We start from the raw sequence: 57,671 nt of genomic DNA, 5'->3' as shown, positions 1-57,671 counted from the left end.
GTCGCCATGCGCGGGCTCTACGACTATAGACGCGAACTCCGCCGATTATTTTTCCGATACATCCCGCCCTAACTGGACGTTTCAGGATACGAGCACGCTCAACGCGGCTGCGACCGGTGCGATCAGTGGTGGCATGCAGGTCTTTTATGACTCCAGCGCTCTGAACGGCACGACGATAAATGCGATCAGCGGCGGGTCGCAATATTTCAATGGCAACAGCAGTCTCAACGCTTCGGAAACATTTGTAGTCGGGGGCGGTGTGCAGAGCTTCTATGACACCAGCGCGCTGAATGCATCGGCTGCGAATGCGGTCAATGGCGGCGAGCAGTATTTCAACGCCAGTAGCTCGCTCAACGTAACAGCTGCCGGGGGTCTCAGCGGTGGGCAACAGTACTTTTATAATACGAGCGCGTTGAATGTGGATTCTGTCAGCGGATTAAGCGGTGGTACGCAGATTTTCTACGACGCCAGCGCATTGAACGCCTCGGAAGCAAATGCCGTCGCTGGCGGATCGCAATATTTCAACGGCAGTAGTCGCCTCAATGCAACGTCGTCCAACGCGGTCAGCGGTGGATCGCAGAGCTTTTATGCCAACAGCGTTATGACGTTGACAGCAGTCAACGCCGTCAGCGGTGGTGCGCAATACTTCAATGGCGACAGCATATTGAACGCCAACGCTAGCGGCGCGATAGGCGGTGGCACGCAATATTTCTATAATCTCAGTGCCCTGAATGCTTCGACCGCAAACGCTGTCAATGGTGGCACGCAGGATTTCCATGACAGTAGCGTCTTCAATGTTTCCGCAGCCCGCGGCGTTAGTGGCGGCGCGCAAACTTTTCATGGCAACAGCACGCTCAATGTGTTGGCGAATGATGCACTGGCGGCAAATGCGGGCGTTAACTTCGATAATCAGGCGGGTGGCATCGGCGGGACGATCAAGCTCAATGGATTTAGTACAGTCGTCGGAGCCATCAATAGTGTTGGCACGAGGGCTGGTGTTATCGAAAATGGTGCCGCCACGAGCAGTGTCCTGACCATTGATGGCTCATCCGTCGGCCCGTCAACATTCTCCGGTGTGATCCAGGATGGCGGTAGCGGTCGGCTGTCGCTGGCGCTCGATAGCGGCACGTTGACACTTATTGGAGTGAACAGTTTCACAGGTGGCACGACGATAACGGGCGGTGTCTTGCAGCTATCAAGCGATGCGAATCTTGGCGATCCATCAGGCGGTCTGATTTTCAATGGAGGGACACTGGCCACGACCGCGAGTTTTCAGACTGCCCGGTCAATTTCAATTGCCCAGGCCGGTGTACTGGATGTTGCAGATAACACCGATCTCGTCGTGAGCGGTGTTATCTCCGGGCCGGGCGATCTTGTGAAAATGGGTACAGGTGTGCTCCAACTCACAAACACCGCCAATAGCTATCGCAACACCATTGTTGGGGCCGGTCGTCTCATCGGGAATTCGGAAACTATCGCAGGCAATATCGCAAATGCAGGTGTCGTCGTTTTCGAACAGGCGGCAGATGGCAGTTTTACTGGCAATATTGCCGGCGCTGGTGGAGCGACAGGCACGATGATCAAGGACGGGGTTGGCAGCCTCATCCTGAATGGCACATCGGGTCTCAACTGGACTGTGCAACAAGGCAATCTGACTTCCGGCGCTGACCGCTTCTCAGGCGACGTTACAATAGCGAGTGCGGCCTCATTGACGTTTGACCAATCAACCAGCGCGCAGTTCGACGGTGTATTGATGGGCGCAGGAACCTTCTTCAAGACCGGCGCTGGCACGCTCACCTATAATGGCGAAAGCGCATCATTCTCAGGAATGACTGATCTTTCCGCTGGCGGTTTGATTGTTGGATCGGACATTAGCCATAGCAATGCCGTGCTTAGCGGCTCGTTTATCGTCGGAGATGGCGCTCTGATCGGCGGGCACGGCACCATCGGTTCGGGTGTTGGATCAACGGTCGCGGTTCTAACCGGAGGAACGCTTTCGGCTGGAAATTCGATTGGAACATTGACGATCAATGGCGATCTGACGCTTGAAAGCGGCTCGACTTATGCTGTCGAAATTGCGGGCGCTGGTGCGAGTGATCTCACGCGTGTTTCCGGCTCAACAACGATTTTGGGTGGAGGTGTCAGTGTAACCGCCCTTGATCCCGCAACGAGTTATCGAAACGGGCAAACCTATACGATCCTCACATCGGATGGCGGTATAAACGGCACGTTTCAGGATACGGTTTCGAAGTCCGCCTTCATTACCGCAAACGAGACTTATGACCTCAACAGTGTGAAATTGACGATTGCTGTGAAAAATGGCGGTGGTACAGATCCTACGACAGATACGCCGCCCGCAATTTTCGAAACCGTTTCGCAAACAAAAAACGAAATAGCGACGGCAAGGGCGCTGGATACGCTCCAACAGTCGGGGCAGTCTCTTGAGCTTTACAACAAACTGTTGATGCTGGGCCCCGATGAGGCGCGCTCCGCCTTCAATCTTTTGTCAGGCGAGGCCTATGCTTCAACAAAAGCGGCGCTTATCGAAGGTAGTTCGCTCATTCGAGATGCAATGAACAGTCGTCTGCGCTCCATGGAGGGCTTTGAGCCATCGCTTTCTATGCCTATTCTGTCCTATGGCCCTGAGAAGAGCGTCAGTGTTGCGACACCCGGCGCATTCGCCGCGATAACCCCAACTCCCCCCGCTCAAGGTTATGATGCCTGGATTCAGGGCTATGGCAACTGGGCTTCAATCGATGGAAACGGTAACGCAGCCCGGCTCGACTACAATACTGGTGGCTTCGTAGCGGGCGTAGATGGCACTGTGTTCGATAATTGGCGCCTTGGATTATTAGCCGGCTATAGTAGAACAACGTTCAATGTCGATGGCCGCTCATCATCCGGGCAAAGTGATAATTATACGCTCGGAGCCTATGCCGGAAAATCCTGGAAACTGAATAATGGCAACGCTGTCGCCTTGCGGACCGGGCTTGCTTATACTTGGCACGAGATTGAGCTTGACCGATCGGCCTATTTCCCTGGTTTTTCAGATAGTCTGAACAGCGATTATCATGCCGGTACGTTTCAGGCATTTGGCGAACTTGCCTATCAGTGGGGCACGGAAGACGCACCGCTGGAAGCGTTTGCCAATCTGGCCTATGTCCATCTTCACACAGACGGCTTCAATGAAGCAGGACGGACAGCCGCCCGGCTTGCGGTCGACAGCGATACAATGGACACGGCTTTCACCACCATCGGCTTGCGTGCTTCGAGGCGTTTTATGATGGGTAATGTATCGGCAATTGCGCATGGGTCTATTGGTTGGCGTCATGCTTATGGCGATATCGACACAAGTTCCACAAACAGCTTCCTTGGTTCTTCCGCTTTCACTGTCTATGGCGCGCCTATTGCCAAGGACGCGGCTCTTATCGAAGCCGGTCTGAATTTCAATCTCTCTCCTCGCTCAACACTTGGCATTAATTACACGGGCCAGATCGGTTCCCATGCTTATCAGCAGGGCGTGAATGCCGTGTTCAGGGTGAGGTTTTGATACCAGTGGAGCGTGCGGTGGCAATGGTGTCGCGTAGTTCATCGACTTCGATGGGTTTATGCAGGAGGAGGGCCCCGCTGGCATTGACGTCTCTCAATCGTGCAGGAGACGTATCACCAGTGATGATGATGGCCGGCACCGGAGTACCTATAACGGCCGACAATGATCGAATGGCGTCGAGACCGGTAACGCCGTCACCCAGCCGATAGTCGGCAATGATCAAGTCCACCGGAGCGTCGCCAATCTCAAGGGCTGCCTTGTACGACGCCTGGGCCTCTGCGGCTGATCGCCCAAGGTAAAGTTGGTGTCCGTCGAGAGTGAGCAATCGCGCCATGGCATCGAGAACATCCTTCTCGTCATCAACGACCATAATGCCCAGCGCTGTTTCCACTGCGAGCGGCACATGCACGTCCGAGTTTGCAGGGCCCTTGTCACGCGTTTTGGGCACGGTGATCGAGAACATGGAGCCTGAGCCCGGCACAGAAACCAGTTTTAAAGGGTGGTTGAGAAGCATGGCTGCACGCCGAACGATGGCAAGCCCCAGTCCCAGACCTTGCGACCGGTCGCGCGCCGGATTTTGTAGCTGAACGAATTCCTCGAAAATCTTTGCCTGGTGATCGGTCGGAATGCCTGGGCCTGTATCGAAGACCTGAATTTCGACTGTATCGCCACGTCTGCGACAGCCAAGAAGAATGCGGCCATGCTTCGTGTATCTGAATGCATTGGACAAAAGATTGTTCAGGATGCGCTTGAGCATCATCGGATCACTGTCGACACAAAGATCGCTTTCAACGACATGCCATTGAAGATCGCGTTGCTCGGCCTCAAGCGCAAATTCGTCGTGCAGGTCGTGAAACAAGGCGGATAGGGCTACCGGCTCGTTGACTACCGTTACAATGCCCGCGTCCAGCTTCGAAATGTCGAGCAACTCGTTCAAAAGTCCGCTCAGATCGTTGACGACGGATTTCGCTTTAGCGGCCAGATCGCGCGCCTCGCCGGAAGCGACATTGCCGCGCTGTCCCAAAACGCCAAGCGTGGAAATGAGCAGGCTCAGCGCATGGATCGGTTGGCGAAGATCATGGCTTGCTGCCGCGAGAAAGCGTGTCTTGGCGCGGTCGGCGCGCTGCGCGCGGTCTGTTTCTTCCTGCAAGTCCACGACGAGATTTTCGTTTTCCAGTCGCAAGCGAATGGTCTCGTGCAGCATGCGATAGGTGATCCGGCAATAATAGAGATTGATGGCGACCAGCGCGGTCAGCAGAAACAGAAAGGCGCTGGAAATCTCGCTTTCGGTCGTGATGCAGCGCACTGCTATCGGAATAACGGTCGCAATGATTGAACCGACCAGCGCTGGTGGAAATGCCGAGAGTGAGGGGACTGTGCCGCAGACAAGGCCGGTTAACACGATCACGGTGAAGGACAGAACGATTGGCGCTTCAGGCAGAAACCCTGCCCAACCTAGCCCGCCCCATAAAAGGCCGGATATCCATGAAAAGCTCGCGGCAAGCCAGGCCCACCGTTCTATCGACTGCGGATCCCTTTGTCGGCTGAAGAACTGCCTGGATGCGAAGACACGTATGGCCGTCAGCGAGTAAAGCGCAACGAGCCATCCGGTGATCCAGCTCGTGGGAACGGCGTTCTTCAGAACATCGATCGCACCAAGAGAAATAACGACATTCGAGATAATGACGCCGTAGGAATTGCGGTAGAGAAGTTCAGTGAGCGCCTGACGTATCCTGTCTTCCTGCATCAGACTACCCCCCGATATGTTGCCCCGTGTGGTGCATTGTCCACTGTTGCACATTGATATACTTAAATGATTTATCGATCAGTAACTTGATGCCAATAAGTTGTGATTAGAACGATTTGCGTTAGCACACGCCAATGTAAGGTAAACAACAGCCGGATGACCCGTCCCCTGACTGCCATTCTTGCCGATGACCACGCTATCGTGCGTCAGGGGCTGAAGCTTCTTATCTCATTGATGGACAATGTGTCCGTCGTTGCGGAAGCGGGGGATGGAGCGACCGTCATGGAGCATGTGCGTAATGCCCGGGCGGATTTGCTTGTTCTCGATCTTGGTATGCCGGGTGTTGCGGGCATCCAATTCATCTCGGATATAAGAACTGTCGCACCTAGGCTGAAAATTCTGGTTCTAACCGCGAATATTGAGCCCAGAACTATTCGCGCCACTATGGAAGCGGGTGCCAGCGCTTATTTGACCAAGGATGGCGACCCGGAAGAAATCGGTGCGGCCATTGAAGCCGTCAGAAATGGTGAGACCTATCTGGCGCAGTCCATCCGGTTTGCCGTCACGGGGTCTTCGCGGAACAGCGGCTTTCCACCGCCGTCGGATATCCTGTCGCCGATTCCGTTGACGCGCCGCGAACGCCAAATTCTGGCGCTGGTCGCGCAAGGTTTGACAGCAAGAGATGTTGCCACACGATTGGGGATCAGCCCTTTGACTGCACGCAAGCACCGCGAAAACCTGATGCGGAAGCTCGATCTCCACAGCTCTGCTGAGTTGACGGCTTATGCAGTTCGTCTGGGCTTACCCACTGTGTGAGCAGACGCACCGATCAAACCATCCCGCGTTGCTCGACGCGGCTCCCCGAAAGGTCCTTCCGTATGTAAAAGCCATTTGGGATGGCCTCTTGCACCAACGGAACATGCGAAATCAACCCGACCGCACGGTTTTGGCTGACCAGCGTATTGAGCGCTTGCAGGACCTGATCGAGTGTGCCGGTACCGTTCTCGGTGTCGAGGCTGCCAAAGCCTTCATCGATGAAGATGGTATCGAGCCGGACTTTGCCATTTGCGCTTTCAACGACATCGGCTAGGCCGAGTGCCAGTGCAAGAGCGGCAATAAAGCTCTCGCCACCGGAAAGCGTGGCTGTGGGACGAGGTTTTCCGGTGTAAGTGTCGTGCACTTGAATGCCGAGACCACGCCGACCGCGCCCGGAACCTTCAAGGGCGCGCTCAAGCGTATAGCGTCCGCCGGACATCGGGTTGAGGCGTTGATTGGCGGCGATCAGCACCTGATCGAACATGGCACCAATTGCAAAAGTTTCAATATCGAGATTCTGTGAGTTTTTGGAATCGAAGAGTGCTGCCAGCTCGCGCAATGGTCCGCTCTCGGCTTCCGCTTTTTCCAGCCGGTTGATTGTATCAGCGAGTTCAGCCAGCAACTTGTTCAATTGACCACGGCGCGCTGCCGCAGTTGCAAGATCCGTCTGCGCTTTTTGAAGTGTCACATCCGCGTCCTGCAACGCCATTTCGAATGGCGGCAGGGCAGGGCGCTCGAGAGTTGCAACTGCCGCCGTGGCTTTTCGTGCTGTGTCTTCGGCAACAAACAAGGTGCGGCGGTAATTTTCGACGATCTCCCGGTCCTGATTGATCGTGGCAAAAGCGGGTTTGAGCGCGAGGTATTCTTCGTGGGTCAATGCCGCAGCCTTCAGGCGCGAAGTGAACTCGTCTTGGGTGCGGCTCAGCCGAAGGCGCTGTTCTTCCACCCGCTCTTGCGCGCTTTCCTGTTGCTTCAGGGAAGACAACGCGGTTTCGCGAGTTACCGTTGCAGCCTCCAGAGCCGTTTTTCGTGCGGTTTCCCGTCTTGTGAGAACATCAGCACGACTTGCGATAAACTCGGCAAGACGGGCAGCCTCGCGATGTTCTTCCGGGATATCGGACAACATCTCTTCAAGGCGCACTCGCGCACTTGCCAGTTCCGTTTCCGCCGTCTGAAGAGCAGTCCGATGTTGATCGCGGAATTGTTCAGCTGCCACTATTCGCGTTTCTGTCTCTTCAAATTGCCCTTCGGCAAGAGCGATGTCCAGAACAGGGCCGAGCGCTTCGATATCTTGTTTTATCTTGGCGAATGCTGCGCGGAGTTCCGCCAAAGGGCACTCGGCAGGGTTCAACTCTGACACGCGGTTCTGGCGTTCAACAAGAATACTTTGCGCCGATACGAGATTTGCATGCGTATCGCGCTCGATGGATTGCCGCTGCTCCCAAAGTTCCTTCGTCTGACGAAAAGCATCAGTAAGTCCAGTGTGGTGTGGATTGCCAGTTGCCGGCATTGGATGATCATTGGCGCCACAAACCGGGCAAGGCTCGCCGGGAACGAGTTTGCTCGCCAGATGCAACGCCTGTGCGCTGGAAAGCTGCCGCTCCGCTTCGATAAAAGCGCCTTTCGCTTCTCCAGCGGCGTTAAGCTCTCCACGGTGACGTGCTGATAACGTCTCGACATTCGCCTTGGAGAATGCGGCATCAGCCTGCGCCTTCTCGACAGCCTCGGCATGTGTAATCGCATGCTCGAGTTGACTGCGCTTTACGAGCAGTTCCTGCCGCTTGCTCGCAGCCAAACGCGCTGATTTCAAACCGTCTTGCTGCGTTTGCTTGCGAGTGTTGAGAGCGGTAATTGTCTCAAGGCTCTTTTGCAGAGCCGCATGGTGCTTCCGGCGTTCATCAGTTGCCTGTGCAACGTCTTGCGATATGGCGATGGATCGCTCAAGTATTTTCTGGTGACGCTGCATTGCTTCGATACCGCGTCGCAATTGCTCGATCTCGCTGGCCTTGGCTTCTTCAGCTTCATGTGCAGTTCGGGCAAGTGTTTCAGCTGTGGTTGCAGCGGCAAGTTTTTGAACAGATACACCAAGGGCCGTTTCCGCTGCAGTCAGTTCCGCAGTTGTTTCCAATACATGCCGTTCGACGTCGAGCAACAGGCGAGCACGTTCGGCGGATTGCAGCTTCTTCGCAATTGCATCAATATCGGAAGCCTGTTGCTGTAGAGTATTCACCTCGTTAGAGGCCTTGATGGCCGTCTCAAATAGACGATCCAGTGCTTTCGCGGTCTCAAGTTCGGTATGCGCTTTCTTTTGCGCCTCTCGTTGACTGGCTTCGACTGCCGCCAGATCGGTGCAGGACGTGTTGCTTTCTTCAATGCCCGACCTCAGAGCGTCGAGACTTTCAAAACCTTCTGCATTCAACCGACGCGCAAATACTTCCCGTTCGGTGCGAAACTGTCGCTCGACTGCTTCAGCATCGGCTTTCATCCGCGCGGCCAGTCGCCGATAAAGGGAAACATCGAACAAATCGCGCAAGATGCCAAGACGCGCCTTGGTATCGGCAGCGAGAAAAGCTTCAAACCGCCCCTGCGGCAGAAGCACAATCTGGCGAAACTGATCGGCGCCATAGCCGAGCAGATCCTCGATGGCTTTGCCAACCGGGCCGACCTTCTTTTCTTCAATCACTTTGCCCGGACGCTCCGGTGTGATCTCATCGAGCGCCATGCCTGTTGCATCGAACAGCCAGGCTTCATGTGGATCTCTGGTTTCGCCATTCCCGCGCTGCTTTGGCCGGGATTGTTCCGGCCGGCGGCGCGCGACGTAGCGGCGATCTGCAATATCGAACACAAACTCGACTTCGGTCGGACGGTTTGCGTCAGCATTATCGGACCGCAGACTCGGTGTTTCCTGCTCGGCCTTCGCGGCTTCACCGAAGAGAGCGAAAGTCATGGCGCTGAAAATTGTCGATTTGCCGGAACCTGTCTGGCCGTAAATACCGAAAAGACCAGCATCGACAGCCTCGCGGAAATCGACGGTCTCTTGTTTGCTATATGGCCCGAAGGCCTGCATTATCAGTCGTACGGGTTTCATGCCGCATCCTCGGACTGATGAATATCGCTCAAGGCTGTTTCGACGACATCGCGTTCCGGTTCTGTGATCGGATCAGCGCGAACCTGTTCGACAAAGGCTGCGACCAAATCCATTGGTTTGATCGCCTGAAAGTCAGAAATCGAGAGGGATTTTTGCGCGGCGGCGCGCTCGTCACGCTGGTAAGTCAGCTGGCAAGCGTTTGGAAACACCTCGCGCAGCCGCTTCATGGCCTCGATAATTGGTATCTCGTCAGTCAGGACGGCCTTGATGAAATCTTCTGACCTGGCGTGAGTAAGAAGCTCCGCATGTCGTCCTTTCAAGACCCGCACCTGCCTGATGGGTTGAAACGGGATTTCCTCGATTATCACCGCACCATCAGCGTCGATCTCGACAAGATTCATGGATTTCACATGGTCCACTTCGTCAAAGCCAAAGGCGAGGGGGGCACCGGAATAGCGAATGTGATCGCCGCCCGCTGTTTGTGGACGATGCAAATGTCCCAGCGCTACATAAGAAGCGTCAGAAAAGATAGCCGGACTGACGGTTTCAATGCCGCCAACGCGGGCAAGCGGTCGTTCCGCGTCGCTTGGTTCTGCGCCCGCCACAAAAGCATGGGCCAGTATGACCCAGCGCGCGCCATCCGGAACATGTTTACGTGCGGCGGCAACTTGCGTTTTCAACACATCTTCAGGCGTAGCCAATGTTTCGTCGCCAAAGCATTCGCGTGCGGCATATTCATAGGAAAATGGCAGGCCGGAAAAGACGACGGGTCCGTGATCGTCATGAAGCACAAACGGACGTTCATCGGCAGAGATCATTCCGCGGATGATGCCACCTCTGGTGTCGGTTCGGACCGACATGGCTTCAATCCTGTCGCCGGAATCATGGTTCCCGGCAATCAGCAAAACGGCGGCATCTGTCTCTTCTGAAACGCGCCGCATGAACGCGTTGAACTGGCGCACTGCTGTTGCCGGAGGTGCAGCGCGATCAAAAATGTCGCCCGCGATGATGAGCGCATTCGGCTGATGAACGTGGATCGCCTCGACAATCTGATCGAGAGCCGCACCATGGTCCTCTTCCAGCGATATCCCGTTGAATTGTCGGCCCAGATGCATATCAGCCGTGTGAAGAAATTTCATTCAAATCTCTTATGATCATTCCAAATTCTCACAGGCAGCCCATGGCTTGGACTGCTTCATTAATAGCAATTTCGGCTTTTAGCCAGCGATGACACTCAACCGCCAGTGCATGCAGACATTGCAACTTGACCAACGCCCCACGATAAATCCCCCTGTGTGATGGTCAGTGTGTGCTTGCCATCTGAAAAACGCGTTCCTTTATCTCCCACAGCGGCCAGTTCAATTGCCGGTTTGCCATTCACCGAAACAGAAGCATGTTCGCCCATCAGCCGCACCGCCAGTTTCGTGCCGTCTTTGCAGACGTAGTCGCTGACAGGATAGGCGTTCCCCGCGCCAATCGAAGCGCCTGATGCAGAATTGACGTAGCCGCCAAGTAGTAAAACGCTGGTCGCTGCAATCGACAGATTTTTCAGCATGTTGGTTCTCCAGATAGGGACCCTGTGGTTGGGGAAGTGACGAGCAGTTTTGATTGCTTCGGTGAAAATACCTCGTCTGAGCGGTATAGGTCAAATGCATGTGACTATTGTCTAGCATTCAAGAAATCTGCAATCGCCATTGTCGATAAAAAGTCTATGCCGTAACAATAATTTCGGAAATCAAATAGAAATCGGGGCTGTTGAATGGTTACGATCTTTTCTCTTTCCGTCTACATGTCTTTCCTTGCCTTTGCCGCTCTGGGAGGGGCATTCTTTCTGTTTGGGCGCGGAATGCTGTATGTCTTTGCGCATTATGCAAAACGTGATCCGCTCTCCATACCGATAGGGGCTTTCATTGCCACTGTGGCGACAGCTTGGGCGCTTGCACTGGGCTTTGTGGCAGCAGATATCTGGGCGATTACGTCAAAGGCAAATCAGGCGACGAGCGATGAGCGCTCAGCAATCGTTCGATTGGTCGGCATCGCAGATTCACCGGAGATCGGTGCCGTTCCGCTGCGTGAAGCTTTGACGCGTTACAGGACCGCAGTTGTCGACGATGAATGGATCAAGAATATCAACCTGTCTCCGGCTTCTTCCGTTGAAAAATCGCTTCAGGCTATCCGTGACGTGATACTGAAAATGAGCAAGGAGAACATTCCAACGCCAATCATTTCGCATCTTTTGAACGATCTTGATATTTTGCAAGACGCGAGAAGCATGCGGCTGTCGGTTGGCGCCACATCTGTCGATTCCTATAAATGGTATCTCGTTATTTCTCTGACGATCATGACAATCATCACCATTGCATCCACCCATTCGGATAGAATTCGCGCGGGACGTGTTGCTCTTCTCATATATGCACTGAGCGCAACCTTGTGTTTATGGATATTGGCAATTCATGCCAATCCCTATCAGGGCCCAGCCAGGTTGGAACCAACCGTCTTGCTGACCTCACTTTGATTGGATTCTTAGGATGTCTCGTGTTCGAGATGGATAACTGTGTGTCGTGCCTCAAAGCTCGAACACAAATGGCAGCGCTATGTAATGGGTTGCCATTTCTAAGTGATCCTGGAGATAGATCTAGCTAGTTCAGTCTTTGGCCAAATGGTCTTCCCGAACAAAATCACCAATGGCTTGATATGTTGCTTTGGCTTCCAGCGGCACCAGATTCTCTAGCATGAGATAGGCATGCACTACGTCTGGAAAGTGCACATGCTTTACGGGAATGCCAGAGGCTTTCAACCGGGCCACAAAAGCAAAATCCTCATCACGCAGCGGGTCAAGGCCACCACTGAACAATAGTATTGGGGGCCACGCTTTTGTCACCGGCATGTTAAGTGGGGAATGCGCAAGACGGTCTTCGTTATGCTGGAAATATTGATCGAAGTACCATCGCACCTTCGTCTCATCCAGTAGTTTCCCTGTCCCGTTCTCCTTCACTGACGGCCAGCTCAATGTGTAATCGAGGCTCGGATAAATAAGGACCAGACGATTGATAAGGTCGGGCTGGGAGGTTTGCATCTCCGCAGTCAAGGTTGCGCTAAACGCTCCTCCGCCGCTGTCGCCAACCAGTGTGAGTTGATGCTGATAGGGGATGTTCTGTTGATCCAGCAGATGGTAGGCCTGCAACAGAACGGCGCGTGCATCGTCCAACCCAGCCGGAAATGGGTTTTCCGGGGCACGTCGATAATCAACGGCGATTACAGTGTTGCCGGTGCTTACGGCCAGGTGACGAGCCACAGGATCATACACACTGACAGAACCACTCAGATGGCCGCCGCCGTAAATAAAGAACAGAACGCCCGGTGCCTTCTCGTCGCTCTGCTCGGCTGCGGTTAATTGCGGTGTGCTGGCGTTGCTTTGGTAAATACGCACCGGAATTCGTCGTCCATCTGCGTCGACATCGACATTAACGACTGCCAGATCTTCAGACGGAGGCGTAGTGTACTGATGTGTCAATTGCGCTAGCCCCTCGCGGGTGCTGAGGGTATCAAAATGAGACACAGGCTTGGTTGTATGCTCAGCCAAAAAAGCGGCTAGTGCAGGCGGTGGAGCCGCGGTTAGGGAACCGTGCTCTTGTTGCCATTGCTTCGCATATTGCTGTTGATCCGTTTGTATCGTGGCGGCATGCGCGGCACTGGACAACAGGCAGGCCGTCAAGGCGAGGGTAACCGGTATGCGGCATCTCAGGTATTGGGCTAAAGGGGAAAAATATCGATTTCTTTTGATAGCTTGTTTCATCAATTTTACTCGGGTGATTACCATGATGAGAAACGGTTTGGTGAACGCTTCGGGTCAGTTTTCTCAGGCAGTGATCGTTATTCCATCATCCAGCCATGGCTCACGAGCAGGGATTGCCCTGTAAGTGCACTGGTTTCGAAGTCACCCAGAAAAACCGCGACATCTGCGATGTCTTTCTCTGTCGTAAACTCGCCATCAACGGTTTCGGACAACATCATCTTGATGACCTCATCTTCCGAGATACCCAATTCGGCAGCTTGCTGCGGGATTTGTTTGTCGACGAGCGGAGTACGGACGTAACCGGGGCAAATCATGTTGGCCCTTACACTCCGCGCTGCGCCTTCTTTAGCCACAACACGACATAATCCAAGAAGTCCGTGGTTTGCCGTTACATAGGGCGCCTTCAACTTAGAAGCTGTTTTGGCGTGCGCAGACCCATATAAATGATGCTACCCTGTTTCTGGGCATACATATGCTTAAGGCAGGCGCGGGTGGTTAAAAACGCGCCATCCAGATGGACGGCCAACATCTTCTTCCATTCAGCCAGTGTGAATTCTTCTACGGGTCGAACGATCTGTATTCCCGCATTGCTAATAAGAATATCAATCGTACCGAAATGGGCAGCTGCGTCTTTTACACCGGTATCGACTTGTCCTTCATCCGACACGTCCATGATAGTGCCAAAAGCCTCTCCTCCGAGAGCTTCTATGTCTTCCACGGTCTTGGCGACAGCGTCCGACGACAGGTCGGAAACGATAACTTTCGCTCCTTCCTCAGCGTATCGCAATGCAATGCTTCTGCCCAAGCCGCCACCGGAGCCGGTGATGAGTGCAACTTTGTTTTTCAAAAACATGTTTACTATTCCTTTGAGCGCGTGATCCGAGCGAGGATGTTGGATAACGCCAACTGCGCAGTACAACTTGGTTGATGCCAGTCATCCAGCATCAGGCGAGGTAGTCATGAACCACGCGCCCGTGCATCAGGGTCAGGTCGGCGATGTAATGACTTGCGGATAATACTTCTCGTACTGGTAGCTTTGCGACTGGTGCCAGTGCGTGTGGATGCAGTTCCAATGCGCCGGGTCCAGACCAGGCCCCCTGCAGACGAATATCGCCCATGTGATACTGAACCAGTTCGCAAATCCGCAGACTACCGTCCACATGCGGAATGATTTTCAGCAGAAAGCCGGGACGCTTCATATCGTCGAGCAGTTTCGCCTGTTCCATATCTTGATATTTGTAACCCATGGTGCCAGTGGCAATACGCACTGGACCGTAATCCAGGGTGCCGATCAACGTATCCTGAACGACCTCCAGACGAGGCTGTGCAAATTTCTTGGGGAAGCCCCAGATCTCACGGCCACCCGCAATTGGTGCGTGGTCGTCCAAATACATGGCGTGGGTGTAGCTGCCTTTGACATCATGAAGGCTGACCGGAATAACCTGGCCGCTCTCAGTGTAGCTACCAAATCCAGCGGAATCGGGCATGCGAATAAATTCGTAATGTACAATGGGTTCATGAACCTCCAACGGCTCAGGGACCACGGCCCGGAGAGCATCCATGTCCGTTCGGTAGGTTAAGACTAAAAATTCCCGATTGCAGAAGCGAAACGGGCCCCGACCGAAGGACGGGCTGGTCAGCGGCATGGCATAAGCCTGCTGGCGTATTCTATCAATGTCCATATTAGTCCTGATTATATAAGGCGGAATTCAATAATATTTGCGTATAAATTCTCGGTAAATTATCACCATTTAATAAATGATATATTTAACAAGTTATACGCCGAAAAATGCGACAGAAAAATCACGAGTTTGTGCTTATTTTAATTTTAATGGAACGTAATCAATTAAATTATGATATAATATACTATCGACCTATGATGGCATTTATTGATTTATATTTTACTTGTAAACGACTATAGTCGCCTTCACAGCTGCGGCTGCGCGGTTTTCAACGCCTAGTTTCACATAGATTTGCTCAAGGTGCTTGTTCACGGTGCGAGCGCTGAGGTCGAGAATCGTGCCGATGTCGCGATTTGTTTTTCCGCGTGCGACCCAAAGCAAGACATCACTTTCTCGTGCCGTCAGGCCGAAATGGCGGCGCAACATATCCTGTTCGCCGGTTTCGCTGATCGCGGTCAAGCGGAATAGAAACTCATTCGGCCCTGTAGAACCGAGATGAGTCAGTTGCAGCGAAATCTGGCCGTTGGCTGCGATGACTTCAGGCACATCGTCGGCAATTTCGCGTCGGTTTCGCGCTTGAAGTCGCTCCGCGCATTTCTGCTGCAAAAGCACCTGACCCTTCCCGCTGTCGCTGACACTGTCCATCAGGCGCACGGCTTGTGGGGTGGACCATAAGATCGTTCCGTCACGATCGACCGCGAAAAGATGCCGGCCACTGGCATCAAGCGCCACACGTGCGCTTTGTACAGAGCGTGCATTGGTCAGATGGACTTTTATGCGCGCGCGCAATTCATCGATATTGATCGGCTTGGTCAGATAATCGACCCCACCGGCTTCAAGCGCGTGAACGATATGTTCTGTTTCGGTCAGGCCGGTCATGAAGACGATCGGGACTTGCGAGATGGCCGGATTTGACTTGAGTTGGCGGCAGGTTTCGAAGCCGTCCATTCCCGGCATGACTGCGTCCATCAGGATCATGTCCGGTGTAATGCGTTCCGCAATGCCAAGCGCAGCTGCACCTGATGTCGCGATCAAAACGGAATATCCGGCCTGTTCCAGCGCTTCGGTCAGGAAGCCAAGTGTTTGGGGCGAGTCGTCAACAATGAGAACGGTATCGCGTACGGTCATGGCTGGTCGTCCAGTTTCTGTTCGAGATTGCGCAGAAACATATCGTAGCCTGACATGTTGAAAGCGCGAATATAATCCCTTGCATTTTCGACAAAGGGGACAAGATTTTTGTCTTGCGCAAGAAGTGCGAGTTTGGCTTCAATCCCCCGCACATAACCAATTTCACCGAGACGAATAAGATCGTGCAAATCGGAAAGGGCAGGACTGTCGATGACAGCAGGTCGAAGGGAGGCTTTGTTTTCTTCACCTTGTTCGTAGATCCATTCGAAGCCGAGATGCACGGCAAGCTTGGCGTGGATTTGTCTTATATCGAATGGTTTGGTCAGTGTGTCGTTATGGGCATTGTCGGGCAAGGTATCGGGCCGGGTTCCGTCACCGATGTTTGCTGAGAGCATGATGATCGGCGCCACTTCGCCTTTCTCGCGCAGGCGCGCCACCAGTTCCCAGCCATTCATCTCCGGCATGCGGATATCGATGAAATAGAGGTCGGGGCGAATGCCTTCGATCAAGGTCAGACATTCCGGTCCGCTCTTCGCCGTCAGGACGATGAAATCGAGCGGCGACAGGATTTCGCGCATCATGGCGCAGTGATCGTCATTGTCGTCAACGACGATGAGGGTACGGCGCGGCCCGGTATAGTTCTGGATCTTGCGCGTCGGTGCAGCCAGATTGACCGGGCGGTCGATGGCGCCCAGCATCAGGCGAACCTGAAATGTCGAGCCCTTGCCGTAAGTGCTTGTAACGGACAGTTCGCCACCCAGCGTATTGGTCAAAAGCTTGGTGATCGTCAGGCCGAGACCGAGGCCGGGCAGATGACGGGTGTGATCGGCTTCGCCCCGCTGGAAGGGTTCGAAGACGCGCTCCAGATCCTTGTCCGCAATGCCGCGCCCGGTATCCATGATCCTGAACGTGGCCACCTGATTGCGATAGGCGACATCGAGCGCGACTTCGCCTTTCTCGGTAAATTTGATCGCATTGGTCAGAAGATTGACCAGTATCTGGCGAAAGCGCTTTTCGTCAGTGCGTACATATTGCGGCAGCGTTTCTATGTTGCTGTAGCGGAATGTTATGCCCTTGGCTTCAGCTTGCGGCTTCAGCATGTCGGTAATCTGGTCGAGAAAATCATGCAGGTTGATTTCGTTGGAATAGACCTGCAAATGCCCGGTTTCGATCTTGGAAATATCGAGAAGCCCGTCAATCAGTCCCGACAGATGATCGGCGCTGCGGCGGATAAGCTTGATCGAAGGTTGCCGGGCTGCCGGAATGGTTTCGTCGCGTTCCAGTATCTGCGCATAGCCCAGAACAGCGTTGAGCGGGGTGCGGAGTTCATGGCTAAGGCCGACAACATAGCGGCTCTTCGCCCTGTTGGCAGCTTCTGCATTATCCTTTGCCTGTTGCAGGGCGGCGTCGGTCTTTTTATGCGCCGAAATTTCCTTCAGCAGAAGGGCAGTTTGTCGGGAGGATTCCTCTTCGGCGACGATGCGGCTGTCATGGGCCAGCACGTAAAACCAGCAGACGATCACCGCGATCAGCGCCAGAACGAAGAACACGATCAGGATTGTGTGGTTCACCACTTGCGCGGTTTCCGGATATGCAGCTCCGGCGTGATAGGCCACCAGCGCGAGGATGGTGCCAAGAAATGCGACCGAAACAGCAACGGTAACGGCATAGCGCCCGAGCCGGGTGGAGAGCTTTTCGATGACTGCGGCGGGCAACAGCGCATGGGCGACTTCGGCGCTTTGCGCCCGCAGATGCGCCTTGGGCTTGCAGAGATCGTGGCAGCGGCTGTCGAGCGAACAACACAGTGAGCAGATCGGAGCGGCATAGGCCGGGCACCACGCCATGTCTTCCGGTTCGAAATCATGTTCGCAAACCGAGCAGTTGATGGCGAGCTTGTTCTGCCAGGACTGGCGCGGCTTGCGGGCGAGGTAATATTTGCCGTCCGTCTTCCAGGCGATCAGCGGAGAGACGATAAAGGCGACCAGCAGCGCAATATAGGGTGCGAGCGCAGAAGCCATGGCGCCGAACGCACCGAAATGGGCGGCGAGGGCTGTAATGGAGGCAATGGCCATTGTGCCGGTGCCAACCGGATTGATGTCGTAGAGATGGGCGCGTTTGAATTCGATGCCGGGTGGCGAGAGACCGAGGCGCTTATTGACAAAAAGATCGACGGAAATCGTGCAGAGCCACGCCATGGCAATGATGGAGAAAACTCCGAGCGTTTGTTCCAGCACCTTGTAAATGCCGAGTTGCATCAAAAGCAGGCCAATGCTGACATTGAAGATCAGCCAGACCACACGGCCCGGATGACTGTGAGTCAGGCGGGAGAAGAAATTCGACCAGGCCAGAGACCCGGCATAGGCGTTCATCACATTGATCTTCAATTGTGAGACCACAACGAAGGCGACGGTGAGCAGCAGCGCAGCCATATGCGATGGGATCATATAGCCGAAAGCGGTCAGATACATATGCGCCGGATCGGCAGCCACATCGGCGGGAATGCCAGCGCTCAGCGTCAGCACCACCAGGAACGAACCGGCAAGCAATTTTGGCGCACCCAGCACGACCCAGCCCGGTCCGGCAAGAAACACGGCAATCTTGTGCCGCCATTTGCGCTGGCCCTCTGGCGGCAGAAAGCGCAGGAAATCGACCTGCTCGCCGATCTGCGCCATCAGTGCCAGAATGACCGCAGAGGCGGCGCCGAATTGTGCCAGTACAAAGGGCGCGCTTTCTCCGCCGGTAAAACCTGTGCGAATGCCGGAGAAGGTCAGCCAGAGATCGAATTTTCCCCAATCGACCAGCGCGATGAAAATGAAGGGGAGAATATTAAGCGCAATCCAGAAGGGTTGGGTGGCGATCTGGAAACGGCTGATCATCCGCACGCCATAGGTGACGAGCGGTATCACCACGACAGCGCTGATCACATAGCCGATCCACATCGGAATGCCAAAGGCCAACTCCAGCGCGCCTGACATGATCGAGGCTTCGATTGCGAACAGAATGAACGTGAATGTCGCGTAGATAAGCGATGTGACGGTCGAACCGATATAGCCGAAGCTTGCACCACGGGTCAGCAGATCGATGTCGACGCCATGGCGGATAGCATAGCGGCTGATGGGCAGACCGACCGCCAGCATGACAAGACTAGCGACAATGATGGCGGCTATGGCGTTGCTGGTGCCGTAGGACAGGGTGATGGCACCGCCGATTGCCTCAAGTGCGAGGAAGGAAATCGCGCCGATAGCTGTGTGGGCAATGCGATTGGATGAAAAGCGGCGCGCGCTTTTTGCTGTGAAGCGCAGCGCGTAATCTTCCAGCGTTTCGTCCGCGACCCAGCGGTTATATTCCCTTCTGACCGGGATGATGCGTTGCCGCGCTGCCATGCCGCTCCATTTCCCCTCCGGCGCCTTATCGGCCGTTTCAAAGAGAGATAGCAGGTTAAGTCAATAATGCATCGGCCCGAAAGCCGGTATCGGTTTTTGGGAAGCTCGATGCATGAAGCCACTAAATTAGAACGAACTTCACGCACATCTGCGGATACCTGAATTTCGTTCTAATGCATATTTCCCCCCGGTAACTACGTCATTTAACGTATAAGGAAACGGCGTCCTCTCCCCAATAGTTGGCAATAACCCGGAGAACCGGGAGAACCAACAGAGAGGGACACGCAATGACATTCCGGTCGCAGATGCTTGCCGCACTTTTTGCAAGCGCGCTCACCATCCCTAGCCTTTCCGGCGCGCTCGCCGCGGAAGACACGATCAAGGTTGGCATTCTTCATTCGCTTTCCGGCACGATGGCTATCTCGGAAACGACGCTCAAGGATGCCATGCTGATGCTCATCGAAGAGCAGAACAAGAAGGGTGGCCTTCTTGGCAAGAAGCTTGAGGCTGTCGTTGTCGATCCGGCTTCGGACTGGCCGCTTTTTGCGGAAAAGGCCCGTCAGCTGATTTCGCAGGACAAGGTTGCGGCCGTTTTCGGCTGCTGGACGTCGGTGTCGCGCAAATCGGTTCTGCCGGTGTTCAAGGAACTCGACAATATCCTGTTCTATCCGGTTCAGTACGAGGGCGAGGAATCCGAGCGCAACGTGTTCTATACGGGCGCCGCGCCAAACCAGCAGGCAATCCCCGCTGTCGATTATCTGATGGAGAACGAGGGTGTTGAGCGCTGGGTTCTGGAAGGCACCGACTATGTCTATCCGCGCACGACCAACAAGATTCTTGAAGCCTATCTCGTCTCCAAGGGTGTGAAGCCGGAAGATATCCGCGTCAACTATACGCCGTTCGGTTTCTCCGACTGGCAGACGGAAGTGGCTGCGATCAAGAGCTTTGGTGCGGCGGGCAAGAAGACCGCTGTGGTTTCGACCGTCAATGGCGATGCCAATGTGCCCTTCTATAAGGAACTCGCAAATCAGGGTGTGAAGGCTGAGGATATTCCAGTCGTCGCCTTCTCGGTTGGCGAAGAGGAACTGGCCGGTATCGATACCGCGCCGCTGGTTGGCCATCTTGCGGCATGGAACTATTTCCAGTCCGTGGACAACCCAACCAATGCGAAATTCATCGAAACCTGGCACGCCTTCACCAAGGATGACAAGCGCGTCACCAACGATCCGATGGAAGCGTCTTTCATTGGTTTCAACATGTGGTTGAAGGCCGTTGAAAAGGCTGGCACGACCGATCAGGATGCGGTCATCGATGCGCTGGTCGGTGTGTCTGTACCGAACCTCTCGGGCGGCTATTCGACCATGATGCCGAACCACCACATCACTAAGCCGGTGCTGATTGGAGAAATCCAGTCGAACGGTCAGTTTGAAATTGTCAGCCAGACGCCGGGTCTGATTGTTGGCGACGAATGGTCCGATTATCTGCCGGATTCCAAGAATCTGATCTCTGATTGGCGCAAGCCGATGTCCTGCGGCAATTTCAATGTCGCAACGGGCAAGTGCGGCGGTCAGGGCGGCTCCTGATAGACGGGGGATGCAGAGGGCAGGTGAGAACGGCGCCTGCCCCTTGCAGTTCAAAGATCCGAACGGGTCAAAATTAAGAATGCTTTTATATTCAAGGAAGTCAGCCATGGAGCGCCGGATACGAGCCGTCCTGCTCGTCTTGTCTGTCCTGTTTGCCACGATAGCGACGGCAGCCCGAGCGGATGAGTTTCAAGGGCTTGTCGATGCTTTGGGCAAGGCGAGTTTTGCCCAGATGCAGGACCGGATTTCTGCTCTCGCAAGCACGGGCGACACGCGCGTCGTGCCTGTATTGAACGCGCTTGGCGATGGCGATCTTTATGCGCGCAAATCCGACGGCAGGGTTTTCATCACCAAAGCCACGGGTGCGAACTTGCAGCTCACTGACCCTGTTAGCAGTGAGACGGCAGGTGATGCGCCCAAAGGCACAATGGACAAGGTCAAGGTGAACAACTCGGTACGCCGCGCGGTTCGAACGGCTCTTGGTGGGTTGACGTTGATGAGTCCCAATCGGGCGGAGCGGCTTAAGGCAGCTGAAATTGTCGCAGGAAGCCCTGATGCGGAAGCATTGGACGCAATCGAGGCAGCGCTTGGCAAGGAACAGGATGGTACAATCCATGCACTTCTGGAGAAGGCGCAGGCTGCGGCACTTCTGGCATCCGACCGCCCACTCGACGACAAGCTCAAGGCGGCGCTGTTCCTGAAGGATAATGGCGACCGCTCCACACTGTCTGTCCTGAATGCAGCTCGTGCCAATGCACAGCCTGAACTTGCCGAGGCGCTCGATGGCGCTATCGCCCATATTGAGCAAAGGCAGGCTTTCTGGGACGCTGGACAGAATGTCTGGTATGGTCTTTCGCTCGGTTCCGTCTTGCTGCTCGCGGCCATTGGCCTTGCCATAACCTTCGGTGTTATGGGCATCATCAACATGGCGCATGGCGAAATGGTCATGCTGGGCGCCTATGTCACTTTCATGGTGCAGGAGGTGATTCGGACCAATTATCCGGGGCTGTTCGACTGGTCTCTTGCCATCGCCCTGCCACTGGCTTTCCTCTTCACGGCGCTGGTCGGTCTGGTGATCGAACGTGGCGTCATCCGGTTTCTCTATGGTCGCCCGCTTGAAACACTGCTCGCGACCTGGGGCATTTCCCTGATCCTGCAACAGGCCGTGCGAACGGTGTTTGGACCAACCAATCGCGAGGTTGGCAATCCAACATGGATGTCGGGCGCTTTCGAGCTGGGTGGCATGACCATCACCTGGAACCGCCTGTGGATCATCGTGTTCTCGCTTGCCGTCTTCTTCACGCTTCTTGCGGTGTTGAAGCGGTCCAACTTCGGTCTGCAAATGCGTGCAGTCACCCAGAACCGGCGCATGGCTTCGTCCATGGGCATTCGCACACCCTATATCGATGCTTTCACCTTTGCGCTTGGTTCCGGTATTGCAGGCATGGCAGGTGTCGCACTGTCCCAGATCGACAATGTGTCCCCCAATCTTGGGCAGGGCTATATCATCGACAGTTTCATGGTGGTGGTGTTCGGTGGTGTCGGTAATCTTTGGGGCACGCTGGTCGGCGCCTTCTCGCTCGGCATCCTGAACAAGTTCCTTGAACCTTATGCCGGAGCGGTACTCGGCAAGATACTGGTGCTTGTGCTCATCATTCTCTTCATTCAAAAGCGTCCGCGCGGCTTGTTCGCTCTCAAGGGCAGGGCGGTGGAAGCATGATCACGGCATTTCTGTTCCGAACGCTCGACCGTGGTGTCTTTATTGCCGCTGCAATCCTGATTGCCGCTGCCCTCGCTGTTCCTGCGCTCAACCTGCTGACGGCAGCGGATCATCCATTGCATGTGCCGACCTATATGGTGTCGCTGCTCGGTAAATATCTGACCTATGCCATGCTGGCACTGGCGCTCGATCTGGTCTGGGGTTTCTGTGGTATTCTTTCTCTGGGTCACGCCGCGTTCTTCGCGCTCGGCGGTTATGCCATGGGCATGTATCTGGTGCGCCAGATCGGCGCGCGCGGCGTCTATGGAAATCCGGAGCTGCCCGATTTTATGGTGTTCCTCAACTGGAAGGAATTGCCATGGTACTGGTTCGGCTTCGATCACTTCTGGTTTGCATTCCTGATGGTGCTGCTGGTGCCGGGTTCGTTGGCCTTCATCTTCGGCTGGTTCGCTTTCCGCTCCCGCGTGACCGGTGTCTATCTGTCGATCATCACGCAAGCGATGACCTATGCGTTGATGTTGGCTTTCTTCCGCAACGAAATGGGGTTCGGCGGTAATAACGGCCTGACCGATTTCAAGGATATTCTGGGCTTCAACATTCAGGCGGACGGCACGCGCGCCGCGCTTTTCGCTGCTTCGGCAGTCGTGCTGGCTATTGCGCTGATTTTCAGTTCAGCGGTGGTCAGATCGAAGTTCGGCAAGGTTTTGGTCAGCGTCCGCGATGCGGAAAGCCGCACACGATTTCTTGGTTACAGACCGGAAAACTACAAGCTATTCATCTTTACCGTCTCGGCGATGATGGCGGCTGTCGCGGGTGCGCTTTATGTGCCGCAGGTCGGCATCATCAATCCGGGAGAATTCGCCCCGGCCAATTCTATCGAAGTCGTCATCTGGACTGCCGTGGGTGGTCGGGCGACGCTTATAGGGCCGGTGATTGGCGCTGTGCTGGTCAATTTCGGCAAAAGCGTCTTCACGACCGCTTTTCCGGAAATGTGGCTGTTCGTATTGGGCGCACTGTTCGTCGCCGTTACGCTTTTCCTGCCAAAAGGCATTGTCGGCACGTTCCGCGCACTCATGGCGTCACGCAAACCCCCAGCGGCGGCATCGCGAGACGAGACCAAACTGCAAGCAACGGCTGCGGAGTGAGGGGCATTATGAGCGAGACCACCAACAGTCTGCTTTATCTTAATGGCGTGTCGGTTTCCTTCGATGGGTTCAAAGCACTGAACTCACTGTCCTTTGTCATTGAGCCGGGCGAGTTGCGGGCCATTATTGGCCCGAACGGCGCCGGCAAGACGACGATGATGGATATCATCACCGGTAAGACGAAGCCGGATGAAGGCGACGTATTCTTTGAGGGCGATATCGATCTTACGAGGAAGGACGAGGCCGACATTGCCCAGATTGGCATTGGCCGCAAATTCCAGAAGCCGACGGTATTCGAAAGCCACACGGTCTGGGACAATATCGAGCTTGCGCTGGATCGCAAGCGCGGGGTTTTTGCAACGCTTCTTTATCGCCAGGACAAAGCGGATCGCGACCGCATTGAAGAAATATTGAAGACAGTGCGCCTGTGGGCGCGGCGTGATGACCTCGCCGCCAATCTCTCGCATGGCCAGAAACAGTGGCTGGAAATTGGCATGTTGCTGGCGCAGGAGCCCAAGCTTTTGCTGGTTGACGAACCAGTGGCAGGCATGACGGACGCCGAGACCGCTGAAACGGCCATCCTGCTCAAGGAGATCGCCAAGACGCGTTCGGTTGTGGTGGTGGAGCACGACATGGGCTTCATTCGCGATTTGGGTGTGAAGGTGACCTGTCTTGCCGAAGGCAGCGTGCTTGCGGAAGGGTCTATCGATTTCGTCAGCTCTGATCCGAAAGTGATCGAGAACTATCTTGGGCGCTAAGGGGAGCTTCTTATGTTGAGCGTTGAAAATGTGAGCCTTCATTATGGTGCGGCACAGGCCTTGCGCGGCGTGTCGCTGAAGGCTGAGGCCGGACACATCACCTGTGTTCTGGGGCGCAATGGTGTCGGCAAGACCAGCTTGTTGCGCGCCATTACCGGGCAGCAGGCGCTGAGCGGCGGCACTGTCGTTTTCGATGATGTGGATATGAAAAATCTGCCGCCTTATGCGCGCGCCAGTCGGGGTATGGGCTATGTTCCGCAGGGGCGTGAGATATTTCCGCTGCTGACAGTGAGGGAAAATCTGGAAAGCGGGTATGCTTCGCTGAAACGTTCGGAACGGTTCATTCCCGACGAGATATTCAGCCTGTTTCCGGTGCTGAAGGATATGCTGCCGCGTCGTGGCGGTGATCTTTCCGGCGGGCAGCAGCAGCAGCTCGCCATCGGTCGCGCTATGGTGCTGAGGCCGCGTATTCTGGTACTGGACGAGCCGACAGAGGGCATCCAGCCGTCGATCATCAAGGATATTGGCCGCGCAATCCGCTATTTGCGGGACTCAGCTGGGATGGCCATTCTGCTGGTCGAACAATATCTCGATTTCTGTCGCGAACTCGCCGATTACGTCTACATCATGGATCGGGGCGAAATCGTTCTGGATGGTCCGGCGGAAGTACTCGACACGTCAAAGGCGAGAAGCTACCTGACCGTCTGAATTGTCTGTTTGCTCATCAGTGTGATTATGTCGGGAGTCTCGCTGAGACTTTCCAATGACCTTGTTTGACATCAGGTCGTAAGATCCAAACTTTCTCAGCTATTTTTGTGCCTCTTGCTGTTTCGTAAGACGATATGGACAGGAGGATAGAATCCGTTTGTTGTTCATATTTCGCCTGCGTGATAACGCCATCGCTGAACATTACGACCGCCTCCGTATCAACACTCTCGTCACTGATCCGGACTTTGCATCCGGGATAGGCGTGCGTGTGCGCGAATTCAAATTGCATAGTGGTTTTTTTCCTTTTGCAGGCTCGGCAGGTTGCCTCTTTCGCATCCGCAAATCCAGTCGAACGACGTTCCAACCGACCGTCGTTTTTCCCCTCTCTGTGCCCGAAACGATATTTTCCGTATCGGCCAATAATCAAGCTTGACAAAAATATACGCTAAAATATATTTTTATGTATACGGGAAAGGTTGAGGCCAACCCCGTTGTGCGGGGCATGTCTGTGCCTGTGAAACACGTAAACTTAGGTGACGGTGGCTGTCGGTCTGCTGTCATTCTGGAAGAGGTAATGATGTACTATTTCGCTTACTGCACCTGGCTGCACGACATCGAAGTCGGGCGCTATATGCCGGAGGCCAAGTCGATCACCAAGGGTTATGCGGCCAATCACGCGCTCCGTTTCCATGCTGCGGGTGAGCGCAAGGATCGTGGCTGGTGCCATTTTCTCAATACGGCGGAAGCTTATGGCGAAAAGGCATTCGGCGTTGTGTTCGAGCATGACGAAAAGCACTTCGAAGAAGACTATGACGACTTCGAACGTTGCTGCGTCACCGTCTATGGCGACGACGGCAAGATGTATGATTGCTGGACCTACCGCCTCATTACGCCGGGCATTGCAATGCGTCCGCCAAACTTCTACTGGGAGCACATTCCGGCGGGTTTGAAGCAGTGGAACTTCCCGCAAGAGTATATTGACAAGGTCACCGGCGTTTTCGACGCAGCTGCGGAGTGCCCGCGCGCCGATCGCCCCAATCCGTCCAAGATACCGGGACGGGGTGCGGAAACACGGTAAGGCCATTTTAAGGCGATGGGCTGCCCATCGCCTTAAACACCAAAGATAAAAACAAAGAGTGGGGAACTTTTAATGAATAAGCATCGACTTCCATTTATGAGCGCTGTTTGCGCACTAACCGCAATGGCGTCCGGACAGGCTTTTGCGCAGGATGCGGCATCTCTGGTACCGCAGGAAATTCGCGACCGCGGCACACTCACCGTTGGTTCGCAACAGACATTTCCGCCCATTGAATTTCGCGAGCCGGGGAGCCAGGAAGTCAGCGGTGCGAGCGCCGATCTGCTGCGGGAAATTGCCAAGCGTCTCAATCTGAAAATGCAATTCGTCCAAGCCGAATATTCGGCGCTCATTCCGGGTATTGAGGCAAAACGCTTCGACATGGCGTCGGGTGGTATCAGCGACACTGAAGAGCGTGAGCAGAAACTCGATTTCGTCAACTACATGATGTCGGGCGGCAGCATGCTGGTGCGTGCTGAAGACGAAAGCAAATACAAGACTATTGCCGATTTCTGCGGCAAGAAGGTTGCGACGCTTCTGGGAAGCCGGGTCATCATGGCCAAGGTCGAAGAAGCCTCTGCTACATGCCAGAAGAATGGCGCAGCCGCTATTGTTGCAGACCAGTTGCCTTCCGCGCCTGACGCGCGCATGCAGCTCGATCTCAAACGCGTCGACGCCTATCTGGGTGATTTCCCGGCGCTCGTTTATATGGGGTCCCAGTTTCCCGGCAAATATGCGATCGCCGGCGGCAACTATATCCTGACACCTTACATCACGTCCTGGGGCTTTGCGAAAAGCCAGAGTGGCCTGCGCGATGCGGTGAAAAAGGCGACAGAAGAAATGAAGGCTGATGGCGCTTATCAATCCATCATGAACAAATGGGGCGTAGGCGGCGGCGTTCTGCCGGAAATCACAATCAATTTGCCTGCAAGCAAACGTAATTGACATTGGAACCAGGGCAATGGATGCCAGTATTGTTCACCAAACTTCCAACTTGCCAATCATTCACAGGCGCCGCTGGGGCTCGTGGGTTTTAGGCGCCATTGTCCTGGCCTGCGTCGCGTCTATCGCAATGGCATCATTGCGGGCACAGATTCTCGATTTCGCAGTCTTCAGAGATTATATTTTTAGTCCTCTGATCGTAATGGGCGCCATCAATGCGCTGGTCCTTGGAACACTGGCTTTGATTATTGCCACGCTGATCGGATTTGTCTCGGCTTTGATGCGCGTCAGTGGAAACCCAATTCTGTCGGGCATTTCCGCGATCTATGTCTATCTGTTTCGCGGCACGCCGATGCTTATCCAGCTTATCTTCTGGTTTAATGCCGTGCCGATCATGTTTCCCAGCATTTATATCGCCCTTCCGTTCATGGAGTTGCCGCTCATTGATGCCCCAACAACGTCGGTTGTGACGCCATTTCTCGCAGCCTTGGCAGGCCTCAGCCTGGCTGAAGGCGCCTATATGAGCGAGATCATTCGCGGTGGTATTCTGGCCGTGGACAAGGGACAACGCGAAGCCGCAACAGCATTGGGTATGACGCAGCGAAAAGTGCTGACGCAAGTGGTCATTCCGCAAGCCGGACGGATCATCATACCGGCGGCAGGCAATCAGTATATCATGCTGCTGAAGTCGTCTTCTCTCGCATCGGCCATCGGCTATCTTGAGTTGTTGCGTGTGGCGACGGACATTTACTCCTCCAATTTCCACGTGGTGGAACTGCTTGCGGTGGCGGCGTTCTGGTATCTCGTGATGACAGCCTTTGCGACCGCGATCCAGACCACGCTAGAAAAGGTATTCCCGCAACGATGAGCGCGCCAGCCAAAAATATGCCGGCAGTATCGGCGATCAATGTGTCAAAGAACTGGGGTTCCGTGAGTGCTTTCAGCGGGGTGAGCTTTGATGTTCCCGCAGGCCAGGTAGTTGCCTTGCTCGCACCTTCGGGTGCCGGAAAGTCAACCATGCTGCGCTGCCTCAATCATCTCGACCGCATCAGTTCCGGCAGGATTTATGTTTATGGCGAACTGATCGGTTATCAGGAAACCGCCACAGCATTGCATGAGCTTTCCGATCGTGAACTCAGCCGCCAGCGGCAAAAAATTGGTATGGTGTTTCAACACTTCAACCTTTTCCGTCACATGACGGCGATCCAGAATGTCATGAGCGGCCCTGTGCACGTCTTGAAGCGTCCGAGAGCCGAAGCCGCTGAAGTCGCAATGGCGCTGCTCGACAAGGTCGGCCTGAAAACGAAGGCGGATTCCTATCCTTCGGCGTTATCCGGCGGTCAGCAGCAGCGCGTTGCTATTGCCCGTGCTTTGGCGATGGAGCCTCGCGTCTTGCTGCTTGATGAACCCACGAGCGCGCTTGATCCGGAGCTGGCACAAGAAGTGGTGGTCACCATTCGTGCACTGGCTGAAGAAGGCCAGACTATGGTGATCGCGACCCACGATATGGCGATTGCCCGCGATGTCGCGGATCGCGTGATCTTCATGGAAGGCGGGCAGGTGGCTGAGGATGCGCATTCCGCAAAATTCTTCACCAATCCAGACAGCGAGCGGGCGCGACAGTTTCTTGCGCGGGTATTGCCTGCCTCTACAATGCCCGGATGATTCGGAGACTGAAAAATGGCGGCAAAGAAAGAATCTGGCGGTGAGCCTATCGGAAAAGATGTTCGGACTCGCATCCGCAGCATGATTCTGGGCTCAGAGCTGAAGCCAGGCCAGCGCTTACTCGAAGAAGAACTGTGTGAGCGGCTTGGCGTTGGTCGCACGCCGGTTCGCGAGGCTCTTTTGTTGCTGAAAGGCGAGGGACTGCTCGGTCCGGGGCGGGGATGGGTTGTCGAGAATGTCGACCGCAGCCAGATACGCGCCATATTCGAAAGTCGTGCGGCCATTGAAGGGGCAACAGCGCGGCTCGCTGCCCGTCATGCATCATCGGAAACCTTCGATGAACTTCAGCGCCTGATTGAAGCCATGGAGCCGGGAGAGGGGATGACCCGCCCTGAACTCAATCGCCTGAACAATGAGTTTCATAATCTGATCGTAGACAGTGCAGACAATATGTTTCTGGCGCAGTTCCACGAGCGAACACAGTTTCACTACTGGATGTTGCGGGTTCCGATCCTGTTTTCGAATGAGGAAGTGCAGAAGACAAATCTCCAGCATCGAAAGATCGTCGATGCCCTGATTGCGCGCGATGAAGATCAAGCCGAGCGGGCAGCGCGTGAGCATGTTGAAAAGACCATGGCTATCGTCGAACCGGCAATCCAGATTTAGCCTGACCTAGTCAACACTCTATCCCCTGATGAACGCCAACTCCCGGTTTCCGAAACCGGGAGCAGTGAAAACTATTGTCAATTGTCCAATATCGAGAAATCCACATGAACACTATCTTCCAGAACCTTCACCATATCTGCATCGTCGTCAAAGACCTTGAGAAGGCCGTAGCCTATTATGAAAGCCTTGGGGTGGGACCATGGTTCGACTACCCTAAGTCGGGCGAGTATCTGGAGTTTGAGGTTCCCAACGAGGAAGCATCCAAGACTATGCGCTATAAGTGCGTGAACCTTGACAATGTCCAGTTACAGCTGTGCGACCCCGGTATTCTGGACTCGCCGCAAAAGCGGTTTCTCGATGAAAGGGGTGAAGGTGTTTATCACCTCGGTTTTGAGGTCGAAGACCGCGACGAAGCCGAAGCGCGTGGTCGCAGCCTGGGCTTGCCAGTCATAGCTCGAGGCAAACGGACAGATGGCGGTGGCTTTTGCTACTTCGATACCCGCAACGAGGCAGGTGTCGTTCTCGAAGTCCGAAAGTCCTGAAGTGCGACCATGATTGCTCACTATGTCGCCACCCCTGGCAGGGGGATAAGTTCACGAGTGCTTTGGCAGGGCAGGGAGAGTCTTCTCCTGTGCCTGCTGGCGATGGCGCTCTTTGCGGCTTCGGATGCAATCGCCAAGAAGCTGTCGGTGAGCCTTCATCCTATCCAGATAGGATGGTTTCGCTATCTCGCGGCGGCCACGTTGTTCGGTGTCCTTTGTCTGCGAAAAGGATTGCCAAAACCAAGCGCACGACCGGGTGCCCAGATCATACGCGGGTTTGGCATGGCGGGTGCGACGATCCTGCTGGTGATGGCGTTGAGGTTGCAGCCCATGGCCGAAGCCACGGCGCTGGTCTTTCTTTCCCCGGCATTCGTCACGCTTTTATCCGTTTTTCTGTTGAAAGAACGCGTGAACTGGTATCGCTGGCTTGGAGTTGCAGGCGGATTGATCGGGGTTATCGTCATTCTGCGCCCCGGCCTGGCTGCCTATAATCCAGCGGCACTGTTTTCCATCGCCTCTGCGGCTTGCTGGGCAACGGCAATGGTGATGACACGCAAGGCCGTACTGGTCGATTCACTTGAAACGACACTGGCTTATTCGGCGATGAGCGGGCTTGTGATACTTTCAATCGGCCAACCGTTCGTTTTTGTCGTTCCCGATTTCTTTGAAGGCGTCATGTCCGTGCTGATGGGGGTGCTATGGCTTGCAGCGCACGTGGCCATCGCCATCGCCTATCGCAGGCCAGAAGCACAGCTTTCCCGCTTGGCACCTGTTTCCTATACCCATCTGATCTGGGCGATAGGGCTGGGCTACCTTGTCTTTGGCTCAATACCGGACACACTGACACTGCTTGGGACTGCTGTCATTGTATTGAGCGGATTAGCGACTTTCAGAATGCAAGCTGCAACAGACAATAGCCCAAAATAAGCCAGTCCAGTGGGTCTACAGTTACGGGCACCTGACAGTAACCTAACTTTACTTCCACATGCTTCGCATCCGTGCGCCGACATCTATGCGGACATCACGTGCGCTGCGTTCGCTCGCAGAGGCGGAAACTTTCGGCCAACTCGTCTTCTCAAACAAATGAAGCAATGAGCTGGGTATGAACCGCGTGCGCGAAGCATAAACGTGTCGGTCACCCTTCACATTTTGACCATAGGTAAAAAACCGCTGTGGCGTGATAAGCGTGAGTTTGTCACGGGCTCGCGTCATGCCGACATAAAGTAGACGACGCTCTTCTTCCAGCTCGGCCGTCGTGCCCGCTCCTAGATCTGATGGCATGCAACCATCGACAACGTTGAGCATGTAAACGGAACACCATTCCTGCCCTTTGGCGGAATGGATGGTGGAGAGGATCAGATAATCCTCGTCAAGAAGTGGCACACCTGCCTGATCGCTCGTTGCATCAGGAGGATCAAGCGTCAGTTCGGTGAGGAACCGCTCGCGGCTTGGATAGCCGCTGGCAATCTGCTCAAGTTGAACCAGATCTGCTTTTCGCGTATCGGCATCTTCGTGAATACGTTCGAGATGCGGTTCATACCAGTTGCGTGCCAGACCGATTTCTCCCGGCCATCCGCCTTCGACTTTTCGAAGACTTGAAAGCAGATCGATAAAGGCCGGCCAGTCGTCGCCAATCCGGGGCGGTGGTGGAATTTCGGCGAGCGATTGGAGCGGTTCGGGGTTCGTGGCAATTGGGTCGAGAATCTTGCCAGCCGTCTGGGGACCAACACCAGGTAGCATCTGCAAAAGGCGGAAGCCCGCAACACGGTCACGTGGGTTCTGAGCAAACCTCAAGGTAGCAAGCAGGTCTTTCACATGCGCACTGTCGAGGAATTTCAGGCCACCGAATTTCACGAAGGGGATATTGCTGCGGGTCAGCTCCACGTCAAGCGGGCCACTGTGGCTTGACGTGCGAAATAGTACCGCCTGCTGCTTAAGCGTAACGCCTACTTCTCGATTTGCCAGGACCTGCTCGACGATATAGTTCGCCTGATCGCTCTCGTCTCGCACCGTCACGAGCATTGGCCGCTGTTCGGATTAACGATCGGTCCAAAGGTTCTTGGTAAATCGCTCGCGGGCAAGATCAATCACGCCATTAGCGGCAGCAAGGATCGGCTGGGTGGAGCGATAATTACGGTCAAGCGTGATGATATCAGCAGGTCTCGGCGAGAACTCTTGCGGAAAATCGAGAATATTGCGAATGGTAGCTGCGCGGAAGGAATAGATGGATTGTGCATCGTCACCGACGACTGTCAGACCACGACCACTCGGTTTCAGTGCCATCAGGATTGATGCCTGAAGACGGTTCGTGTCCTGATACTCATCGACCAGAATATGATCGAAGCGATTGCCAACTTCGTCAGCAAGCTCTGGATCTGACATCATCTGTGCCCAATAGAGCAAAAGATCATCGTAATCGAGCACGTTCTGGTGCTGCTTGGCCTCAACATAGGTAGCAAAGAGCTGTTTGAGTTGCTCTTCCCAGCCGAGTACATAGGGATATGCGTTCTTCAGAACTTCGCCGATTGAAGTTTCGGAATTGACCACGCGCGAATAGATCGCAACACATGTACTCTTGGTTGGAAAGTGACTTTCCATCTTTGAGAAACCCAGTTCATGGCGAACGAGGTTCATGAGGTCGCGCTGTCTTCCCGGTCGTGAATAGTAAAGTCGGCGCCAAGCCCGATCTGCTGGGCATAAATACGTAAGAGCCGCGCGCCAATGCCATGAAATGTGCCTGCCCATGCAAGCGCATCAGTCATGACCGCTGAATTGTCGCCAATAACCTGCTTGCAGATACGCTGAACGCGCCGGGCCATTTCGGACGCTGCCCGGCGTGAGAATGTCATCAACAATATCCGACGGGCTCTGTTGCAAATTTCGATTTTGGCCATAATGACCGTTGGTTGGGACGTCGATTATCTGGCAGCCTTGCGATTTTCGAGACTCTGAGCGAGCAGTGCTACCGCCTCCGTCAGCGCGCTTGGTCCGATGCCGAAAGCACGCTCAACAATGCTTGCTTCTCCACGAATGTCGCCCGTCAGGTTGAAAATCGCAGCCTGTCCTTTTGCGCAGAGCGCGCATGACTTCGAAACCTTTGATCGTCGCATAGGCTGTTTTCAGCGTTTTGAACCCTCTTACCGGTTTGATCAGTTGCTTCAGCTTGCCGTGATCGGCCTCAACAATGTTGTTCAGATACTTGACCTGTCGGTGCACGAGTTCCATGGGACATCTGTTTTCGGCTTTCAATTGCGCAATAGCGATGCCATAAGTCGATGACTTGTCGGTATTGACGACGGTTGGCTTTTCCCAGTCCTTCAGGCCATTCAAGGCTTTACCGAGAAAGCGTTTGGCTGCTTTGGCATTGCGGGTCGGTGACAGATAGAAATCGATCGTGTTGCCGAATTTGTCGACGGCCCGGTAAAGATACGTCCATTGTCCGCGGACTTTCACATAGGTTTCATCAACGCGCCAACTCGTTGACTGCGGTCGACGCCAGTGCCAACGCAACTGCTTTTCAATCTCCGGCGCATATCTCTGAACCCAACGATAAATCGTGGAATGATCGACGGGAACGCCACTCTCACCCATCATCTGTTCAAGATCACGGTAGCTGACGCCATAGCGGCAGTACCAACGCACCGCCCAAAAAATCACTTCACCCTGCAAATGGCGCCACTTGAAATCGTTCATCAATAATCTCGCTGAAAAGGTGGAGCGTTCTTTCGGACATCAACAGGATTTTTGCAACAGAGCCTTCTGTCGTGGATGGTTGGATTGGCCGTGCCGGTGTTCAACTCCGTCAGGCGGTGCGTGTCGCAACAGCATTCTTCGATCCGGCGTGTATCGTAATCGGAGGGCGACTACCGGGTAGCCTGAATGCCCGTCTGGTCGAGATCGCACTTGCGAGTCCCATCGATGGACCATCGCGAGGTCTTCCCATTGCACCTGTGCGTGCTTCGTTATTTGGAAGCCAAGTTGGTGCTATGGGTGCGGCATGTGTTCCATTGTTCAAGACTTTTTTTTCCGGGGCCGTCGTTGACGTTGGGAGTGCCCATCTTAATGGCCGTAGACCGGTATCACAGGCGAGTTAGGCGACCAGCGATGTCGATGCAGATGTCATTTGCACAAGGTCCACAACGGCTTTTGTACTGGTACATCTATCCACCTTTCTTGAGAGATGGCCATCGCTAGGCTGAATGCTGCTCGGTAGTACTTCTGCAATCCATCGGCTTAGACATACGCCCCTTTTATCAATCATTCGCATTGAACTGCACTTCCTGCCAATAGCAGAACCTTGATTCTTGACTGGCAATCAACGCATTGCAAGATTGATTGAAGTGCCATGTGTTCGCCTTGTTCCAGCTCCCAGCGTATTGCGCGCGGGTAAGCTAGATGTATGTGAGACCTTTGATGGATCGTGTTCAAAACTATCGACTTGAAAGTGAACTAGAATTGTTTTTTGAAACAGGTATCCCTTGCGTCTTTATCGGGAATAGACAGAGCTTCTAAAGCTCTGGAATATTCTCCTTAAATATCACTTGGATGCGTGGCGGATGGGAATCAAAAGGTTGACCTCTGATGCTGCTCGTCAAAATGGCCAAAGCCTCTCGCGCTTCCACTCGCGGGTTTTGGTCAATGATGGCGTCCATGGCGCCGTTCAAAAGAAGCCGTTTGGTGCCTTGCGTCAGCTCATGGCCGATAAAGATGATGGAATCGGATTTACCCGAATCCATTAACGCCTGACCGATACCCTGATTGCCAGCACCGAGATTATATATGCCGGCAAGGTCTGGATGGCGCTTAAGCAATGCTATGGTCTCTGTGAAGGCTTTCTCGCTGCTGTCTTCGATCTCGTTTAGCTCGACGATACGGAGATGCGGAAACTCTTCCGCGATAACACGGCGAAAGCCCATCTCGCGTTCTTCATGGCCGCGATAGGAAAGCGAGCCAGCAAAAAGCGCTATCTTGCCTTCAGTGGATCGACCAAGAAAACGACCGAGAATATAACCGCCAAGGCGACCTGCGGCGCGATTGTCGATGCCGATATAGCCAACGCGTGGCACCTGCAGGATATCGGACGCAATGGTGACGATATGTACGCCAGACAAAGCAAGCGAGCGCATCGCTTCCCGCACGGTCGGGTGATCCAACGCAATAACCCCTACGCCCTGCGCGTGTTCCTTAAGGTCCTCCAGCGCAAGTGCTAGCGTATCAGGGTTAAAGCCTTCAACGCTATGGATTCTCAACTCGATTTGAGATTGCAGAGAGGCTTGTCTCGCAATTTCATCTCGCAGATTGGCGATAAAGGTGTTTGTGCCAGCTGGCAGAACGAAATCCAGCTTGATGCGGTCCGTGGTATTTGCGTTGAGCGGCGCGCTGCCGGGGAGATAGCCAAGATTGCGCGCGGCTTCGAGGACGATTTCACGCGTGCGCTCTTTCACGCCTTCGCGGTTGTTTAATACGCGATCGACCGTGGCGTTGGAGACACCCGCGGTTCTGGCAATGTCGCTCACCGTGGAACGCAAAATCACACTCCTCACCCAAATGATGAAAAATGATGTATTTCGATTTATGCAAAATGCAAGGCTTGTTCGGTTCCTCCATCTGTTTTCCCAATGAAATTGGCTCTGACTCGACTATCACTCATCAAAAAACAGCATTAATCTGCATATGCGAACTTCCGAATTTAAAGGAATGATCCAAAAGCCGATCACTTATGATGATAAATGACGTAAAATGATTTTATATGATGTTGACACTGCTGCGCTGAATCTTCATTAATCCTCAGGCTGCCAATGGAGGTTGGCATTTTCCTCGAATGAGGACGGGCTCGTTTGTCGATCTTTCGATGATATCCGGGCTTAGAAATAAAATGGGAGGTTGCAATGAGCGAAGCGCGGGGCTTTGTTCCTGATCCGCAGGTGCGGGTTCGGGATTACCAGATCGGTTGTATCGGCGCAGGCATGATCATGGGCGAGTGTCATCTTGCTGCCTATAAGGAAGCGGGCTTTACGGTCGCGGCAATCGCCTCACGCACCAAGGCAAAGGCTGAAGAGGTCGCTGCGCGCTGGGGTATCGCCACAGTGCACGACACGCCAGAAGCGCTGATTGGCGACGAAGCTATCGAAATCATCGATATTGCTTATCCGCCGGATCAGCAGCCTGCGCTCATTCGCAAAGCGCTTGCGCAGCCACATATCAAGGGCATTCTCGCCCAAAAGCCACTGGCTCTGACGCTTGAAGAGGCCATTGCGCTTCGCGATGAAGCAGCGAAGGCTGGCAAAATCCTCTCGGTCAATCAGAACATGCGCTACGACCAGTCGATGCGCGTATTGAAGCAAATTCTCGATAAGGGTGAGCTTGGCGCGCCTGTCATGGCGACAATCGAGATGCGTGCCATCCCGCATTGGCAGGGGTTTCTGGAAGATTATGACCGCCTGACGCTGGCTAACATGAGCGTGCATCATCTCGATGTGCTGCGCTTCCTGTTTGGTGAACCTGACACCATCACCACGCTGACGCGCACTGACCCCCGCACTCAGTTTGAACACAAGGACGGTATCACCGTTTCAACGCTGATGTTCCCGAGCGGTGTGATGGCTGTTTCAATGGAAGACGTCTGGTCGGGGCCGCGCGAAGAGGGCTTTGACAGCGAAATTTACATCAAATGGCGGGTCGAGGGTACGGATGGTGTGGCACAGGGCACGATTGGCTGGCCGGATGGTTCGCCATCAACGCTGACTTATGCCTCCAAAAAGACGACAGACGGCAAATGGGTGAGGCCAAAATGGGAAACCATGTGGTTCCCGCACGCCTTTATCGGTGTGATGGAGCAGCTGCAATACGCCATTCAGTCTGGCGAACCGCCAGCGCTTTCAGTAGCGGATAATGTGAAGACGGTCGCACTCATTGAGGCTGGCTATAAGTCGATCGATGAAGGCCGCACTGTCAAATTGTCCGAGATATCAATCAATTAAACGAGCACATCCCGAAAAGCGCGAAGCGGTTTTCGGGAAAGATGCGCATTAACAGAGTATCTTAACGGGAGGGTTTCGATCATGATGCAGGTGGGTATTTTCAGTGGCTATTTCCCCTATTCGCTTGAGGAAACAGCTAAAAAAATTCGTGCGCTTGACTTCAATACGGTCCAGCTGGACATGCATTTCAAGGATATTGATCTGAGCGCCGGGCAGATCACCAAGGACAAGTGCATTAAAATCCGCGAGACATTTCGCGATCACAATCTGCCGATTTCTTGCATTTCCGGTTATACGAACATCATTCATCCGGACAAGGCAGAGCGCGAGCGTCGCGTGGGCTATCTCAAAGAGATTATCCGCCATGCGCAGTATCTCGGCACGCCTTATGTGATTTCAGAAACCGGCACTTACAACACTGAATCTGACTGGGTTCATCACCCGAAGAACAAGACCGAAGAAGGTTTTGAAGAATGCCGCAAGGTCATCGCTGATCTGTCGCAGTTTGCTTACGATCACGGCGCGATGTTCCTGCTCGAAACTTATGTGAACAACGTCGTCGGTTCGGTCGAGGAAACAGTGAAAATGTTTGCGCAGGTCGATCATCCGGGCCTTGGCCTGCTGATGGACCCAACCAATTATTTTGAAACGCACAATATCGACCGGATGGATGAAATTCTCAACCAGGTGTTCGATACATTGAGCGACAAGATCAAGATCGGTCATGCCAAGGATGTCAAACGTTCCGGCGATGACAAGACTGAAAAACATGCCGATATCGGCGACGCCGATGCACTTGAAAGCCATACTTTCCGTGGCGTTGGCGAAATCGAACTGCCAGCGCCGGGTCTCGGTTCGCTAAACTACGACCTATACCTTAAGCGCCTTGCGCAGAAGCATCCAAATGTTCCGATGATCATCGAACATCTCGATGAGGCCGATGTGCCGCGCGCGAAGAAGTTCCTCGACGGAAAGCTGCGCGCGCAGGGTCTTTAACACCACCTTGGGCGGGGTGGGGCGGCTGGTGCTATAATAACAGGTTTGGACACTGGCCGCCTTTGACGGAAATGGCTGAACGCCACAGCATTTAAGGTGCCAGAATGGTGAAGCTTTACGGAGAGGTGAGGTCGCGTCGCGACATCGCCGCGAGCAGTGGCTCTTTTGCGCAATTTGCAGGCGTACGCCTGATGGTGCTTGAAGACGGATTGGAACGCGGCATAAGAATGCTGGAGTTCCGTTCAGGCGCCGGCTTGCGTTTCACTGTTTTGATAGACCGTGCTCTCGATATAGCCGATTGCGATTATCGCGGCATGGCCATCGGCTGGCACTCGCCGTCCGGCTTCCGCCATCCGGGACTGCATGAATATGAGGGCGAGGGTGGTCTTGGCTGGATGCGTTCATTCTCCGGCCTGATGGTGACATGCGGTCTTGACCATATCCTCTTCATGCATGAGGAGGCGGCGGACCATTATAATTACAAGCCGCGCCAGACGATCAAGCACTCCATTCATGGCCGTGTTGGGACTATTCCCGCCAAACTGACGGGATATGGCGAACGTTGGGAGGGCGACGAATGCTATCTTTGGTGTGAAGGCGTCGTCACGCAGGGAACCGTATTCGGCGAGCATCTGGAGTTGACGCGTCGTATAGAAATCAAGGCCGGCACAAACGATATCAACCTCACGGATCGCGTTACCAATCGTGGTTTTTATCGCACGCCGCATATGTATTGCTATCATATCAATGTTGGACATCCGGTTTTGGCTGACGGCTCGCGCTATCTCGCACCTGTCAGGGATGTGGTATGGGCGGCGCATGCGGGAGACGATTACAAGAAGCAGAATGTCGGCTATCGCACACTGCCTGCGCCGCAAATGCAATTTCATGAGCAGGTCTGGCAGCATGAAATGGAGGCTGACGCCAATGGCGAAGTGCCGGTCGCGCTGGTCAATGACAAGCTGGGTATCGGCTTTGAAGTCATAACGCGAAAAGATCAGTTTCCCTGCATGTATGAGTGGCAGAACCTGCAGGCTGGGCAATATGCGTTCGGCATCGAGCCTGCAACCAATCACGTTCTGGGACACGGCACGGCGCGCGACCGCGGCGAGTTGATCTGGCTCGAACATGGCGAAGAGCGCTGCTACGATAGTACGTTCCGTATTCTGGGGGATGAAGCGAGCATCGCGGAAACAGAAACACGCATTGCCGCAATCGCAAAACAGCCAATTGAGGAATATCCGGTGCCATCAGGCAATCACATTGCAATTGGAGGCCGCTCATGACTGCGCTGTCGCCGTTTTCCGTTGCAGGCAAAACCATTCTCTACACGGGTGCTGCCGGTGGCCTCGGTCTTGAAACCACGCTCAATTTTCTGCGCGCTGGCGCACGGGTTGTGGCTATCGATCATGATCCGAAAAAGATTGAGGAACTTAAAGGCAGGGCAAAGGATGAAGGGCTTAGCGGACTTTCGATCCACGCGCTCGATTTGTCGGATTTGCACGCACTCCGCCCAGCATTGGAGGCGATTAGTCGTGAGGCCGGTGGCTTTGATGTCGTAATCAACAATGCTGCGATTTATCCGTCCAAGCCATTTGAAGACTATACACTTGAGGAAATGCAGAAAGTGCAGCACATCAATGTCGATGCGGGCATTGTATGCGTTCAGGTGGCGCTTCCGTATATGCGTGAAAAGGGGTGGGGTCGTATTATCAATATCGCCAGCGTGACTGCCTACGGCGGCTGGGCACTCCTTTCGCCTTATGTGCAATCAAAGGGCGCGCTCATCGGGCTTGCGCGCGCCTGGGCACGCGAGTTCGGCGCTTATGGCATTACCGTCAACGCAATCTCTCCGGGCGCATTTCCAACAGATGCCGAGAAAATCCACCCCGACCCGGAAGGCTATACGAAATTCGTGCTTGAGCATCAGGCTGTTAAGCGTCGCGGATCATCGCGGGATATTGCTTCGGCTTTGATGTTCCTTGCCTCTGATGAAGCAGGATTTATCACCGGGCAGACCTTGAATGTCGATGGCGGATGGGTGATGCATTAAGGAAAGCGTTTGCATTGGAGGAATGCGTGAGGAAGCTTTATCTGGCGGTCGGGTCGCTTAATCGCGAAGCCCCTTATTTTCAGGGTGCGCTTGGCGAAGGTCTTTCCATCTACGCATTCGATACGACGACAGGAGATGCATCGCATATATGTGCGACATCTTCCCTCGACAATCCAACATTCTTGAGCGTCGCGCCGGATACAGGGGTGATCTATGCAAATTCCGAAGTGTTCAGCTGGCACGAGGGGACGGTCAGTGCCTATCGCTTTGATGCTGAAAAGGGTGAACTTGTTTATCTCAACAAGCAGAGTGCCCAAGGCAGCATAACTGCGCATAATACCGTGACAGTGGACGGAAAGTTTGTGCTTGTCGCCAATTATGCGATGGGATCGGGCGGGCCTGATCAGTCGCTTGTTTCATTGCCAGTGTTGCCTGACGGCAGCCTCGGGCCGGTTGCACATAGCGTTCGTCACGAGGGTAAGCTTGGGCCAGTTGTCGACCGGCAGGAACGCAGCCACACGCATTGCGTGGTTGAAACACCGGAAGGCGGCATGTTCCTGTCTGCCGACCTTGGCCTTGATGAAGTCATTGCCTATCGTCTTGATAGTGATGGCAGGTTCAAGCGGGTGAGCAGTGTTGCAACTGCATCTGGTACTGGTCCTCGCCATATTGCACAGCATCCTAATAGCCGGTTTGTCTATGTCTCCAACGAACTGAATTCCACAGTCTCGCTCATTGAGCGTGACGGCGATGAGATGCGCCTTGTTCAGACCTTGCCGGCAGTGCCAGCGAATGTTGAGTCGCATGGCGCTGATATTCACGTCTCGCCCGATGGTCGTTTTCTTTATTGTTCCAACCGCGGTCATGACTCGATCACTACATTTCGTGTGGATCAGGAGAATGGCAACCTGGTAGAGATCGGTCACAGCTTTACGGGTGGCGCAACTCCGCGTAATTTTATGCTGACACCGGATGGAAACTGGCTTCTGGTCGCTAACCAGAACGGAGATTGTATTGCGATCTTCGCAATTAACAAGGAGACGGGAAATTTGACCGATACGGGCAAACGCATCGAAATAGGCACTCCCGTCTGTGTCAGGCCGTTCTATCGGTGAGCGTTGAAGCCCCAACATCACGAAAGCAGCGCCGCAAAGGTTCTGGCGTGACCATGGCGGATGTGGCCGCGGCTGCAGGGGTTTCCATGCAGACCGTTTCGCGCGCGTTGCGTTTTCCGGATTCCGTGATGCCTGAAAAGCGGAAGCTTATTCAGGATGCAATCGAGAAGACGCATTACGTTCATAATCTCGCGGCAAGCCATCTTGCATCGCATAAAAGCAATACAGTTGCGGCGATCATACCCACGCTGTCCGCGTCTGTTTTTGCTGACACGATCCAGCATTTTTCCGACGTTCTGCATCAGGCCGGTTATCAGATATTTTTAGGCAATACCGATTACCGACTGGAGCGCGAGGAAGAAATCGTTCGTAGCCTCCTCGGGCGGCGTCCGGATGGTGTTTTTCTGATTGGCACACACCATAGCAAGCGCAGTGTCGCATTGCTCAAACGTGCGGAAATTCCTGTTGTTGAGGGCTGGGATTTTACCGATAAACCGATTGACCGGCTGGTGGGATTTTCCAATACGGCGGCGATCACCGAGATGGTCAGTCATCTGATCAATACGGGTCGGCGCTATATTGTGTTTGCCGGTGTGGTTCGGAAAGGCGACAGCCGTGCTGCTGAACGCCGTGCCGCATTCAAAGCGGCAATGGAGCAACATTTCCCGGATGAAAAGCCACGCATCACGGTGGCAACTGAAATGCCGATTGCCATGGCTTCGGGTGTCGATCTACTGCGACGGGCGCTGGCTCAATATCCGGAAGCCGATGCCGTCATGTTTTCAAGTGATATTCTTGCTTCCGGCGCGCTTCTGGAGACGCAGCGCATTGGTATCAAGGTGCCACAACGCCTCGCGATTACAGGCTTTGGCGACTTTGAACTTTCGCGTCATCTGCTGCCGCCATTGACGACGGTTGCAGTACCTTCCGCGGAAATCGGACGGCAGGCGGGTGAGCTTTTGCTTGAAGCCATGCGTGGTGAAACATCGACAAACACGATTGTCGATGTCGGTTTCGAGCTCAAGATCAGGGCTAGTGGCTAAATAGCCATCTGATGCTCGAAGTCAGTCAGCACTTCGCAACCGTTTTCGGTCACATGCAGCATGAATTCGAGCCGAACGCCGCCAGTGTCTGGATCAAAGGCGGTGGGTTCCACCATCACAACCATGTCTTTGCGGAAACGCTCTGTTTCATAACTGACGAGCCGGGGCCATTCATGGACAGATGTGCCGATGGAATGTCCGGAATGATGTGCATAGCAATACCCATGCGCTGTGATATGGACCTGTAGTTTTTGATCCAGTTCCCCAATGCCAAGACCTGGACGGATGATTTCGATGGCCAGATCAAGCGCTGATTTTGCGGCCTTGAACTGCTTCTCAAACCCGACGCTTGTTTGGCCCAGCATGGCGGACGCGCAACTGTCGCCCCAATAGCCTTTGACGCGCGGTGCGAGATCGCAGATGAGTGGGTCGCCGGTGGCGACGACACGGTTTGTTGGCCATCCCATAAATGCTGATGTGCGGGTTTTGCCGGATATGAAATCGCCGGTGAGCGGCAGGCGTTCAGAGGCTCTGCTTTCCATGGCGAGCCTGATGTCTGCAAATATTTCCAGCTCGCTGCGGCCAGCCTTGCTGTGCTCAATAAACGCGCGTTGCCCGGCGGAAGCGGTCAGTGCTGCCTCACGCAATAGCGCGATTTCAGTTGCCGTTTTCACCATGCGCTGGCGCTTGAAAGCATCGTCAATCGACACACGACGGCACGTGTCGATAAGTGGGAGCAAGGATAATGGGAAGCTGTTCTGCTCTATCGCAATTGCTTTGCCGACACCAAACTTGTTGAAGAGCTCCTTCGCGGCAGTGAGATAGTTCGTAAAAATGTCTGTCGGCGCTTTATATGAGAAACCTTCATATGTGAGAACGGTCTGTGCCCAGCTTGGCGTGTCTGCTTCGAGATTGGTCACGACAAGTCCGCATTCGCCGTTTTTGCCAACCAGTGCGATGGTAGGTCCACCCGCAAAGGGTGACGGTCCCGCTTCAATGGAAACGATATGACCCGAAGCGTAGGCGATGCCATCGGGGCTGGTGAAAACGCCCCAATCGGCACCGGATGCTTTGATGGCGTCAATTGTCCGTGCAAGCCGCTCGTCCAACGGGTTCTCCTTCAGATAAGGTTGCGGATATGGCGATCACGACCATAGGCCGCGACCAGAAGCAGGATGAGAACGCCGAGTGCCGACTGGACCATAGCATCCGAAAAGCCCATGCCGATGAGAAAGGTGCGCAGTTCCATCAGCATGATCGCGCCAGCCACCGTTCCGACAAATCCGCCGCGCCCGCCGATCAGTGCAGTTCCGCCGATAACAACCGCAGAAACTGTTTGGAAAAGATAGGGCGTGCCCACTGTCGCACTTGATGAGCCGGTGAAGCCGAGCAGAAGAATGCCAGCAAGTGCAGCAAACATGGCACTGAGGCCAAAGGTGATTGCCCAGATTGCAACCGGTCTGATCAGTGCCAGTTCGGCGGCTTTGATATTTGAACCCAGCGCATAAAGCTTGCGGCCATAAATCGTACGGCGCAACACAAAGACGGAGCCAAGGGTGAGCAAAATTGTAAACGGGATCAGCCAAGGGAATGGCAAAGGCCCGATGCTGCCACCCAGTGACACGAAATCATTGATGAAAGCGGGCGCTGAACCTGTCGGCAAGCCGCGTGTCCAGATTTGTACGCCCGCTTGAACCATCGTTCCGACACCAAGCGTGACGATGAGTGGGTGGATGGAAAGCGCTGCCGATAAAGCACCGGAAAATGCACCGATCAGCCCTGCCGATGCCAGCACGATAACGCCGGCCAAAAGCGGTGACATTCCATCGCCATAGAGGCTGGCGAAGACAACATTGGCAAAGCCGATGATAAACGGAATGGAAAGGTCGATGCCACCAAGGATCATCACCAGTGTCTGACCGAGTGCTGCAATAGCAAGTAGTGCGGCCAGAACCAGCATGGCGCGAATGGAGAAAAGGCTGGCAAAGCCTGGAATGAGGGCAGCTCCTAAGAGGAACACCAGCACGACCCCGATGAAGGCGACCAGAGCGCGATTTGTAGCCAGTGCCTTAATCATGACCGCGCCACCTTGCGTCGGAAATAGAGTTTGAGTTTTTCGGAGTTGAGGCAGACAGCCAGAACAAGGACTGCGCCATAGACTGCCTGCAGCACGAAGGTCGAGACGTTGAAGGCCGTCAACATGCTTTGCAGTAGAAAAATACATGCTGCACCCAGAAATGCTGCGGTTAAGCCACCAACGCCACCGGCGAGGCTGACGCCGCCAAGGGCGACAGCAGCAATAGCAATCAGCGTATAGCCGGGACCGATGATCGGGTCACCTGAGCCAATGAGCGCTGTGAGTGACAATGCTGCCAGTCCTGCGAACAATCCGGCCAGCACATAAGCGATGAAGCGGACGAGAGGAACATTGACACCAGCGGTGTAGGCGGCTCGATCCTCGCTGCCGACTGCCATTAGCGTCTCATAGAAAGGCAGGCGTTTGATACCGATCCATATCAGAACCGCAGCGCCTACTGGCAGAATGGACCACGGACCCGCCAAAGATGACAGCCATGCAGGCACTGAACCAGATGGTGAAGGCAGGATGGTTAGCGCCAGCCCGCCAAAGATCAAGTAGGTGCCAAGCGTTGCAACAATTGGCTGAATACGGATGATTGCTGCCAGAAGGCCATTTAATGCGCCAGCTAGAATGCCGAGTGCAATTGCTGCCGGGATAATGATGAAGGGCGAGGATATGCCGCCTTTTGTGATCAGTATCTGAACGAGAATGACATTGATCAAACCCACGAGCGGACCAACGGAAATGTCAATCGAGCCGCGCCCGGCAAGAAACGGTATGGTAATTGCGAGCGAAGTCAGCAGCAGCGGCGCTGCAAGCCCCAACACCGAGCCCCAGTTTGACGGTGCAAAGCGTACCGGATTAAGCACAATATTAATGGCAAGCAGAATGATGAACAGGATTGCGGCGAGCCGTGTTTCCTGACTGCCGCAGAAGATGCGCCGCAAGCCGCTTTTGTTGTCGGTTAAGATCATAGCTCCACCTCATCCTGCCCGAACATGGCTGCAAGGACGCCCGACATTGACATTTCGGATTTGCTGATGGTTTTTGAGCATTCAAAATCGCGGAACACTGAAACGCTGTCGCAGATTTGCAGGATTTCTTCGATTTCGCTCGACAGGATGACGAGCGCGATACCTTCTTCACGGGCGAGTTTACGGAAGGCTTCATAGAATTTCATGCGTGTGTTGAGATCAACGCCGCGTGTCGGATCATTGAGCAGCATTACACGCGGTTTGAGCGCCAGAAGCCGCGCGAGCAGCACTTTTTGCTGATTGCCGCCGCTGAGTGCCGTGATCGGCGCGTCCATTGCCGGATAGCGGATCGACAGAAATTCGGTATAGCGCTGCAGCTCTTCCTTCTGTTTGCGGCGGTTGAGGATGCCACCCCATGAAAAGCGTGGCATGGAAGGCATACCAAAATTATCGAGTACGGAAAGCACCGGGAAAATGCCGGTCGCGCGCCGGTCACGCGGCAAATAAACTACGCCGCATCTGGCTGCATTGCGATGATTGCTATAGGCACTCTGCTCGCCGGACCGGGTGACGATTTCGACCTTTGAATGACGAGGTTGATTGAAGCCTGCAAGCGCCAGCAGAAACTGCTCCTGGCCATGGCCTTCAAGACCTGCAAGACCAGTTATCTCACCGGCGCGGATTGTGCCGGACAGCGCTTTGCGCCCCGGCGCGAGCACGAGATTTTCATAGGTAAGAATGATTTGATCATTCAACATGGAGATGAGCCTCCGGCGCCATGAGTTCCAGAAGGATCTGGCTGTTGATCTGCTGCCTTTCGAGCGTATCGACAACATGGCCGCTGCGCAGCACCGTGACCTCATCGGAAAGGCGTTTCACCTCTTCCAGCCGGTGCGAAATGAAGATCACAATATTCCCGGATGCAGCATAATTTTCGATTGTTTCAAAGACGAGATCACGATCCGCATAGTCGAGCGCTGCCGTTGCTTCATCGAGAAGCAGGATCGAAGGACGGCTGATGAAGGCGCGCGCAATCACAACGAGCTGCTGTGCTGCTAGTGACAGGCTGCCAGCCGCTGCGTGCAAGTCGATCGGAAAGCGTGCAATTTTTGACAGAACTGCGCGGGCTGCCTTTTCGCGTACTGATTTGCTGACTTTAGGGGTAATGAGCCCGTCAAATCCGAGAAAGATATTCTCGACCACCGAACGATGCGGAGCGATCAAAACTTCCTGAAAAACCGTGGCAAGGCCCAATGCCTTCATATCTGCAGGCGATCTGGCCGAGACGGCTTTGTCGTTGAGAATGACGCGCCCATGCGTGGGTGCGACCACGCCAGACAGTATTTTCAGCATCGTGCTCTTGCCCGATCCGTTCTCCCCCAGGATCGTATGAACGCCGTGGCTGAAAGTCACATTGGCGTTTGTGAGCGCAATTGTTTCGCCATAACGCTTTTCAAGGTTCTCCACCTGTAGCGACATGACCGGAGCGTGCGTGATGTTGGGCAGTCCCGCTTCGGCAAGCAGCCTGTGTATGCTGGATGTGCCCAGCGGGGGATGCTCAGAGTCTGGCATAATGAGATGACTTTCTGCATGCGATAAGCGAAGGTCATTGCCAATGGTTTGGGCCAAGTGATCTGGACCAATTGATCTTGGCAATGACGTTGTTCAGCGCGTCGTCCTGCAAACCTTACTTGGAGCAGGAAGCTGGAACTTTCGCGAAATCATAAAGTGCGGTGGCGCGTCCGTTCGAGAAGTAGCCATTAAGCAGTTCTTCCGGGAATGGATCCTGCGGCGGTATTGGGAAGATGGCCGCGGAATCCGGCTTCATGCAGTCCTTGTACCAATTTGGAAGGTCGGCCTGCGTCACAAGCGGCATCGGAGCGATGATCGTGTTGACGAGCGGTTTCTGGCCTTCAAGAACCCGTAATGCGACCCGGAAAGCGTTCTGGGCTGCAACATGCGGTGATACTTCACCGCCGTAAAACTTGAATGTGTCCTGATTGGCATTCCAGTAGCCAAGTGCATCGCCTGAAATGGAAGCCGCAATCAAGGGAAGCGGACGGCCTGCCTGCTGGAAGGCTTCCGCAATAAAGCGTGCTTCGCTGCCTGTGGACCAGACTGCATCAATCTGCTGCGGTGTGGTGGCAAGTGCCTGAAGCACTGCGGATTTCGTTGTCGTGCCGGTCCATTCGCCGCTCACTTTACGGGCAATCTTGAGATTGCCGGATTCTTCAACGGCTTTTTCAAGTCCGGCATTTTCCTGCTGGACAAGCGGATGACCGGAAATGCCCTCAACCTGAAGGACGGTGCCGCCATCTTTGAGCACTTTCGCAATGCCTTTGCCCATCTGGTAGCCCCAGAGGTTCTGGTTGTGCATGACATTGATCGCATTCGGGGTCGTTACGGAACCAGCGGACGTTATAACCGGAATGCCAGCCTTATAGGCATCGTCAATCACTGCATTGAGTGCGGTGGAAGAACCGGCAATCGTCGTGATGACATTACAGCCCTGCTCGATGAAGGCGCGAATTTGCGAAATCTGCTGTGTGGCATCACCATTAGAGTCTGAAACAACATATTCAGACACATCGCCTGCGGCGATAGCACCATCCACAAGGCGCTTTAGTTCGTCATTGAAGGTCACACGCCACGGATTGCCCATATAGGATTCCGAATGGCACCAACGCCATGGCTTGGCTGGCGCTTTGAAATCACCATACGCCGAAGGGCCAACTTCAACCACATCGGTATAAAGTGCCTGAATTTCGGTTGGCAGGGCGCCGAGTAGTGCCGCGCGGTCCTGATTTTGCGCACTCGCGCTCAGCGCAGATGCCGACAAAATGGTGAGTGTGAGTGCCTTCGAACCAAGGCCTGAGCGAATTCTGATCATGTGTTCTCCTCCAGCGTGAACCTCCCGTTCACTTGTAAAAACTTTATTCACATATGCGTCATTACGTCAATTGAAAAATGTTAGCGCTAAAACATCTTGTGGCACTATCTCATAAATCATGAGGATATGAATATAAAAATGTTAGCGCTCACTCTAGACAAGGCAAAAATATTGGGTAGGTTCTGACGCAAATGGATTTGAGCAGGGAGTGGATCTGCCATGGGTGTTTTATCAGGCTATCGAGTGTTGGATTGTTCAATTGCGATGGCGGGACCATTTGCAGCGCAGCGGCTGGGCGATCTTGGTGCCGATGTGGTGAAGGTTGAGCCGACGACAGGCGAATGGCAGCGCCACGTGGCGGCGGGCGGTGCCGAAGGCAATCGCGTTAATGTCTCTTTCCTGTCGCTCAACCGTAACAAGCGTTCGCTTGCGGTCGATCTCAAATCACCAGACGGTAAACAGGTGCTTCTTGACCTTGTGAAAACCGCCGACGTGTTTTTGCAAAACTATCGTCCGGGCGTCGCACAGCGTCTTGGCGTCGATTACGAGTCGCTTTCCAAGATCAATCCAAAGCTGATCTATGTTTCGATCTCTGGCTATGGCGAAGATGGTCCTTATGTCCATCGTCCGGGACAGGATCTCGTTTTGCAAGGTATGTCGGGCGCTATGCTTTCGGCAGGCCGTGAGGGCGAGCCGCCAACCGCCGCCGGCCAATATCTGGTGGATGCCATCACCGCATATACTGCTTTTGAAGGCGCGCTTGCAGCACTTCTCCATCGCGAGCGTACGGGTGAGGGGCAGTTGGTGCAGGTCAATATGCTCGATGCGATCACCACCATTCAGATGCAGGAACTTTCGGTTTTCACCGTCGGTGGCAAGCCGCAAACCCGTTCGGCAGAGCCACATGCCCATGTCTATATCCGGGCGCCTTACGGTGCTTTTGCAACCTCTGACGGCTTTATCATAGTCGCTTTTCCGAAGCTGAAAACACTCGGTGAAGTGATCGGCGAAGACAGTTTTCTCACCATGAGTGATGAGGTGGACACCTGGGAGCGCCGCGATGAAATCTTTGCCAAGACACGCGACAAGCTCAAAACGAAAACCTCCGCTGAATGGCTGGAGCTTTTTCGCGCAGCTGATATCTGGTGTGGACCTGTCTATGGTTATGCGGATCTCGTAGATGACCAGCAGATCAAGCATAATGGCACGTTTGTCGAATACGAGCATCCAACCGAAGGCAATGTGAAGACGCCGGGTTTCCCGATCCGCTTTTCCAAAACGCCTTCGACAGTGGACCGTGGCGCGCCGGTAACTGGACAGGACACACGCGATGTGCTCGCTGAAGCCGGATATGCGGCGGACAAGATCGAAGCGCTTGAGCAATCGGGCGTCATCGTATCGGGGAAAATCTAAAATGCAGGTGATCAAAGCCCTCACCTGGGATCATCCGCGTGGCTACAATGCATTGGCTGCGGCATCAAAATTGCCGGATGTCATCAAAGCGGGTTTGGAGATCCATTGGGACAAGCAGCCGCTTGAAGGTTTTGAATCCCACCCGATCGCCGATCTTTGCGCGCGATACGATCTCGTGGTGCTCGATCATCCCCATGTGGGCGAGGCCGTGTCCGGCGACTGCCTGCTTTCACTTGAGGAGGTGTTTGACGCTGAAACGGTTGCCAAGCTTGGCGAAGCCAGCATCGGCCCGTCCTTGACGAGCTATCGCTTTGCGGGCAGGCACTGGGCCTTGCCACTCGACGCCGCAACACAGGTCATGGCGCTACGCCCGGACCTAGTCGACACGGTTCCTGTTACATGGGACGAGGTGCTTCGCCTCGCGCAAAAAAGCGGTAAAGTCGCGCTTTCGCTTGCAGGCCCACACGCATGTCTGTCATTTTTGTCTATCGCTGCCGCATTTGGCGAGCCGCCTGCCGAAGACGACCCAGATATATTGGTTTCAGAAGAGGTCGGGCGGCAGGTCTTTGATCTGATGGCAGAACTTGCGGCGCACAGCCCAACGTCTGTTCGGCAAAAGAATCCCATCGGTATATTGGGCCACATGGCCGAGCATGACGATGTTGCATTGTGCCCGCTGGTCTATGGTTATGTGAATTATGCCGCGCCGCAAAGTGGAAAGTCTGTCGCGTTTCACAATGCGCCACGGGTCGCCACTGGTGGTCGTCCGGGCTCGACATTGGGTGGCACGGGCATTGGCGTTTCTCGCCGTGCACACATGACCTCGGCGCTCAAAGCTCATCTTTTGTGGCTCATGAGCCGTGAAACCCAATCCGGGTTCATTCCCGATCATGAAGGCCAGCCATCGCGCCGCGACGCCTGGCACGATGAGCGGGTGAACCGGCGATGGGGCGATTTTTATCGCAGTACGGCGGACACGCTGGAGCAGGCTTATGTGCGCCCGCGCCATGATGGCTACATCGCCTTTCAGGGCAAGGCTTCGACGCTTTTGGGCGCAGCTTTTGATGAACGCCGCCCGGCATCTGCAGTGTTGAATGAGCTGCAAATTCTCTACGCCGCTTCGCGCGTGCATGGCGGTGAAAGGTAGTTTTCCATGACTGAAGACATCAAATTCGAAATCGACGGCGCAGTTGCCATCATTACATTGAACCGTCCGCAAAAACTCAATGCCGTTACACCGGAAATGGCTGATGCAATCGTTGCAGCCGTGACCGAATGCAACGACAGTGACACGATCCGTTGCGTTATTCTGACGGGCGCTGGAGAACGAGCATTCTGCGCGGGCTCGGATATTCGCGAACTCGACACCTATGAGACGCCTTGGCAGTTTCGCAATCGACCGGATTACTGCGATGCATTCCGTGCGCTTCTCAAGCCCACAATTGCAGCCGTCAATGGTTATGCCTTTGGTGGGGGGCTGGAAACGGCGATGTCGTGCGATATCCGCATTGCTTCTGAAAATGCGCAGTTCGCAGCGCCGGAGATCAAACTTGGCTGGATTGGTGGTGGGGGTATGGCCGCCCATCTGGCGCATTCCATCGGCGCCTCCAATGCAGCATTGATGATCATGACAGGCGACCCGATTTCAGCCGAGAAGGCAGAGCGCTGGGGGCTGGTGAGTGAAGTCGTGCCGCAGGCCGATCTGCTCACGCGGGCGCGCGAAATTGCCGGTGTAATTGCATCGCGCGCACCGATTGCTGCCGAAACCGCGAAGCTCAACCTCAAAGCTGCGGTCTCGATGCCACTTGAAAAAGCCATCGAGTATGAGCGTGACCTGCAAACGATCTGCTTTGCAACGGCCGATGCGCAGGAGGGACGTGCAGCTTTCAAGGAGAAAAGAGCGCCGTTTTTCCGGCGTCGGTAGAGGCTCTCGGGAGGAAGCCTTTCTACTTTATCGACTATTTATTCATGGGAGGAATGCTCGTGGAAACGAGTTCAAGAAGCAAGTCGAAAGCGCTTGCTAGCACTATCTTCGCAAGCACAATTGGAACAGTCGTGGAATGGTATGATTTCATACTGTATGCCACGGCGGCCGCGTTGATATTCAATCACCTTTTCTTTCCGCAATTTGACCCTACGACGGGCATCATTGCTTCTTTCGCGACCTATACCGTGGGTTTCCTGGTGCGCCCGCTTGGCGGGATCGTCTTTGGTTGGATGGGCGACCGCATCGGCCGTAAACCGGTGCTGATGCTAACGCTCTTGATGATGGGTATCAGTACGACGCTTATTGGCTTTCTGCCGACCTATGATTCCATTGGCGTTTGGGCTCCAATCTTTCTTCTTTTGCTTCGTGTTATACAAGGATTGGGCGCTGGCGCCGAATATGCAGGCGCTGTCGTCATGGCAGGTGAGATTGCCGCAGACAGACGAGGTCTCTTTGCGAGTCTTCCCGCCGCAGCAGTGGACGTAGCGACTATTCTGGCTGCGGGTGTCTTTGCGCTCTTTACATTGTTGCCTGAAGACGCATTTATGAGCTGGGGCTGGCGTATTCCATTCCTGCTGAGCGGGCTTGTGCTGTTTCTCGGGGTTTATATACGCCGTAAGGTTCCAGAATCACCAGAATTTGTTCAGGTGAAAGAAGAACGCCGCGACGCAAAATTACCGGCCCTGGAAGTGCTTCGCAATCATCCGCGCACAATGCTGGCGGCGATGGGCGCGAACCTCGCTCCAAACCTTTCATATGTCTTCCAGACTTTCACTCTTGCTTATGCTACTTCCAAACTTGGGTTTTCACGAGAAATCATTCTAACCGGCGTGATGCTTTCAAGTGCGTTTGGTGCCGTCATGTGTGTCGTCTTCGGTGCGCTGTCTGATCGTTTCGGACGCGTTCCGATCATGGCAATGGGATCGGCAGCAGCAGCTATCTATTCGCTGTTTTATTTTCAACTGCTTGGCGCCGGGACGCCCTGGACTGCGGTTGTACTGATTATCATTGGTCATGCTATCGGTGCCAGGTCGTCGTTTGGCGTTCAACCTGCGTTTTATTGCGACATATTCCCAACAGAAGTGCGCTATAGCGCGATCGCCTTCGCGCGCGAGGTCACCGGCGCCATCTTCGTTGGCCCTCTCCCATTGGTCGCGACGGCGCTTGTTGGCTGGTATGGTTCTGTCTGGCCAGTCGCTGTGATTACAGCACTTTACTGTCTCATCACGCTTGTTTCGGTTCTGTGGGTGAACAAGGCCCGCGAGCTTGATGCGCGATCCAGTCTCGACCGCTCGGCGCCTGAACCGGAAGCCAATAGTGCGTACACCCGTTGATCTCGCGACATTGAACAAAGACGCAATCAACAAAGGGGAGAAAACATGCAGTTCGTGAGGAAGCTTGCGCGCTATCGTGAAGCGTCGGTTCTGCTCATGCTGATTGCTGTCGCAATCTATCTGGCGATCGCGAGCGACTATTTTTTGTCGCCTCGAAACTTGCTGAATGTCGGGCGGCAGGCATCGGTCGTCGCCATAGTCGCGCTCGGTCAGGCGCTGGTGATCATCGCGCGCGGCATCGATCTATCCGTCGGTTCGGTCATTGGTCTGTCAGCGGTCGTTGCTGCAATTGCGATACGCGATACCGGTTATGAGAGCGTGGGTCTGGCGGCGGGGCTTTTGACCGGTGTGGCTTGCGGCGCTATAAACGGCGCTCTTTACACCCGTTTCAAGATTAATCCCTTCATTGCAACATTGGGTGTCTTGTCAATCGGACGCGGTTTGGCCTTGCTGTTGACGGGTGGAATTCCCGTGCCGATTGGCGGCTTGGCAGAATTTGTTGGTGCTGGCCGCTTGCTCGGTATTCCTGTGTCCTTTTTGCTAATGATCGTGCTCGCAATCGTCGTCCATGTATTTGTCACCTATACCGTTATTGGACGCGAGATTTACGCCATTGGCGATAATCCCAAAGCCGCCCGTCTTGCCGGCGTCAACATCAAGGCAACGCGCTTGGTTGTTTTCACCATTTGTGGATTTCTCGCCGGGCTCGGCGGTTTGATTTTGTCAGGCAATCTAGCAAGCGCCGATCCAAATCTGGGGATTGGATACGAACTCGATGTCATTGCGGCTGTTATTCTGGGGGGAACCGCGCTGTCGGGCGGACGCGGCTCTATCATTGGCGTCGTAATTGGAGCTCTGCTTATGGCGCTTCTTAACAATGCTTTTGTGCTCCTTGGTGTCGCCGCCTACTGGCAGGTTGTCACCAAGGGCCTGGTTATTATCCTTGCCGTTGGTATCGATGGTTTAACACGTGGCAATGAAGACGAATAAATAACGATTGGAGGAGGAATTTAGATGTATTGGGACAGAATCCGAACATTCACCATGGCCGCGCTGACCGCGGCTCTTTTGGCTTTACCCTCTCATGCTGCAGAACCACCAAAAGGAGGAACGGTCGCGGCTGTAGAAAACACCAAAGGTCCAATCAGGATCGCATTTCTTTCGTTCCAGAACAATCCTTTCTGGACGCCGGTGACCGAAGGAGCCGGGGCGGCGAACGACTATCTATCGAACTTTAACGCGAAAGTGGATTTCATCGATTTGGGCAGCGAACTGTCGGCGGAGGCAGTTGTTTCGGGTGTCGAGGGTGCGCTCGCCAAACAGTATGACGGTATTGTCGTGGTGCCGATATTCGACGGCACGGCGCGGATCATCAACGAGGCGTCAGATGCTGGCGTGCCGGTTTTCACTATTGTTGCCGAAGGGGCGACGCCTTCCAAGCGTCTCGCTTTTATCGGGCAGAATGCGAAGTCGGCTGGCGAGCAGATTGGTGAATTCATCGTCAAAAAGATGAATGGTCAAGGCAAACTTGGTGTCATCACCGGTTACTTCGGGGCAACGCAGCACAACCAGCGTATGGCTGGCGCGCTTGATTATATCAAGGCAAAAGCCCCGGAAATTCAGATTCTGGGACCCTTTGAGAACAAGGACAAGGCAGAGGCCGCCTATTCATTGTTGCAGGACATGAGCACGGCAAATCCCGACTTGAAGATGGTATATGTCACGGCCGGGGGCCCGTTTGGCGCCGCCAAGGCAGTTAAGGATTTGAACCTGACAGGAAAGGTTGGCGTTGTTGGATTTGATCACACGCCGGATAATATACAATATCTCAAGACAGGCGAAATGGTTGGCCTTCTCGATCAGGCTCCTTATCAGCAAGCTCTCGACGCCAGTGTTTATCTTTATAATTTCTTGGTCTCGGGTCATGAGCCGCCTTCCAAAGTGATCCCCGTCGCTGGCAATTTGTTGACGCCTGACAATGTCAAATAGCTTGTCCTCACACAAAGCGGACACGCGGCGCCCTTCGGACACGCGAGAAACGGTTATGAGAGTGTGCGGCGTTGCCAAGAGCTTTTCTGGCAATAAGGTGCTTCATGCCGTAGACCTCGATCTTCGAGCCGGCGAGATCGTCGGCTTGCTGGGCGAAAATGGTGCTGGCAAGTCGACGCTCATGCATATCCTCTCTGGAGGTCTCGCGGCTGACGCGGGATCGATCGAGATCGATGGGACCGCGATCACATATCGCAATGTCGCCGATGGCATCAAGGCAGGGGTGAGTTTTGTTCATCAAGAGCTTTCGGTGGTGGGAGCTCTCAGCGTTGCTGAGAACCTCCACCTTGGACGCATGCCCAAAAACGCGTTCGGTTTTGTTGATTTTGCGGAAATGGTGGACAAGGCGCATCATATTCTCGCCAGGGTCGGTGCTGGTCACATTGATCCGAAGCGCTTGGCTTCCGGTCTACGCGCTGGCGAGCAGCAGCTGGTCGAGATTGCGAAAGCTGCGGCGCGTGATCCTCGACTTCTCATCCTCGATGAACCGACGTCTTCGTTGACCCCACACGAGGTCGAAAGCTTTTGTGACTACGTAAAAGCAGCGCGCGCGCAAGGTGCGGCGATCGTCTTCATCACCCATAGGCTTGAAGAGGCGTTGTCGCTATGTGATCGTATGGTCGTGCTTAGAAATGGCGCTATCGTCAGTGAAAGGCGTCCGGCTGACACGTCACGTGAACAATTGATTGCCGACATGACGGGCAAGCCGGCGCTTTTCGCCCGCCGTAATCATGCTGTGAGCCATGACACCACGGCCTTGTCCCTGAAGAATGTCAGCGATGGGACCTTGATCCGCTCCCTCGATCTTGAAGTGAGCGAAGGCGAGGTGCTTGGCCTCTTTGGGTTGGTGGGGGCAGGCCGCACAGAACTTATCGAGCTCATTCACGGAGCTCGTCGGCTTGCGGGTGGTGAAATTGACATGTTTGGCAAGCCGCTCATCGTATCCGATCCGAGTCAGGCGGTAAAAAAGGGTATAGCGCTGGTGCCTGAAGGGCGCAAAATTGCGGGTATTTTGCCTCAGCATTCAGTGCTCGATAATGCAGCTATTTCAAGTCTGCGCCTTTATGCGCGGGGTCCGGTTTCAGACAGAAAGGCGGATGCGGAACGGTTGGCGCGCTATCGCAAAATGCTTGGCATCCGGATGGAAAGCGATAGTCAACCAATTTCCACGTTGTCGGGTGGTAATCAGCAAAAGGTGATATTCGCCCGCGCCCTGATGAGCAAACCACTTTTGCTTCTGCTCGATGAGCCTACACACGGTGTCGATGTTGGCGCTAAGGCGGAAATTTATGAAATCATCATGCAGCAGGTCACCGATGGCTTGACGGCGATCGTGGCGTCTTCAGAAATCCCTGAGATTCTTGCGCTGTGTGACCGCGTCGCCGTTTTGTCGAAAGGGCAATTGGTAGGGATCCTCAATAGAAATGAAATGACTGAAAGCAATATCCTGACCATGGCCTTCGACGCCCATTGAACCAACTCAGATAGTGAGGAGCATTTAACGTGAGCAGCAATGAAACTTTCGCCTCGGGAACATTTGTTGGGCGAGCATGGTGCCCGACGGCCAAGGGGCCGGTTCTGGTGACTTTGCGCGAAGGGCGCGTCATCGACATTACCACCAAAGCTGCACCGACGATGCGCGACCTGCTTGAACTTGACGATGCGCTGGCTCATGTACGCGCAACCGCCGGACAGGATATCGGTTCGCTCGAAACGCTTTTTGCAGGCAAACCCGGCGATGAAAACACCCTGCACCTTCTGGCGCCGAACGACCTGCAGTCGATCAAGGCCTGCGGCGTTACCTTCGCCCGCTCCATGATCGAGCGCGTGATCGAGGAACGCGCTGCCGGTAATCCCGATCTCGCTTTGAAAATCCGCGAGCGCGTGGGTGCAATCGTTGGCGACAGCCTGCGCAACCTCAAGGCAGGCTCGGAAGAGGCGGCCCGCGTCAAGGCGGCGTTGATCGAAGAAGGCGTCTGGTCGCAGTATCTCGAAGTCGGTATCGGCCCCGATGCGGAAGTCTTCACCAAGAGCCAGCCCATGTCGGCGGTCGGCCATGGTGCCGAGGTTGGCCTGCATCCGATTTCCACCTGGAACAACCCCGAGCCGGAAGTGGTGCTGGCGGTCAACAGCCAGGGCCAGGTCAAGGGCGCGACGCTCGGCAATGACGTGAACCTGCGTGACGTTGAAGGCCGTTCAGCCCTGCTGCTCGGCAAGGCCAAGGATAACAATGCGTCCTGTTCGGTTGGCCCTTTCATCCGCCTGTTCGACGAAACCTATTCGATGGAAGATGTGCGCTCGGCGGAACTGGCGCTGAAGGTCGAAGGACCGGATGGCTATGTTCTCAATGGCCGCAGCACCATGAAGGAAATCAGCCGTGATCCGCTGGATCTGGTTGCGCAGACCATCGGCAAGCACCATCAGTATCCGGATGGTTTCGTGCTGTTCATGGGAACATTGTTTGCGCCGGTCGAAGACCGTGACACGCCGGGGCAGGGCTTTACGCACAAGATCGGGGATGTGGTCACGATCTCCAACCCGCAGCTTGGCGCGCTGACCAATACGGTGCGTCTGTCGACCGAATGCAGCCCATGGCGGTTCGGCTCGTCGCATCTGATGCGCAATCTCGCATCGCGCGGCTTGATCTGATTTTGAAAGGGCGACTGACATGACAATTCATCAGAATCTGATCGCTGGCGAGTGGGTTGGCGGTGACGGCACTGCCAACATCAATCCGTCCGACACCAATGATGTGGTGGGCAC

45 protein-coding genes and 3 pseudogenes (1 of these 48 running past the window's edge) are annotated in these 57,671 nt (G+C 54.4%); 30 read left to right on the top strand and 18 right to left on the bottom strand.

From position 1 onward, the window contains the following. Window positions 1–3,550 carry the 3' portion of an autotransporter domain-containing protein gene (locus FHW00_RS19840; RefSeq protein WP_182514686.1) on the top strand. It extends 35 nt beyond the left edge of the window, so only the last 3,550 of its 3,585 coding nucleotides appear in the window; its start codon lies beyond the left edge, outside the window; the stop codon is at window positions 3,548–3,550. Here FHW00_RS19840 and FHW00_RS19835 read toward each other — a convergent pair. Continuing rightward, window positions 3,534–5,297 (bottom strand): ATP-binding response regulator, encoded by a 1,764-nt coding sequence (locus FHW00_RS19835; RefSeq protein ID WP_078340261.1) that lies wholly within the window; start codon window positions 5,295–5,297, stop codon window positions 3,534–3,536. The two genes, FHW00_RS19840 and FHW00_RS19835, sit on opposite strands and share 17 nt — an antisense overlap. A 156-nt stretch (window positions 5,298–5,453) precedes the next feature. Here FHW00_RS19835 and FHW00_RS19830 point away from each other — a divergent pair, with 156 nt between their 5' ends. Beyond that, a complete protein-coding gene (locus FHW00_RS19830) occupies window positions 5,454–6,113 on the top strand; it encodes a response regulator (RefSeq protein WP_078340260.1) in 660 nt (219 codons plus the stop codon). 13 nt (window positions 6,114–6,126) lie between these two features. On the opposite strand, the gene FHW00_RS19825 is transcribed toward FHW00_RS19830, so the two are convergent. From FHW00_RS19825 to FHW00_RS19815, 3 genes are all read right to left on the bottom strand, one after another. After that, window positions 6,127–9,201, bottom strand: a complete 3,075-nt coding sequence (locus FHW00_RS19825; protein WP_078340259.1) for an AAA family ATPase — start codon at window positions 9,199–9,201, stop codon at window positions 6,127–6,129. After that, complete coding sequence (locus FHW00_RS19820; RefSeq protein WP_078340258.1) at window positions 9,198–10,340, bottom strand: exonuclease SbcCD subunit D; 1,143 nt, start codon at window positions 10,338–10,340, stop codon at window positions 9,198–9,200. Before FHW00_RS19820 ends, FHW00_RS19825 begins: the two co-directional genes overlap by 4 nt. A gap of 95 nt (window positions 10,341–10,435) precedes the next feature. After that, window positions 10,436–10,756: a hypothetical protein gene (locus tag FHW00_RS19815; RefSeq protein ID WP_445557981.1), complete on the bottom strand. Its 321-nt coding sequence runs from the start codon at window positions 10,754–10,756 to the stop codon at window positions 10,436–10,438. 204 nt (window positions 10,757–10,960) lie between these two features. On the opposite strand from FHW00_RS19815, the gene FHW00_RS19810 reads away from it, so the two are divergent. Then, window positions 10,961–11,716, top strand: a complete 756-nt coding sequence (locus FHW00_RS19810; protein ID WP_078340257.1) for a bestrophin-like domain — start codon at window positions 10,961–10,963, stop codon at window positions 11,714–11,716. Between the two features lie 129 nt (window positions 11,717–11,845). Here FHW00_RS19810 and FHW00_RS19805 read toward each other — a convergent pair whose 3' ends face one another. The 5 genes and pseudogenes from FHW00_RS19805 to FHW00_RS19785 form a co-directional block, all read right to left on the bottom strand. Further along, entirely contained in the window at window positions 11,846–12,997 is a 1,152-nt protein-coding gene (locus FHW00_RS19805; RefSeq protein ID WP_176168363.1) for an alpha/beta hydrolase, read from the bottom strand. A 77-nt stretch (window positions 12,998–13,074) separates the two neighbouring features. Further along, window positions 13,075–13,850: pseudogene (locus FHW00_RS19800) on the bottom strand (3-hydroxybutyrate dehydrogenase). A gap of 91 nt (window positions 13,851–13,941) precedes the next feature. Beyond that, on the bottom strand, window positions 13,942–14,679 hold the full coding sequence (locus tag FHW00_RS19795) for an acetoacetate decarboxylase (protein ID WP_078340255.1): 738 nt from the start codon (window positions 14,677–14,679) through the stop codon (window positions 13,942–13,944). Window positions 14,680–14,898: 219 nt separating this feature from the next. Further along, a complete protein-coding gene (locus tag FHW00_RS19790; protein ID WP_078340254.1) occupies window positions 14,899–15,807 on the bottom strand; it encodes a response regulator transcription factor in 909 nt (302 codons plus the stop codon). Further along, the gene (locus FHW00_RS19785; RefSeq protein ID WP_078340253.1) at window positions 15,804–19,190 is read right to left on the bottom strand and encodes a hybrid sensor histidine kinase/response regulator; all 3,387 of its coding nucleotides are present in this window, start codon (window positions 19,188–19,190) and stop codon (window positions 15,804–15,806) included. Before FHW00_RS19785 ends, FHW00_RS19790 begins: the two co-directional genes overlap by 4 nt. Window positions 19,191–19,495: 305 nt before the next feature. On the opposite strand from FHW00_RS19785, the gene urtA reads away from it, so the two are divergent. The 13 genes from urtA (at window position 19,496) to FHW00_RS19720 (ending at window position 30,921) form a co-directional block, all read left to right on the top strand. Further along, a complete protein-coding gene (urtA, locus tag FHW00_RS19780; protein WP_440632242.1) occupies window positions 19,496–20,773 on the top strand; it encodes an urea ABC transporter substrate-binding protein in 1,278 nt (425 codons plus the stop codon). A gap of 106 nt (window positions 20,774–20,879) precedes the next feature. Further along, the gene (gene urtB / locus FHW00_RS19775; RefSeq protein WP_078340251.1) at window positions 20,880–22,493 is read left to right on the top strand and encodes an urea ABC transporter permease subunit UrtB; all 1,614 of its coding nucleotides are present in this window, start codon (window positions 20,880–20,882) and stop codon (window positions 22,491–22,493) included. Then, window positions 22,490–23,638, top strand: coding sequence for an urea ABC transporter permease subunit UrtC (gene urtC / locus FHW00_RS19770; protein ID WP_078340250.1), 1,149 nt, complete (start codon window positions 22,490–22,492; stop codon window positions 23,636–23,638). Before urtB ends, urtC begins: the two co-directional genes overlap by 4 nt. A gap of 8 nt (window positions 23,639–23,646) precedes the next feature. After that, window positions 23,647–24,396, top strand: coding sequence for an urea ABC transporter ATP-binding protein UrtD (gene urtD / locus FHW00_RS19765; RefSeq protein WP_078340249.1), 750 nt, complete (start codon window positions 23,647–23,649; stop codon window positions 24,394–24,396). Between the two features lie 12 nt (window positions 24,397–24,408). After that, the gene (gene urtE, locus FHW00_RS19760; protein ID WP_078340248.1) at window positions 24,409–25,104 is read left to right on the top strand and encodes an urea ABC transporter ATP-binding subunit UrtE; all 696 of its coding nucleotides are present in this window, start codon (window positions 24,409–24,411) and stop codon (window positions 25,102–25,104) included. A gap of 160 nt (window positions 25,105–25,264) precedes the next feature. After that, window positions 25,265–25,537, top strand: a complete 273-nt coding sequence (locus tag FHW00_RS19755; RefSeq protein ID WP_139364425.1) for a hypothetical protein — start codon at window positions 25,265–25,267, stop codon at window positions 25,535–25,537. Between the two features lie 141 nt (window positions 25,538–25,678). Next, window positions 25,679–26,182 (top strand): gamma-glutamylcyclotransferase family protein, encoded by a 504-nt coding sequence (locus FHW00_RS19750; protein ID WP_235889748.1) that lies wholly within the window; start codon window positions 25,679–25,681, stop codon window positions 26,180–26,182. 72 nt (window positions 26,183–26,254) lie between these two features. Further along, window positions 26,255–27,124: an ABC transporter substrate-binding protein gene (locus FHW00_RS19745; protein WP_078340245.1), complete on the top strand. Its 870-nt coding sequence runs from the start codon at window positions 26,255–26,257 to the stop codon at window positions 27,122–27,124. A gap of 199 nt (window positions 27,125–27,323) precedes the next feature. After that, the gene (locus FHW00_RS19740; protein ID WP_445557980.1) at window positions 27,324–27,989 is read left to right on the top strand and encodes an amino acid ABC transporter permease; all 666 of its coding nucleotides are present in this window, start codon (window positions 27,324–27,326) and stop codon (window positions 27,987–27,989) included. After that, a complete protein-coding gene (locus tag FHW00_RS19735; RefSeq protein ID WP_078340243.1) occupies window positions 27,986–28,786 on the top strand; it encodes an amino acid ABC transporter ATP-binding protein in 801 nt (266 codons plus the stop codon). The genes FHW00_RS19740 and FHW00_RS19735 overlap by 4 nt, the downstream gene beginning before the upstream one ends. A gap of 15 nt (window positions 28,787–28,801) precedes the next feature. Next, window positions 28,802–29,452 (top strand): GntR family transcriptional regulator, encoded by a 651-nt coding sequence (locus FHW00_RS19730; protein WP_078340242.1) that lies wholly within the window; start codon window positions 28,802–28,804, stop codon window positions 29,450–29,452. A gap of 104 nt (window positions 29,453–29,556) precedes the next feature. Continuing rightward, complete coding sequence (locus tag FHW00_RS19725; protein WP_078340241.1) at window positions 29,557–29,994, top strand: VOC family protein; 438 nt, start codon at window positions 29,557–29,559, stop codon at window positions 29,992–29,994. Between the two features lie 57 nt (window positions 29,995–30,051). After that, window positions 30,052–30,921, top strand: a complete 870-nt coding sequence (locus FHW00_RS19720) for a DMT family transporter (RefSeq protein ID WP_176168362.1) — start codon at window positions 30,052–30,054, stop codon at window positions 30,919–30,921. A gap of 48 nt (window positions 30,922–30,969) precedes the next feature. Here the strand turns inward: FHW00_RS19720 and FHW00_RS19715 are convergent. From FHW00_RS19715 to FHW00_RS19705, 3 genes and pseudogenes are all read right to left on the bottom strand, one after another. Next, window positions 30,970–32,858, bottom strand: a pseudogene (locus FHW00_RS19715) (ATP-dependent helicase); the annotation flags it as partial. Between the two features lie 54 nt (window positions 32,859–32,912). Next, a pseudogene (locus FHW00_RS19710) lies at window positions 32,913–33,687 on the bottom strand (IS6 family transposase). Window positions 33,688–34,502: 815 nt separating this feature from the next. Beyond that, window positions 34,503–35,522 (bottom strand): LacI family DNA-binding transcriptional regulator, encoded by a 1,020-nt coding sequence (locus FHW00_RS19705; RefSeq protein WP_078340297.1) that lies wholly within the window; start codon window positions 35,520–35,522, stop codon window positions 34,503–34,505. A 360-nt stretch (window positions 35,523–35,882) separates the two neighbouring features. Here FHW00_RS19705 and FHW00_RS19700 point away from each other — a divergent pair, with 360 nt between their 5' ends. The 6 genes from FHW00_RS19700 to FHW00_RS19675 all read left to right on the top strand — a co-directional run bounded on the left by FHW00_RS19700 (window position 35,883) and on the right by FHW00_RS19675 (window position 42,181). Continuing rightward, a complete protein-coding gene (locus FHW00_RS19700) occupies window positions 35,883–36,974 on the top strand; it encodes a Gfo/Idh/MocA family protein (RefSeq protein ID WP_078340238.1) in 1,092 nt (363 codons plus the stop codon). A gap of 81 nt (window positions 36,975–37,055) precedes the next feature. Further along, complete coding sequence (locus tag FHW00_RS19695; protein ID WP_078340237.1) at window positions 37,056–37,970, top strand: sugar phosphate isomerase/epimerase family protein; 915 nt, start codon at window positions 37,056–37,058, stop codon at window positions 37,968–37,970. A 104-nt stretch (window positions 37,971–38,074) separates the two neighbouring features. Next, window positions 38,075–39,256, top strand: a complete 1,182-nt coding sequence (locus FHW00_RS19690; protein ID WP_078340236.1) for an aldose 1-epimerase family protein — start codon at window positions 38,075–38,077, stop codon at window positions 39,254–39,256. Next, window positions 39,253–40,023 (top strand): SDR family NAD(P)-dependent oxidoreductase, encoded by a 771-nt coding sequence (locus tag FHW00_RS19685; RefSeq protein WP_078340235.1) that lies wholly within the window; start codon window positions 39,253–39,255, stop codon window positions 40,021–40,023. Before FHW00_RS19690 ends, FHW00_RS19685 begins: the two co-directional genes overlap by 4 nt. A gap of 26 nt (window positions 40,024–40,049) precedes the next feature. Next, entirely contained in the window at window positions 40,050–41,138 is a 1,089-nt protein-coding gene (locus FHW00_RS19680) for a lactonase family protein (protein ID WP_078340234.1), read from the top strand. Beyond that, window positions 41,135–42,181, top strand: coding sequence for a LacI family DNA-binding transcriptional regulator (locus FHW00_RS19675; RefSeq protein ID WP_078340233.1), 1,047 nt, complete (start codon window positions 41,135–41,137; stop codon window positions 42,179–42,181). The genes FHW00_RS19680 and FHW00_RS19675 overlap by 4 nt, the downstream gene beginning before the upstream one ends. Here FHW00_RS19675 and FHW00_RS19670 read toward each other — a convergent pair. The 6 genes from FHW00_RS19670 to FHW00_RS19645 form a co-directional block, all read right to left on the bottom strand. Then, a complete protein-coding gene (locus FHW00_RS19670; protein ID WP_078340232.1) occupies window positions 42,178–43,290 on the bottom strand; it encodes a M24 family metallopeptidase in 1,113 nt (370 codons plus the stop codon). The genes FHW00_RS19675 and FHW00_RS19670 overlap by 4 nt on opposite strands. An 11-nt stretch (window positions 43,291–43,301) precedes the next feature. Next, window positions 43,302–44,258 (bottom strand): ABC transporter permease, encoded by a 957-nt coding sequence (locus FHW00_RS19665; RefSeq protein WP_078340231.1) that lies wholly within the window; start codon window positions 44,256–44,258, stop codon window positions 43,302–43,304. Continuing rightward, entirely contained in the window at window positions 44,255–45,235 is a 981-nt protein-coding gene (locus FHW00_RS19660) for an ABC transporter permease (RefSeq protein ID WP_078340230.1), read from the bottom strand. The genes FHW00_RS19665 and FHW00_RS19660 overlap by 4 nt, the downstream gene beginning before the upstream one ends. After that, the gene (locus FHW00_RS19655) at window positions 45,232–45,993 is read right to left on the bottom strand and encodes an ATP-binding cassette domain-containing protein (RefSeq protein ID WP_078340229.1); all 762 of its coding nucleotides are present in this window, start codon (window positions 45,991–45,993) and stop codon (window positions 45,232–45,234) included. Before FHW00_RS19655 ends, FHW00_RS19660 begins: the two co-directional genes overlap by 4 nt. Next, complete coding sequence (locus FHW00_RS19650; protein WP_078340296.1) at window positions 45,983–46,807, bottom strand: ATP-binding cassette domain-containing protein; 825 nt, start codon at window positions 46,805–46,807, stop codon at window positions 45,983–45,985. The genes FHW00_RS19655 and FHW00_RS19650 overlap by 11 nt, the downstream gene beginning before the upstream one ends. A 115-nt stretch (window positions 46,808–46,922) precedes the next feature. Next, complete coding sequence (locus FHW00_RS19645) at window positions 46,923–48,125, bottom strand: substrate-binding domain-containing protein (protein ID WP_078340228.1); 1,203 nt, start codon at window positions 48,123–48,125, stop codon at window positions 46,923–46,925. A 219-nt stretch (window positions 48,126–48,344) separates the two neighbouring features. On the opposite strand from FHW00_RS19645, the gene FHW00_RS19640 reads away from it, so the two are divergent. The 8 genes from FHW00_RS19640 to FHW00_RS19605 are packed head-to-tail and all read left to right on the top strand — an operon-like array spanning window position 48,345 to window position 57,557. Further along, the gene (locus FHW00_RS19640; RefSeq protein WP_078340227.1) at window positions 48,345–49,538 is read left to right on the top strand and encodes a CaiB/BaiF CoA transferase family protein; all 1,194 of its coding nucleotides are present in this window, start codon (window positions 48,345–48,347) and stop codon (window positions 49,536–49,538) included. Window position 49,539: 1 nt separating this feature from the next. Then, complete coding sequence (locus FHW00_RS19635) at window positions 49,540–50,685, top strand: ABC transporter substrate-binding protein (RefSeq protein WP_078340226.1); 1,146 nt, start codon at window positions 49,540–49,542, stop codon at window positions 50,683–50,685. Window positions 50,686–50,691: 6 nt separating this feature from the next. Next, window positions 50,692–51,462, top strand: coding sequence for an enoyl-CoA hydratase/isomerase family protein (locus tag FHW00_RS19630; protein WP_078340225.1), 771 nt, complete (start codon window positions 50,692–50,694; stop codon window positions 51,460–51,462). A gap of 59 nt (window positions 51,463–51,521) precedes the next feature. Next, window positions 51,522–52,859, top strand: a complete 1,338-nt coding sequence (locus FHW00_RS19625) for an MFS transporter (protein ID WP_176168361.1) — start codon at window positions 51,522–51,524, stop codon at window positions 52,857–52,859. A gap of 45 nt (window positions 52,860–52,904) precedes the next feature. Beyond that, complete coding sequence (locus FHW00_RS19620; protein WP_078340223.1) at window positions 52,905–53,849, top strand: ABC transporter permease; 945 nt, start codon at window positions 52,905–52,907, stop codon at window positions 53,847–53,849. 54 nt (window positions 53,850–53,903) lie between these two features. Continuing rightward, on the top strand, window positions 53,904–54,848 hold the full coding sequence (locus tag FHW00_RS19615) for a sugar ABC transporter substrate-binding protein (protein ID WP_445557979.1): 945 nt from the start codon (window positions 53,904–53,906) through the stop codon (window positions 54,846–54,848). 55 nt (window positions 54,849–54,903) lie between these two features. Next, on the top strand, window positions 54,904–56,382 hold the full coding sequence (locus FHW00_RS19610) for a sugar ABC transporter ATP-binding protein (protein ID WP_445557978.1): 1,479 nt from the start codon (window positions 54,904–54,906) through the stop codon (window positions 56,380–56,382). A 29-nt stretch (window positions 56,383–56,411) separates the two neighbouring features. Beyond that, window positions 56,412–57,557, top strand: a complete 1,146-nt coding sequence (locus FHW00_RS19605; RefSeq protein ID WP_078340221.1) for a fumarylacetoacetate hydrolase family protein — start codon at window positions 56,412–56,414, stop codon at window positions 57,555–57,557. The last annotated feature ends 114 nt before the right edge of the window (window positions 57,558–57,671 follow it).

Source organism: Ochrobactrum sp. P6BSIII, assembly GCF_014138065.1.
GTDB lineage: Bacteria > Pseudomonadota > Alphaproteobacteria > Rhizobiales > Rhizobiaceae > Brucella.
Note: the sequence above shows the minus strand (reverse complement) of the source record. Positions and strands in the feature narration are given on the sequence as shown.

Excerpts from the sequence above, each read along its gene's own strand:
- FHW00_RS19835 (WP_078340261.1), bottom strand. The coding sequence starts at position 5,297 with ATGCAGGAAGACAGGATACGTCAGGCGCTCACTGAACTTCTCTACCGC.
- FHW00_RS19830 (WP_078340260.1), top strand. The coding sequence starts at position 5,454 with ATGACCCGTCCCCTGACTGCCATTCTTGCCGATGACCACGCTATCGTG.
- FHW00_RS19825 (WP_078340259.1), bottom strand. The coding sequence starts at position 9,201 with ATGAAACCCGTACGACTGATAATGCAGGCCTTCGGGCCATATAGCAAA.
- FHW00_RS19820 (WP_078340258.1), bottom strand. The coding sequence starts at position 10,340 with ATGAAATTTCTTCACACGGCTGATATGCATCTGGGCCGACAATTCAAC.
- FHW00_RS19815 (WP_445557981.1), bottom strand. The coding sequence starts at position 10,756 with ATGCTGAAAAATCTGTCGATTGCAGCGACCAGCGTTTTACTACTTGGC.
- FHW00_RS19810 (WP_078340257.1), top strand. The coding sequence starts at position 10,961 with ATGGTTACGATCTTTTCTCTTTCCGTCTACATGTCTTTCCTTGCCTTT.
- FHW00_RS19805 (WP_176168363.1), bottom strand. The coding sequence starts at position 12,997 with ATGAAACAAGCTATCAAAAGAAATCGATATTTTTCCCCTTTAGCCCAA.
- FHW00_RS19795 (WP_078340255.1), bottom strand. The coding sequence starts at position 14,679 with ATGGACATTGATAGAATACGCCAGCAGGCTTATGCCATGCCGCTGACC.
- FHW00_RS19790 (WP_078340254.1), bottom strand. The coding sequence starts at position 15,807 with ATGACCGTACGCGATACCGTTCTCATTGTTGACGACTCGCCCCAAACA.
- FHW00_RS19785 (WP_078340253.1), bottom strand. The coding sequence starts at position 19,190 with ATGGCAGCGCGGCAACGCATCATCCCGGTCAGAAGGGAATATAACCGC.
- urtA (WP_440632242.1), top strand. The coding sequence starts at position 19,496 with ATGCTTGCCGCACTTTTTGCAAGCGCGCTCACCATCCCTAGCCTTTCC.
- urtB (WP_078340251.1), top strand. The coding sequence starts at position 20,880 with ATGGAGCGCCGGATACGAGCCGTCCTGCTCGTCTTGTCTGTCCTGTTT.
- urtC (WP_078340250.1), top strand. The coding sequence starts at position 22,490 with ATGATCACGGCATTTCTGTTCCGAACGCTCGACCGTGGTGTCTTTATT.
- urtD (WP_078340249.1), top strand. The coding sequence starts at position 23,647 with ATGAGCGAGACCACCAACAGTCTGCTTTATCTTAATGGCGTGTCGGTT.
- urtE (WP_078340248.1), top strand. The coding sequence starts at position 24,409 with ATGTTGAGCGTTGAAAATGTGAGCCTTCATTATGGTGCGGCACAGGCC.
- FHW00_RS19750 (WP_235889748.1), top strand. The coding sequence starts at position 25,679 with ATGATGTACTATTTCGCTTACTGCACCTGGCTGCACGACATCGAAGTC.
- FHW00_RS19745 (WP_078340245.1), top strand. The coding sequence starts at position 26,255 with ATGAATAAGCATCGACTTCCATTTATGAGCGCTGTTTGCGCACTAACC.
- FHW00_RS19740 (WP_445557980.1), top strand. The coding sequence starts at position 27,324 with ATGGGCGCCATCAATGCGCTGGTCCTTGGAACACTGGCTTTGATTATT.
- FHW00_RS19735 (WP_078340243.1), top strand. The coding sequence starts at position 27,986 with ATGAGCGCGCCAGCCAAAAATATGCCGGCAGTATCGGCGATCAATGTG.
- FHW00_RS19730 (WP_078340242.1), top strand. The coding sequence starts at position 28,802 with ATGGCGGCAAAGAAAGAATCTGGCGGTGAGCCTATCGGAAAAGATGTT.
- FHW00_RS19725 (WP_078340241.1), top strand. The coding sequence starts at position 29,557 with ATGAACACTATCTTCCAGAACCTTCACCATATCTGCATCGTCGTCAAA.
- FHW00_RS19700 (WP_078340238.1), top strand. The coding sequence starts at position 35,883 with ATGAGCGAAGCGCGGGGCTTTGTTCCTGATCCGCAGGTGCGGGTTCGG.
- FHW00_RS19695 (WP_078340237.1), top strand. The coding sequence starts at position 37,056 with ATGATGCAGGTGGGTATTTTCAGTGGCTATTTCCCCTATTCGCTTGAG.
- FHW00_RS19690 (WP_078340236.1), top strand. The coding sequence starts at position 38,075 with ATGGTGAAGCTTTACGGAGAGGTGAGGTCGCGTCGCGACATCGCCGCG.
- FHW00_RS19685 (WP_078340235.1), top strand. The coding sequence starts at position 39,253 with ATGACTGCGCTGTCGCCGTTTTCCGTTGCAGGCAAAACCATTCTCTAC.
- FHW00_RS19665 (WP_078340231.1), bottom strand. The coding sequence starts at position 44,258 with ATGATTAAGGCACTGGCTACAAATCGCGCTCTGGTCGCCTTCATCGGG.
- FHW00_RS19660 (WP_078340230.1), bottom strand. The coding sequence starts at position 45,235 with ATGATCTTAACCGACAACAAAAGCGGCTTGCGGCGCATCTTCTGCGGC.
- FHW00_RS19655 (WP_078340229.1), bottom strand. The coding sequence starts at position 45,993 with ATGTTGAATGATCAAATCATTCTTACCTATGAAAATCTCGTGCTCGCG.
- FHW00_RS19650 (WP_078340296.1), bottom strand. The coding sequence starts at position 46,807 with ATGCCAGACTCTGAGCATCCCCCGCTGGGCACATCCAGCATACACAGG.
- FHW00_RS19645 (WP_078340228.1), bottom strand. The coding sequence starts at position 48,125 with ATGATCAGAATTCGCTCAGGCCTTGGTTCGAAGGCACTCACACTCACC.
- FHW00_RS19640 (WP_078340227.1), top strand. The coding sequence starts at position 48,345 with ATGGGTGTTTTATCAGGCTATCGAGTGTTGGATTGTTCAATTGCGATG.
- FHW00_RS19635 (WP_078340226.1), top strand. The coding sequence starts at position 49,540 with ATGCAGGTGATCAAAGCCCTCACCTGGGATCATCCGCGTGGCTACAAT.
- FHW00_RS19630 (WP_078340225.1), top strand. The coding sequence starts at position 50,692 with ATGACTGAAGACATCAAATTCGAAATCGACGGCGCAGTTGCCATCATT.
- FHW00_RS19620 (WP_078340223.1), top strand. The coding sequence starts at position 52,905 with ATGCAGTTCGTGAGGAAGCTTGCGCGCTATCGTGAAGCGTCGGTTCTG.
- FHW00_RS19615 (WP_445557979.1), top strand. The coding sequence starts at position 53,904 with ATGGCCGCGCTGACCGCGGCTCTTTTGGCTTTACCCTCTCATGCTGCA.
- FHW00_RS19610 (WP_445557978.1), top strand. The coding sequence starts at position 54,904 with ATGAGAGTGTGCGGCGTTGCCAAGAGCTTTTCTGGCAATAAGGTGCTT.